Source organism: Chryseobacterium sp. GW821-FHT04C04, from assembly GCF_059420365.1.
In genome coordinates this window covers 620,435-671,506 of the sequence record NZ_JBWKTO010000003.1, presented here as the reverse complement: position 1 = coordinate 671,506, position 51,072 = coordinate 620,435, and the positions used below count along the sequence as shown (strand labels likewise).

The following is a 51,072-nucleotide window of genomic DNA, read 5'->3' as shown; positions in this document are numbered from 1 at the left end:
GGTGGAAACACAGTCGTAAAAACGAGAGCAGCTCAATAATAAGCTTCCCAATCACATTTACAATAAACAATAACAATTTAAAATCAAACATCATGAACAAAATGAAATTATCTAAAGGATTACAGATCAACAAAGAACAAATCAGCAAACTTCAGGAAGAGCAAATGAATGGTCTTAAAGGAGGAGTTAACAGCCTTCAGGCAGCGGCTCAGTCTTGTGGACAGTGTTCTTGCGGTGGAAATACAGTAGTACAAACAAGAGCTGCTAAATAATTCTCACAAAAATTCGAAAATATTTATAACAATTTAAAAATCAAACATCATGCACAAAATTAAATTAACTAAAGGTCTTCAAATCAACAAAGAACAAATCAGTAAGCTTCAGGAGGAGCAAATGAACAGCCTTAAAGGAGGGGTTAACAGCCTTCAGGCAGCAGCTCAGTCTTGCGGACAGTGTTCTTGCGGTGGAAACACAGTCGTAAAAACGAGAGCAGCTCAATAATAAGCTTCCCAATCACATTTACAATAAACAATAACAATTAAAATCAAACATCATGAACAAAATGAAATTAACTAAGGGTCTTCAAATCAACAAAGAGCAAATCAGCAAACTTCAGGAAGAGCAAATGAATAGCCTAAAAGGAGGTGTTAACAGTCTTCAGGCTGCAGCTCAGTCTTGTGGACAATGTTCTTGTGGTGGAAACACTGTGGTACAAACAAGAAAGTAATCTACTCCTATAAAAGAGGGAGAGCTTTTGACAGACCTCCCTCTTTTAAAAAAAATTATATAATCTCATAGCTCTCAGATCATGCAAAAAGAAAAACTAATCATCTCAGAAATAGAAGAATGTATCCGCAAAAAAGATACTTCCCTTACCGGAATCGGTCTTAATAACGGGATTCTAAGTGCTTCAATGTTCTATTATTATCATTATCTAATGACCAAAGAGTCGGAATCTTTAGAATTGGTAACCCATTACATTGAGAAGTCTCTGTCTGTTTTAACAGAGGATTATAAAAGTCTTCATTTTAATGACGAAATAAGAGAGCTAGGATTATATCTTATGTTCCTGAAACAGGAAGAAGTTTTAGACAGCGAAATTGATTCTTTACTGGAGAATATAGATGAAATTCTGGAAGAAATACTGATCCAGCAAACAGAAAAAGGAGATCTTGACTTAACAAGCGGTTTTCCGAGTTTTGCCAAGTATTTTGTACTGAGAAATCTTGAAGACAAAAAACATCTGATAGACAAAACGCTGGATAAAATCATTGAGCTTGCCCATCCTCATGAAAGCGGAAGCTACTGGAAATTTGATCTTCGGGATAAAGAAAATCCTTATGTAGAACTGGGTTTAGGACATGGAACGACAGGAGTGATCAACTATTTGTTATTCCTTTATAAAAATAATATCTACAACCAGGAATCTCTGGAACTTATTCACAAAGGATTATCATTCATATGGAACTGCAAAGAAAGCAATACGGACAATATCACGCTTTTCCCGTTCAATGCCTTTGAAAACGTCTACATAGATTATCACAATCTGGCTTACGGTGAAATAGGAATTGGCTATACTTTTTACAATGCCGGAATTCTCTTAGAACATAAAGAGTATTGTGACAAAGGACTGCAAATATTGATCAACACTACAAAATTTAAAGATACTGATCAGTCTGCCATCCTGGAGCCTGGACTCATTTATGGTTCCGCAGGATTATCCGCCTTGTACAAAAACCTCTATCATCTTACCGAACAGGATGTCTTTTTGGAAGCTAAAGAATATTGGCACGAGCATCTTCTTCAATCAAAAAATAATGAAAGTGAAAAATGGGCAGGATTCAAAGCCTATTATAATGCAGAGTTTGACAACATCAATATGGCCCTGGGCCAAGGCATAGCAGGAATCGGGATTACTCTGATGAACAATGTCATTAAAACCAATCACAACTACGTCTCATTCTATAATTACGATCTATAATGGAAACTCTACAATCTCAAAATATCACGACCATCCTTCATGAATACGATCAAAAATTTCTTGATTTTGATTATGAAAATTTACCCGATGGATTGCTTTATGGAAAACTGGGACTGTTGCTCTATTTCTTAACACAATATCAAATCTCCGGAAATGATATCTATGTAAACAAGGTAGGAGCTATCCTTGAAGAAGTCTTTGAGAATGGCAATCTGCAAAAAGAGAGTAACGTATATACACTCCCGAATCTATCCAAAGGAATGACCGGATTGGGCATTATCCTGGATCTATTAAAAAAAGACGGATTAATACAAGATGACTTTGATGAGCAGATTACTGACATCGGAGAACTGATCTTCCAGCAATCCGTTACCATGCTGAAAGAAGACAATTATACTTTTTTTGATGGACCGATAGGAAATCTTCATTACTTCAACACCATCAGAAATGAACAGTACAGCAGCAAAATTGTAGATCTTCTTTATGATGAGTGCATTTCCCACCCCATCCCATTTGAAAATAAGCTGAATGACAGCTATGCAGATGGTATTAACTTAGGATTCAACTATGGCTATCTTTCTATTGTTAATAATCTTTTGAGCCTTCCGGTAATGACGGAAAAAGCAAGGCATATTATTAACACCTGTCTGGATTTCATTATTTCCAATTTTGATGTCCACGAAGTAGAAAACGCCAGAATATATAAACCATACAATTACAAAATAGCAGAAAACCTGTTGAAGCCTTTCCACAACAACAGACTTTGCTGGTGCAACAGCGACCTCTCCTTCTCTTATCTTCTTTATAAAACAGGAGAAACACTGCAGGAAACAAGATACAGAGATATGGCCCATGAACTGGGTTTAGAAACTACAAAAAGGAGAGTAATGGCCAATACAGGCGTAGAATTTATCCAATATTGCCACGGAACTTCTGGACTTGTACAGCTCTATGATGAGATCAATAAAAAAGATTCCCATCCGGATTATAAACAGGCCAAAAACTTCTGGATGAAAAGATCACTGGAAATCCTGGAAAACAAATTGGATCAACCCCTTACTGAGCAGGACGGCTCTTTGCTCTTTGGGAAAACCGGAGCATTGATCGCCCTTAATGATAAAATCGACAAAACTAAATACCTAAAATTTTTACTGTAACATGAAAACAAAAAGCATAGGATTACTAGAACTAGGATACAGAAGCGGCAAAGATTCCATCACAGCTCTTAACGATGTAGTTGATTATGCCCTTCATGCAGAGAGATTAGGATACAGCAGATTCTGGCTGGCAGAGCATCATTATTCTCACCTCAAGAATCTCGCATTTTCAAATCCGGATATCGTGATTGCCATGATCGCCGGAATGACAGAAAAGATAAGAGTAGGATCAGCAGGAACTTCAGTTCCCAGTTATTCTCCTTATGCTGTTGCTACCAATTATAAACTGATCAATAATATATTCAACGGGAGAATAGACCTTGGTTTATCGAAAGGAATCCCTGAAAGCACGTATACCAAAAACCTTTTGAATCCGGATATCCTTGAAAGAGGCACCGGAGTGGTTTTCAAAGAAAATGCCCACGAAATTCACGAACTGTTTTATTCTGAAGCCGAAAAGAACGAAAAAGAAGGAATTTTAATCCCTCCATACGGCGGACTGATCCCCGATCTCTGGTATCTTTCTTCTTCTCTGAACAATCTGGATGACGCCATCAGTTTACATTCAAACTATTGTGTATCAGCATTTCACGGAAGCGGAAAATTCCTTGAGGATCTTGAAGATAAAAAAGAAGAAATCAACAGATATAGAGACTCATTTGTACAGAAAAACGGATTTGCTCCTAAAATATCGCTGGCACTGGCCATCAATCTTTCAGAAGTCAACGAAATAAAATCCGATGCCGATGAATCCGAATCATTCAAAATTCTCAATCTCAACTTTGAAGAGCTTTTTGAACTGATTGAAAAACTGGATGAAAAACTGTCCGTCGATGAATTCATTTTATATGATACAGAACCCGACAGTGATAAGAAAATAGAAAACGCTGAAACGATAAGCAATCACTACAACTTACAATCTATTCAACATGAAAACGCAGTTAGATAACATCAATATTGGCTTTATGAGGAACTCTTTGTACTCATTCAAACAATATAATAATATACCGAAAAATACAGCAGATCTTGATCATTTCGTACTGGAATTGTGGAATGATGAAGTTTTCAGAGAATCTATCTTTTTAGCCTCTTATGAGCTGTATAGCGAATGGACAAGATTGTGCCAGAACGATCCGTCTTTATCCCTGGTAAAGAGAAACAAAATCAATAATTCTATTCTGAAATACTACATCAGAATTACAACCAGATCTACTCCGTTCGGAACATTTGCTTCCCACTCCGCTTTTGATCTCAATTCAGAAAACAAAAATATTGAAGCTGGAAATATGAATTCTATCCATCGGTATACTACCTTGGATCTGTCTTTCCTTTTTCAGGTTATAACATTAATCAACAGAGACTTTCCGGAAGTTCACGAATATGAACTTAATGACTCGATCTATAAGTTAGGTGATTATTACCGATATATCGAAACTACAATACAAAACGAAAAAAGAGTCTACACTTTAAGCTCATTAGAAAATGATGAACTTCTGGATTTTCTGGTTGATACCATAGCAGACCAATCTTATTCTTTTGATAATTTGGTTGCCTTGGTTGCAGAAAATGTGGAAGGGGTTTCTGAAGAAGATGCAAAATATTACATTTTCAGCCTGATTGATGCACAGTTCTTTAAAAGCGGCTTTGATATCTGCCTAAATGAACATTCTCCTTTATGTCAGATCATTGAATATTTAAGTTCAAAAAAAGGGATTCATCCTGAACTCGACACCTATCTGGAAACCCTTATCAAAATGGATGGCTATATGGAATTGCTGAACTCAGGAATAGGACAAGCTCAGGAATATTACAACGAGATATTTGCACTTGCTAACCAGTTTTCGATTTTATATGACAGAAAATATCTGATCAACTCATCCTTAAAAAGAAATCTTGACTTTTCACCTGTTACCAGAGAAGATCTTTCCAAAATCAAAAAGGGAATCAATACCTTAACCTGCTTTTGGGACAAAGGAAGTGAAACGGTGAATGAAAATTTAGAAAAATTTAAATCTGCTTTTTATACAAGATATGAAGAAAGCTTGGTGCCTTTGGTTGAAGTATTGGATAATGAAAGCGGCATCGGATACATTCAGGAGCAAAACAATGAAAATGATTTTTCTTCCCTGTTGGATACTCTAAGCTGGCCTAATTCTAATAATGATTCATTTTCCATCACTTACAATAAAAAAATTCATGAATTCTGGAGAAGACTCATCAACAAAGCCAATATCAATGGAGATACTGCGATAGATCTTAGCCAGCACGATATTGACAGCCTTCAGAATACGGAAGAAGTAAGTCTTGCAAGATCTCTGTCGGTCATGATTGAAAAGGTTTCTGATAAAATAGCAATCTCTTCTGTAGGCGGTACCAGCGGTACCAATCTTATCGCCAGATTTTCCAATGAAGATGAAGAAATCCTGGCTCCAATGAACAGAATTATCAAAGAAGAACAGAATGATGATCATTTTATCTACGCAGAACTGCTTCATTTACCGGACAACAGAGTCGGAAATATCTTACTAAGACAGGTGAAAAGAGGCAATCAGCTTTCCTTTCTTACCAAACCTTCAGCTTCGGAAAATACAATAACCCTCACGGATCTTTATATTAAAATGATTGATAAAAGAATTGTATTATTCCATAAAGGACTGAATAAAGAGGTTAAAATCTTCCATTCTACCGCCCACAATTTTGATTATAATTCGCTTCCGGTTTATCAGTTTTTATGTGACCTTCAGCACCAGGATGTCTCTTCTGCATTGGTTTTAAACATCGGAGATACCAACTATCTGATGTATGATTATATTCCACGGATCACGTATGGCGAAGATATCATCTTTACTCCGGCATTATGGAGATTATACCAGAACGAAGTATCAGGAGTAAAGACTAAAAACAATACTGAAAGCATTAAAACGATAAAAGAATATCTTTCAGATAAAAAGGTCAACCGATATTTCTTTATTTCTCAGGGAGATAATAAATTACTGATCGACGCGGAAAATGAAAACCTTTTATTATTCCTGGTTGATGAGCTAAGATCCAAGGAAATGGTAACCCTTACAGAATGTCTTTACGATCTTGAGACAGACGAATTCAACAACGAGATTGTCATCCCCATGATCAACAGAAATTATAAAGCGTTTAAAACAGAACTTGACCATCATCTTTTCAATATCAATATTTCTGATAATAAGTTTATTCCCGGAAATAAGTGGCTGTATTATAAAATTTATTGTGGCAACAAGTTCTCAGACAAAATATTACAGGACGTCTTTCCGGATCTTTTGCCTCAGCTCAGTGAGGAAGAGCTGATCAAAAAATGGTTCTACATCAGATACAGCGATCCTGATAATCACATCAGACTGAGACTGGAAATCAATGACAGCAAACTCACCAATACCGCTCAGATCATTACCACTTTCAACGATTATTTTGATAAATATATCAGCGAAGGAATCATTAATAAAGTGGAAATGGGAACCTATGACAGAGAATATGAAAGATATGAAGGTGAATTTATCGATGCCGCAGAACATATCTTCCATTATGACAGCAAATTGACGGTTAATCTGCTGAAAAATATTCCCAATAACGATGACCTTTGGCTGTACACCATCAAAAGTATTGATACCTACTTCAATGTTTTCAATCTGGATCTGGATAAACGATATGAAGTCATCAACAAACTTTATACTCAGTTTCAGCGGGAGTTTAATGTAGACAGCAACCTTAAGAAGCAACTCGATTTGAAATACAGAAACAACCTGAACATCATCAGCGAGATTGTAGAAACAGACAACAGTCCTTATTTCTCAGAATTTGTCAGTTCCATCACAGAAAACTGCAGAGAAATAGAGAATCTGAAGACCATTCAAAAAGAAAGATTAGTCAGCAGTTTTATTCATATGCATATCAACAGGCTGATCAGATCCAGACACAGAATGCACGAACTGATCATCTACGGAATTGTAGAGAAGTATTATAAAATGAAAATCGGCAAAAGAAAATATCTAGTATCATGAAGCTAAAATTTATCCCTCAACACGACCAAATGGACTGCGGTCCTGCATGTATCGCAATGGTGGCTTCCTACTTTGGCAAGCAGATTCCGTTACATTTTTTAAAAGAAAATGCCAACTTATCCAGAGAAGGAGTTAGCTTACTGAGCATCAGTGAACTATGTGAAGATATTGGATTTGAAACTTATCCTGCCAAGCTTACCTTACAGACGTTGGATGAAAACGGCAGTCTGCCTTGTATCCTCCACTGGAATAAAAACCACTTCGTAGTTCTTCTTGATGTAAAGAAAAGCCTTATCACAGGAAAAAAACGTTACCGAATTGCCGATCCAAGTCATGGAATGATCTGGCTGAACGAAAAAGATTTTCTTAAAAGCTGGTTGTCAGACGGTGAAACAGGAATCGCTCTTTTCGTAAGTCCTACCAACAGTTTTTATCAGCAGACATTCCCGGAAGAAGATAAATTGAGTATTTCTTTTGCCATGAAATATTTCAAAGAGCATAAAAGCAAATTCCTCTTTTTGTCTGGTATGCTTCTTATCGGAAGCTGCCTGAGTCTTGTCTTTCCCTTCCTTACACAAACACTTATTGATAAAGGAGTTAACACAAAAGATGTCGATCTTATTACAATCATTTTGGTCTCTCAGGTAGTTTTGTATTTAGGAAGTATTACGATAGAAATTCTCAGAAACTGGCTGATGCTTTATATCGGAACCAGAATTAGTATTTCCATTATTTCAGACTTTCTAAAAAAGATGCTTCTGCTTCCCATGGGATTTTTTGACACCAAAATGAAGGGAGATTTTACACAGAGAATCCAGGATAACGAGAGAATAGAAGACTTCCTTACTTCTCAGAGTCTGATGACTTTCTTCTCTATGGTTACCTTCCTTGTGTTTTTCGGAGTGCTTTGGTATTATAATGTAACGATTGTGCTTATTTACTCATCTCTGACAGCATTATCATTGGTTTGGGCTCAATATTGGCTTAAGAAAAGAGAAATCCTCGATTACTACCGATTCAGAGAAAAAGGACAAAGTCAGGAAAGCGTTTATGAAATTCTGAACGGGGTTTCTGAGATGAAACTGAACCAGTTCGAAGATTATAAAAGACAGGAATGGGAAGGTATTCAAAATAAACTTTTCAAAACAACCCTTCGTATTTTAAAAGTAGATCAGTATCAGTTTTCAGGCTTTGAGTTCCTTAATCAGCTTAAAAACATTTTCGTTACGTTCTTTGCGGCATTGCAGGTTGTAAAAGGGAATATGACTATTGGTGAGCTATTGGCGATATCTTACATCATCGGACAGCTCAACTCTCCTGTCAACCAAATGATTTCTTTCTTCCGTTCTTTACAGGATGCGAAACTGAGCCTTTCAAGATTAAATGAAGTTCAGAATCACGAAGAAGAGGAAAAAGAAGGAATGAAAGCCCTTGAAATCAATAGTACATCTTCAGAAGAAGAAAGAGGAATTACCTTAAATAATGTTTCCTTCCAATATGAAGGTCCAAAATCCCAGTTTGTTTTAAAGGATGTCAATCTGTTTATCCCTGAAGGTAAAGTCACTGCTATTGTAGGGGCCAGCGGAAGCGGAAAGACGACATTAATGAAGCTGTTATTGAAATTCTATAATCCAACTCATGGTACCATTCATTACAACGAGGATGATATTCTAACGCTATCTCCAAAAAGTGTCAGAGAAAACTATGGTGTTGTCATGCAGGACGGTTTTATTTTCTCGGACACCATCGAAAGAAATATTGCTACCAGCGAAGTAGAAATCAACACCAGAAAAATGGAAAATGCAGTAAGAGTGGCTAATATTTCCTCTTTCATCGATAATCTGCCATTAGGATACAGCACCAAAATCGGGGCTGCCGGCAACGGAATCTCTGGAGGACAAAAACAAAGAGTCCTTATTGCAAGAGCAGTATATAAAAATCCTCATTTTATATTATTTGATGAAGCAACCTCTGCTCTGGATGCCGAAAATGAAAAGATTATTCATGATAACCTGCAGGAGTTCTTCAAAGGAAAAACGGTAATTATCGTAGCACACCGCTTAAGTACTGTAAAAAATGCAGATCAGATTATAGTCCTGAAAAATGGAGCCGTTGTAGAAAAAGGAAACCATCAGGAATTGGTCAACAGAAAAGCAGATTACTACAGTCTTGTAAAAAATCAGCTTGAATTAGGCAACTAATCACCTCTCAATATATTTTTGACCGTTTCACAGCTTGTGAGACGGTTTTTTAATACAATAAAAATAAAACCCTTTGTATTTCAGTTACAAAGGGTTTTATTTTAGTCTGAAGAAATTGTCTTTCAATTATTTAAAATCTTTATCCTCAATATTTTTATTATAGTACAAATCTACAAGCGTTGCTTCCTGATTCCCATTTTCAGAAACAAATGTTGATTTAGTAGCATACCAAAGATCTCCGAATTTTTTATAATCACTCTGCAAAACCGTAGAAAACGTATTTTTTTCACCATTTTCCACCGTTTCTTCTTTGCTTAGAAAGAATGACTTTACATCATAATACAGATAAGTCACTTTTCCCGTTACATAGGTTGCTTTTATTTTATAATAAATCTTATCCGGGTTTTCTTCAATAAGTTCAATCTTATATAATTTGGGATCTATATAGGCAAGTTCATTCATGATGTACTTTCTGTCGGCTTTATCTTTAAACTCAGCAGGATCAGCCAGCTTTCTCTCACCGTTGACCAATTCATACCCTGTTTTACCGTCAAACCACGATCTGTAAACAATTCTTCCTTGATATTCAATTTCAAAACTTCCTTTATTGGGAACCATTTCTTTAGTAATCCAATGCACATTTCGGCCGTCCATGACCGTTTCAGATTTGGAATAAAGCGTTTTTATACTGCTCAGAAGCTTTTTTCCACCTTCTGCCTGAATAGCTTTTTCAATAATTTCTTTGGCTTTGCTTTCGCTGGATGTTTGTGAGAATAATGAATTAGAAGCAGCTATTATGCTAACGACTACAATGGTATTGAATATTTTCATGGTTTTGTTTTTTCTGAAGCAAATGTAGCAAAAGACATGGTAAGGTCTTTCTTTTTGATACACTATTTTTGAATGATGATGCATGCAATAAAAAAGTCCTCTGTAATTTGCATTACAGAGGACTTTGTACCCCAGACGGGACTTGAACCCGTACGTCCTTGCGGACACAGGATTTTAAGTCCTGCGTGTCTACCAGTTCCACCACCAGGGCATGGTGTGGGCAAAAAAAAAGATCCAAACTAAGTGTTCCAACCTTTTCAGTGACTCTTGAAAGAGCCATTTCGCATAGTGCGGATGAAGGGACTCGAACCCCCACGCCTCACGGCACCAGATCCTAAGTCTGGCGTGGCTACCAATTACACCACATCCGCTGATTTACTGATCTGAATTTACAGATTCAGGCTATATTTCTTACAAATATAAGACTTTTTATTTAAAGAACACTCTCTATTAAAACAAAAAACCCTCCGTAAGATATTACAGAGGGTCTTGTACCCCAGACGGGACTTGAACCCGTACGTCCTTGCGGACACAGGATTTTAAGTCCTGCGTGTCTACCAGTTCCACCACCAGGGCATGGTGTGGAGCGAAAAACGGGATTCGAACCCGCGACCCCAACCTTGGCAAGGTTGTGCTCTACCAGCTGAGCTATTTTCGCATAGTGCGGATGAAGGGACTCGAACCCCCACGCCTCACGGCACCAGATCCTAAGTCTGGCATGGCTACCAATTACACCACATCCGCTGGTTTTTTATATTGTAAGTTTTAAAGAGCTTGCTTCTTTTTTGTGAGTGCAAATATAGGACAATTTCCTTTACCAGCAAACTTTTCCGAAAAAAAAATTAAAATTTCCACATTTTTTTTTCACGACCCCTTTTATTACATTTCATTTTCTTACTTTTACATCGTTAATATTTACGATATGGAATTACAAGGAACGGTAAAGAAACTTTTTGATGCTCAAACATTTGCGAGCGGATTTCAAAAAAGAGAAATGGTTATTTTGACCCAAGAACAGTATCCACAGCCGATAAACATAGAATTTTTATCTGATAAAATCAGTTTATTAGATAACCTTAAAGAAGGAGAAAACGTAAAGGTAGGAATCAATATCAGAGGGAGAGAATGGGTTTCTCCTCAGGGTGAAACGAAATATTTCAACTCTATTACAGGCTGGAAAATAGAGAAGGTTTTTGACAATGCTTCAGAACCTACTCAGGCAATGCCTCAACAGTCTGCATCACCGGTTTCTAACGAGAATCCGTTTGCTGGTGACGATGACGATGATTTACCTTTTTAATTAAAAGAATAAAAGATCAAATATAAATCCTGCTTTTTGAAGTAGGATTTTTTTGCTAAAAAATGGTTCGATTAGACGAAAACGAGATTTCATTTCCCGATCCTGAGCTCTATGACGGGCATGACGGGCTGATTGCTTTCGGAGGTGATCTGTCTGTAGAACGTATTTGGTTTGCCTATCAGCTGGGTATTTTTCCCTGGTACAATCCTGATGAAGAAATTCTATGGTGGTGCCCGGATCCAAGATTCGTCCTTCTTCCCGGAGAAATAAGAGTCTCAAAATCAATGAGAAAGATATTAAATAGAAATATTTTCACTTTTTCAGAGAATCAGAATTTCAGGGAAGTGATCAGGAACTGCCAGCAAACCAACAGAAAAGGACAGTCTGGAACATGGCTTTCTGATGAATTGATGAATTCATTTATTACCCTTCATGAATACGGCTTAGCCAAAAGTATTGAAGTGTGGCAGAACGGAGAACTTGTGGGTGGTTTTTACGGATTGCAGATCGGAAATGTTTTCTGTGGAGAAAGTATGTTTGCTAAAGTAAGCAATGCCTCCAAAGCAGGGTTTATTCATTTTGTAGAAAGCAACAAAGATACTCTTGAATTAATTGATTGTCAATCTCATACCGAACATCTGGAAAGCTTGGGCGCAAAAATGATTGCTAAAAAAGAATTTCTAAAAATCTTACACGAAAATAATGAACGCAGATAAAGAAAAATGGATTCTTCTGGTTATCCTGAGCATCATCTGGGGATCATCCTTTATTTTGATCAAAAAGTCTCTGGAACACTTTAATCCGTTTCAGGTAGGATCTTTAAGGGTTCTTATTGCCGGGATTATTTTACTTCCTATTGCCATCTCCAACTATAAGCTTTTCCCCAAAAAGCATTTGAAATGGTTGATTCTGGCAGCTTTTACAGGAAACTTTATTCCTATGTTTCTCTTTCCCATTGCAGAGACTGAGATAAGCAGCAGTATTGCAGGAATCATCAACTCTATGATGCCTATTTTTGTGATTATTGTGGGGGCACTGGTATGGAAATTCGAGACAACAAAAAAGCAGATTATAGGAATATTAATAAGCTTTACGGGAGTTTGTATTCTGGCATTTGGAGGCGGGGACAGCGGGGAGTTTAAAATGATTCCAATCCTCTTGTTATTATTGGCCACTTTATGCTATGCTTTGAGCACAACTACCGTAAAATCAAAGCTTATGGAGGTTTCTTCTACAGTTTTGTCTGCATTTGTTTTCTCATTTGTCTTATTATTTCCTTCTGTTATTGCATTGACAAGCACCGGATTCTTCTCAGGGTTTAGTTTTTCCCGAGATAATTTGCTTGGGTTGATGTTCGTCGGGCTGCTCTCCATTTTCGGAACCGGGCTGGCAATGATGATGAATTACCGTTTACTGAAAGTTTCTTCTCCTCTTTTTGCATCCACTGTTACTTTAGTAATGCCTATTGTCGCCATTATCTGGGGAATTTTAGACGGTGAAAAGATGACTTCCCTACAGTTTGCAGGAGCAGGAATTATCATTGCAGGGCTTATATTTTTAAGAACAAATCCCAAAAAGTAAAATCATATTATAAATTAAATTATATTTGACTGATTTAACTTATAACTATGAAAAAAATTCTACTTTATGGCTCTATAGCCTTATCTACACTTTCCTGTTCTGCTTCTTCTGAGGATACTCCCTTTGACAACAGTGATCCCTCCACTCAAAATGTGATCCTTCCTACAAAAATGAACAAGGATGGTATTGTCATGAAAATCAATTACAACGGAACAAAAATCATCAGCATGATTAACAACATTAATCATGGACAAAGAATTGAGTTCACTTATACTGATGATTACATTACGGGTATCAAGAATTACGAAAATAACGTTCTTGAAAGTACGGTTGAATATGGATATTCCGGGGGACGTATGGCTTCAGCAGTTACTAAGGAGTATTCTACTACCGGAACAGTACAAAACACGGTTACATTTACCTATACGTATACGAGTACTACTGAGATCAATGTAAAAAGACAAACGAACTCGGGAATCGCAGGTTCTTCTACCATCAACAGTGTGTTTACATACAGCAATGGAAATATGGTAAGCAATGTGGGCTCGGGAACAGGAACAGTAAATGGAAATACCGTTACTTACACAGAAAAAGAGACCTATACTTATACGGATAAAAACTATCCTTTTAAAAATGTAAAAGGTTTTGACAAAATTATATTCAATGGAAATGAAAACAGTGACGGGGTAAGCATGTTGTTTTCGAATATAAAGAACAGCTTAAGTACCTATAAAGGACAATTCACCAATACGACAGCCGGAGGCGGAACAGGAACCGGAACCAGCAGTCATAAGTATACCACAACATTTAATACAGCCGGTTATCCATCTGAAGAAAGCAGACAAACTCTTGATATCAATGGAAACCCAATGACCAGCGCTCCTGATCGATTTATGTACGAATACAATTATCAATAAAAAACCTGCATTTCTGCAGGTTTTTTATTGTTTTTTAGATTAATCTAGTTCTTTTTTCTCACTCTACTTGCCTTAGCCTTTTTCACCTCATCTTTAATATACGGATACTTTTTCTGCATATCCTTTACTAAAGACGGATCCAGATCTAATGCTTTCTGAAGTGCATCCATCCCTTTATCCTGGTCTTTCAGGTTAAAAAAACAATTGCTTAACTGATAAAACAGTTCCGCTCTGTGGTGATTTTTTAACGCTTTATTCAAAACCGTTACCGCATCTTCATACTCTCCCACCAACATCAAAACTTCTGAATAGGCATACCAGTTGTAGAACCTTGTGGGCTCAGCATCAACGAGTTTTTTAAGACAGGAAAGGCTTTCTTCAAATTTCCCTGAATCGATGAATAAGAAAGCCAATCTCTTTTGATAATCAAGATTGTTTTCATTCAGCTGCGTGGCTTCTTTGGCATAATGCAATGCTTCAGACATTCCGCCCATTTCTTCGTAAAGATAAGACTGCTCCATCATCGCAAGATAAAACTGAGGGTCTTCTCTCAATGATTTCTGGAATGCGTTTAAAGCTAAAATAGGATTTTTCAACGCCTTATTGCATAGTCCGATCTTATAAAAAGTAAATGCCTTCGTATATTCAAGCTCCAGCATCTCCTCATACGTCTCGATGGCCTTTTGGTATTGTCCCAAAGCTTCATAACAGGCTGCTTTATTGGCATATACCCCTACAGAAGAAGAGTTAATTGCCAACAAATAATCATAGCCTTTTATCGCTTCATCATAATTTTTTCTGTTGAAATAGAATTGCCCATACTCAAACCATGCGGTTTCAGAATAAGAGAATTCATCTAAATATTCATTAAGAAAGGCAATAGCCTCCTCGTTCTTATTCAGTTCACTGAAGCACACCATACAGTTTTCCAGCGAATATTCATCCGTTGGATCTTCTTTCAGTGCTTTTCTGTAGTGTCTAAGAGCGTTAAAAGGATCTCCAAGATTCACATATTCATCCGCAATAAAGTTGTGGAGAAAGTTTTCTTCTTCCTCTAATGTCAAAGCTTTTTTACAAATTTCAATGGATTTTCTAGGATTTCCTAGGTTCGAATAATACTTCGCGTAGCAAACCAAAAAGTCTGTGTTCTCCATAGAAGCACCTTTTAACTCATTGATCAATTCTTTCGCTGCATTATACTCTTCCCACTCCAAAAGGATCTCAAGTCTTTTAATCTTGATATCTAATGAATTGGGATGAAGCTTCAGACCATAAGTAACCGCCATATCAGCGTAATTAAAATCTCCAAGCTCCAAATAATAAACAATAATGTCTTCTAATTCTTCGGTATCGAAGTAGAATTCGTCATTGTTTTCCATCATTTCCTCGAACTTTTTTACAAGTTCATTTCCAAAATACTCTTCCAATAGTGTCCTCTTTGTCGGCCCAATGTCTGAATTTGCTTACAAACCTCGGCAAACTTTTAGTTAATAATATATCTGAAACTGATATTCAAATATTTATGCAAAGTTGCAACTTTTTTTTGAATTTTCCATTTCATTAATTTCTATTATAAAAATAGTAAAAAAAGAAAACCAATAAAAGGATTGTGGATAAAAAAACGCAAATTGGGGTTAAATTCTTATGACAAGCCGTTTTCCGCTTTGTACATACCCATCCCATATAGATTCAATATCCTTAATATCAACATCTTCCGTCTCCATATTAATTTTTCTGTCTAAAGCCGCCTGGAACATTTCAGGAATAATTTCTGAAAAGAGAAGCGCTGATTCTTCTTTCGTCCAGCTTCCCAATCCTGATCCCGAAATCTGAATATCAGTTCCTCTGAGAATCTGTGAAGACAGCTGAAGGGTATCTCCGCTCATTCCGCCTACAGTAACGAGTTTTGATCGATGAGAAAATGTACCGTCTCCTTTAAGAGCAGACAGGATCATTTCTACAGAATGCCCCCAGATATAGTCCAGGATAATATCTATAGGGGTTTCGTTATGAATTTCTTTTATTTTTTGTTTAAAATCATGGTCGTCTGCTTTGAGGGAAATTATCTCACCGGCACCCAGTTCAAGCAAGGCTTTCAAAGCTTCCTCATTTCTTCCGGTAACAATAATTTTTTTTGCGCCATATAATCTGGCAATCTGAACAGCGACCTTCCCTGTAATTCCTGTTGCTCCGTTGATCAGGACTATATTTCCGGGTTGTATACCTGCCTTACATCGTAATGCCATGGCTGATCCCATCACAGCATTGGGCAATGCTGCTGCTATAGAAAAGTCCAGTTCTGAGGGTATTGGAACGATCATTTTTTTATCAACCACCACTTTTTCTGCTACAGTCCCTTTTTTGCTGAAAAAATAGACTTTATCTCCGTTTTCAAGATATCCTGCGCCATCTGAACCAATAATCGTGGGCTTATGTTCTTCTTTCTCCGTGGAATAATGATTTCCACTTGCTCTTGCCCTATCAAGATTTTTAATAGATGCTGCTTGTACTGATATTAAAATATCGTTTTCCGTTACTACTTCCGGCTCTGGAAAATCTGCATATTGAGGACTTCTTCCTTTTTCGAATATTACGGCTGCTTTCATTGCTTTAAATTTTTATACAAAATTATCACCGGGAGCCCCGGCAAAGCAATAACATTTGTTATCAGCTTGGGTAAATAAAACTGGAAGAGGGAGGCTGGAGGTTTATAATCCTGATAATAGAGTTAAAAACGCAGAGATCGCTATGTAAATATGATACTATGATTATAATTTGTTCGCAAGGGCACTTCGTTTAGCAAAGAACCATCACTGCTGAGTAAAACGCCTTTGCGATCGTATTCAACAATACATATTAATCTTTGTGAACGTTGCGTTTAAAATGAGTCATAATTTATGCAGTTTCTTTTTAAGCTTCTGGCTTCCATTTCCAGCCTATTCCAGCCTCTCCTTTAATATTTTGCTTTTTATCCTGCTGAGATGTACCGTTGTAATCCCCAGATAAGAAGCAATATAATGCTGGGGAACTCTTCTGATGATCTCCGGCTTGGCTTTGACCAGATTGATATACCGCTGCTGCGGTGTATCTTTAATAAATGAAAAGAAATGCTTCATATAATCGAACACCCTTTCGAAAAGAGCATCCATAAACAGGGTTCTGAGTTCAGGATTTTCATAAACTTCTTCCAAGAAAGCTTCCACATCAGGTTTTTTGATTTTGTATACTATACAGGATTCTATGGTCTCGAATGAAACCATACTTGGCAATCCTTTTCTAAAGCTTTCTAGGGACGAGAACATTGTATTCTCCAGGAAAAACTGGAATGTAACGTCTTTTCCATCATTATTATACCAGGCTCTTACCACGCCTTTTTCAATGTAATAGGCATTATGGGAAACTTCGCCTTCTTTTAAAAGCAAAGTTTTGGCAGGAACCTCCATCCGTTCGAAACTGCCGAGAAATTTCCTCCATTTTTCTTTAGGGAAGGGAAACCTGTTTTTAATATTTTCAAACATTCCTGATATAAAAAAAGAACGGACAATGCGTCCGTTCCTCCTATATTTTTAGATTAAACTCTTGATTTTAGCAATGATATCATCTCCTAACTGATCTGCTTCCTCCTGAGATTTAGCTTCTGTATAAATTCTGATAATTGGCTCTGTATTGGATTTTCTAAGGTGAACCCAGTTGTTTTCAAAGTCTATTTTAACACCATCTACGGTAGAAACATCTTCATTCTGATATTCCTGCTCCATTTTGCTTAAGATCGCATCTACATCAATCTCAGGAGTCAGTTCTATTTTCTTTTTCCCCATGAAATAGCTTGGGTATCCTGCTCTTAGCTCAGAAACAGTTTTGTTTTCTTTGGCCAAATGGGTCAAAAATAAAGCGACACCTACTAAAGAATCTCTTCCGTAATGTAAATCAGGATAGATAATTCCTCCGTTTCCTTCTCCTCCAATGACTGCATTTTTCTCTTTCATCAAAGTGACTACATTTACTTCTCCTACAGCACTTGCGAAATATTCAGAATTGTGGGTATGTGCCACATCTCTCAAGGCACGGCTTGAAGAAAGATTAGAAACTGCTACACCATTTTTGTGCTTTAGCAAGTAATCTGCCACGGCTACCAATGTATATTCTTCGCCAAACATTTCGCCTTTTTCATCGATCAAAGCTAATCTGTCCACGTCTGGATCTACTACGATTCCTAAGTCTGCATTTTCCTTTTTCACCAATTCGCAGATATCTCCCAAATGTTCTTTCAAGGGTTCTGGATTGTGTGGAAAATGTCCGGTAGGCTCACAGTATAATTTGATGGTTTCACATCCTAATGTATCCAAAAGCATAGGAATTGCAATACCTCCTGTAGAGTTTACAGCATCCAGAACTACTTTAAAATTCTTAGCTTTGATGGCTTCTGCATCTACCATTGGTAAATCCAGAATCTGCTTAATATGGATATCAAAAGCATCCTCTCTTGTTTCATATTTTCCAAGATCATCTACTTCTGCATAGTTGAAATCTTCACTTTCTGCTAAAGCCAATACTTCGGCTCCATTTTCACCCGTGATGAATTCTCCTTTCTCATTTAATAACTTAAGGGCATTCCACTGTTTTGGGTTATGAGAAGCGGTAAGGATGATTCCTCCATCTGCATTAAGCTCGGGAACCATTATTTCAACCGTAGGGGTTGTAGAAAGTCCTAAGTCCACAACATTAATTCCTAATCCCTGCAACGTTGCAGTCACCAGGGAAGAAACCATCTGACCAGAAATTCTGGCATCTCTTCCAATGATAAGGGTAAGGTCTTTTTTATTTTTATTATTCTGAAGCCAGGTTCCGAATGCAGAAGCGAATTTTACCACATCAAGCGGTGTCAAGTTATCATTTACTTTTCCACCAATGGTTCCGCGAATTCCGGAAATAGATTTTATTAACGACATTATGTTTTTAATTTATAGTTTTCTAAATTTTACCAGACAAAGATACTTAAAAGACTTTTCAACTTATAGAACGGGAATCTTTTTTTGGATTTTATCGTAGGTATTTTTTACAACTTTCGGTGGTGCAAAACGATATCCCACATACAACAAGCCATAGAGATTATTATTTTCCACTGCCTGGCTGTTTTTCTGATCGTAGGTGTACGTATTAAAATTCATTTTACCCCCGAATAAAAAACGGTCTGTATTATACCCTACATGCAAACCGCCCTGCATTCTTATGGTGGCATATTGAGCATTTTCTTTTGCTCCTCCATTCTGAAAGTTACGATAGCTTGAGAATTTACCTCCTATTCCAATTGCTAAATAAGGTGAAATGTTCACATTTTTCCCTATTACCCAGTTGTAAAAATACCCCATATTGCCTCCGATATTATATTGAGTCTCTTTACTTTTTACTTCGTCAATTTTATTTCTGAAAATAGTAAGGTCATAATCTACAAAAGGTACCCAGCTTCCACTGCTTTTCTTCTGCCATTCTCCCTGTGTGTAGATACTTCTTGCTGAAAAATTTTTATTAAGAATATAGGATGTGGACCCACCAAAGCTTTGTACCCTAAGATCCGGAAACTGAATGTACGGATCACGACCTTCCTGCCATTGTGGAAACAGGTCCTTCATATTTTCAATATAAAAGCCTCTTACATTTTTATAATACAGATTCTGGATGAATCTCCCGGGGAAGAGTCTGAAGCTAAAGTCGGTGTATGAGCTTTCGCCTTTCATGTGATCATCATTGTTTCCTTGTAAAAATTTGGGGGAAAATGATAATGTCGCACTTATTATTCTATAATCGACTGAAAGGGATGTTTTCGTTTTATTGTTGATTGACAGGATTGTCTTATTGGCACTCTTCCCTTCTCCTTCTGAAAAAATATAGCTCTCAATATTGGTATCAAGATTCACACGAATCATTACCTGGTCTGCATAAGACTTGGTATTTGCGGTATCTGACTGTGCTTTTACCTGAAAGGCTGATAAAGAAAATAATACGAATAATCCTGTCTTAAAAAAATTCAAACCGAATAATTTACATTAGAAAAATGAAATTACTACATTTTTTTCAATTATCCGATAAACCCAATATTAAGAACAACCGCAATCTTTATCACAGTTTGTTCTTTTGGAACTGAATTTTTTAGGGGCAAAATTCTTTTTAAGCACCTTAAATAGAGAGTAACACGCGAATGCCACAATCAATAAGATGAGTACGTATTGAAAAATTAATGATGAATTCATTACTTTAAAATCTGATATGCTATCATCGACACAAAGTATGCCAAACCTGTCATCATGACCACCTGAAAGCCGGTCCATTTCCAGCTTTTGGTTTCTCTGTAGACTACTGCAAGTGTAGAGACACACTGCATTGCAAATGCATAGAAAAGAAGCACTGAGATTCCCGTTGCAAAACTGAAGACTTTTTCGCCATTCGGTTTTACATCGCGTCTCATTTTATCAATTACTTTTACTTCCGGAGCATCATCTTCCAAGCTGTATAGTGTAGACATTGTTCCTACAAAAACTTCTCTGGCTACGAAACTTGTAAGGATTCCTACTCCCATTTTCCAGTCGTAGCCCAATGGAGCAATAATGGGTTCTATCCCTTTCCCCATTTTAGCCAGGTAAGAATGGTCAAGGTGAACATTGGCGGCTACCAATTCATCAGCTTTTTGTTTTGGTCCGAAATAACTCAGAAACCAGATGATGATACTTACGATGAAAATTATTTTTCCGGCACCGGTAATAAAGTCCCACACTTTTCCTAAAACCATTTTAAGGTCATATGCAAAAAGAGGTTTTTTATAGGTCGGAAGATCCATTACCAGGTATGTCTTTCCTTTACTTTTAATAAATCCCTTAAGAATTGCCGCTGAGAATAAAGCGACTAAGAATCCAAGAAGGTACATTCCCATCAAAACCAGCGCTTTGTATTTTATTCCTAAAAACGTTCCTTCTGAGATGATAAGTCCGATAACGATGCTGTATACCGGAAGTCTTGCAGAACAAGTCATAAACGGTGTTACCAGAATCGTCAGCAATCTCTCTTTGACGTTTTCAATATTTCTTGTAGAAATTACTGCAGGAATGGCACAGGCCGTTCCTGATACCAGCGGAACGATACTTTTACCGTTAAGCCCGAATGGACGAAGCAGTCTGTCCATAAGGAATACCACTCTCGCCATATATCCTGAATCTTCCAGGAGATAAAGGAAATACAACAGGATCCCAATCTGTGGTGCAAAAACCACAATTCCTCCTATTCCCGGAATGATTCCGTTTGAGATCAATGAATTGACAGGACCTTCAGGAAGGTGTTCGCTGGTAAATGCAGCCAGCCACGAGAATGTCTCTTCAATCCAGTTCATCGGATATTCTGCCAGAAAGAATACGCTTTGGAAAATAACCAATAAGATCAATAAAAAGACGACATATCCCCAGAATTTATGAACCAAAACCTTATCCAGCTTTTCGGTCAGTAATTCTTTAAACTGAGCTTTCTTGGAAATTACATTCTCCAGTATTTTATCTACATTCTGATATCTTCTAACGGTTTCCTGAACCTGTAATCTTTTTGGAACCAAGCTTTTAGTATCAGCTTCATTCAGCTGTTCCATTACCGATCCTATTCTTCCCAGGTCTGTTCCCAGGGAAAGGCTCATCCAAGCCTTATATTCGTTGTCGAAACCTTTATGTGCTGCCAGTTTCTGAATAAAATCTTTGTGCTCGTTGGGGGTTTCAAAAGAAACTTTATCTGCCTTTACAAATTCATTATTGTAAATGGCTTCTCTTACTTCATCAATTCCGATCTGTTCTTTGGCATTGGTCTGGATAATTGTAAGGCCCAATGCATCAGAAAATTTCTCAATGTCTATAGTAATCCCTCTTCTCTCTGCCTGGTCAATCTGATTAACAATCAAAATCATGGGAATACCAAGGTCCTGGATCTGCTGAAACAGAAGCAGCCCTCTTTTTAAACTTAATGCTTCAAGAATATAAACGACTCCAGCATAGTTTTTCTGCTCATCAATAAGGTATTTGGAAAAAATAGCTTCATCTTCTGAACTCGGATATAAGCTGTAAGAACCCGGAAGGTCGATCACCTCAACATCTTCGTTTTTATAGGTATAATTTCCAGAATGACTTGCTACGGTAACGCCGGCATAGTTCCCGGTCTTCTGCTTTTTGTTGCAAAGCATGTTAAAAACCGTTGACTTCCCTACATTAGGATTTCCGACTAAAAGTATCTGTTTTTTCTTGTTTTCCTGCATTAATTCAATTCTTCAACAATGATATAATCTCCTTCTTCCTCACGAAGAGCAATCCGGCTTTTTTCTGCTCCAAACTCCACATACATAGGCCCATTGAATGGTGCCTGATACAAAATTCTGAAAGAGGTCTCCGGAAGAAGCCCCATTTCAATAATTTTATTGGGCATTTTCAGATGGTCATTATCATACCCCAATATCTTCCCCATTTTATTCTTAGGGAATCCACTTAATTTATGTAATCCTTTCTCTTTCAAAGCCTAATTTTTAGTCCTGCAAATATACGCTATTTAAATTTAATCTAAATAACGATTCAAGATAAAAGAAATCAACCCAAATACATTGCTGTATCTGGGTTGATTCAAAATATAATTTAGTTGATATGAATGCTTATTTTTTCTTCTTTTCAGAAGCTTGTTCTTTTTCTATTGGATTGTCATTAGAACCAAAGAAATCTTTCACCTGCTTTTCAAGTCTCTTCATAAAATCCCCTACTGTTCCGTCTGTGCCCGGCATAGGTCTGCTCATATTTTCTGCAGTCATGTAAGGTCTTGATTCTGCGAACGGATCTGCTTTATATCCTTCGTAAGATTTCAGGAATTTTTCTTTGGAGGTAGGTGTTATTGTATTGCTCATCATTCCCATCTTGGCATTGATCTTATCTGCGTATGACAATTCATCATAGTTTTCAATCTTTTTATTCCCACTCAGCTGCCATGAGTAATTTTTATCAGCATCTTCAATTTTTACAATCAGACCTGGAAGTCCTTTAAATTTGTACGGTCCATCCTGAAAAGGGATATCTGAACTGAACCATGCCGTCCATTTTCTTCCTCCAAATTCTGTAGTTGCTTTCTGAGCATTGTATGCACCTACCTTTTCTTTATCTGGTAAAATGCTCCACTGCAGTTTCGGATCGTCTTCGTATGAGAATAAGTTTCTGCTGATTCTGTCTACATACTGAGCCTTCATGTCCGGATAGCTTTTGATAATTTTATAGGAAAATTTAGGCCATTTTATCAGTTTGGTCATATCCTTGAAAGACTTGGTTTTCTCCATCTCTTCTATCTGAATTTTAATGATAGAATCCTGAGCAGGCATTGTGTAATCCTGATAGATGGATTTTTTTGGAGTAATATCAAGGATGGTAATGATCTTATCCAGCTTTGCCGAATCTTTTTTCGGTTTAAAAGTCAGTTCGTAAAAGAAACGGTTTGCAGTTTCCTTTGACTCCTGAGCTCCTGCAAAAGCAAAAAGAGCAATAAGAAATACGGAGAATAACTTTTTCATTGTAGCAAGTTTATATAATTAGTGCTCATCTCTCTACTTTTGTTACAGTTTTTTTGAAATTTTATTTTTGATCTATAAATAAATCTACTCCAGATGAAGTGATCATTAAAAAATTATGATTCTCTTAAAACAGTTTCTTTTTTAAAACGCTTACCTTTAAGTTTCTAAAAAACAAAATATTATGGATACCTTATCTCAATTAAAATCTGAACTGGAGGGAGAATTCCAAACCACAAAAAAATTTATTGAACTATTCCCTGAAGGAAAAAATGACTTCGCCCCCCATGAAAAAAGCATGAAGATGATGCCGCTTGCCACCCACCTTGTAGAAGTTTTTGAATGGCCGAACACTATTTTAAATACTTCTGAACTGGATTTTGGCAAGGGAGACTACAAACCTTCGGTTCTTTCAACGAGAGAAGATCTTCTGAAAAAACTGGAAGAAGATTTTCAGGCAGGTAAAAAGGCGTTGGAAAACAGCAAGGAAGACGACCTGAACCCCAGCTGGACCATTAAAAATGATGGTCATGAACTGGCAAGCTGGAGCAAATACGGAGCAATCCGCCATGCTTTGAACCAGATTACCCATCACAGAGCTCAACTGGGAGTATATTACAGACTGAATAATATTCCTTTGCCGGGAAGCTATGGGCCTTCAGCAGACCAGCAAAGTTTTTAATTTTAATACCTAAGTATATCTCAACAAAAAACCAATCCGGATGGATTGGTTTTTATTTTTATTTAAAGTTGAATTTTACGGTAAACATGACCTGGCTAGGGCGGAGTTGGATTCTCGTATAAGAAATACTTTGTGCATTAATATCATACGTTTCAAAAACTTTTTTGTTCGCAATATTCATCCATTTCACTTCGAAATCTATTTTCTTCTTTGCCCAACTGAACTGATAAGACAAATCATAGAACCCGTTATTATATTTCTGAGTTCCGGCACTACTGTTTACCTGATCCCAGTTAAATCCAATGGTATGATTTTCTATTGGATAGAAGAACACTCCTAAGTTATGATTAAATCCATTTCTTGAGTTTACATTATTCAATTCAGGTGTTGCACTTGTATTGGTTTGTTTTGTTCTTGAAATAGTAAAATTATAATCAACACTCATCCAGCTGAAATAGGTATTATTTAATTTAAACCCTACGGATTGAGAATTGTTTTTGCTTTCGTATGAGTTATCATTCTGATAAGCATCTGATGTTGAAGTATTATTACTATAGCTTACTGAAGCATTTGTTTTAAATTTTGGGAAATATTTTCCTACTTCTCCACTAAATCCATTATTTTTTGTGTGATTATCCTGTTCCAGATATTTCACTGTGGTATATCCTGCTTCATTTCTTACCGGAGAAGAAATAAGGTTTCTTTTAACGTCAGATAATCTGTAATTAAGATTAAAGAACAAATTGTTCAGGGGATTTCTATATTCTATTCGTGTCCCTCCAGATTTTGTATTGTTCTGAGGAATCGGGTTGGAAGCATCCATTGCATTGATGCCATTGGGTGAAGTCATTAAAAATCCAGAATATGCTGTATTAACTTCTCCAAAATTATTACTTATATTTCCTGTTAGTGAAGCTTTCCAGAATGAAGCAAATGAATACTGCGCAAAAATATTAGGTTCAAATGTTACTTTATTGACTGATTTTGAAACAAGTCTTAATGGATCTTCCGCTTTAATATTGTTTGAGTTCACTGGAAGATTAGCATAGATCATCCATGATTCATTTTTATAATTTACTCCAAGGCTTCCATATGGTGTAGCTGTTGTATATTTTAAATCGTTACTATACGCCTCCGGCTTAGGATCGGGAACATTAGGATTGGTAGATGGAATTGCTCTAATATTTGATAAGTCTGTAACCAGATCTGTAGTTTTAAAATTAAATCCGACTTCCGGAGTAAAAGTCCATCCTTTAGCTGAAAACCCTAAGTTGGCAGAATGATTGGCTTCAAAAGTTTTAAGCCTCATATTCTGTCTTGCAATATCTGTTGCAGCTGTTGCATTGAAGCCCGGGATCTGTAAATAAGAAGCAGGTGAAACCTCCAATGTTTGCCTATCTGTCTGATAATTAATGTAAGATTGAATATTTACCATTTTCTCTTTCCATGGAATAATGGTACTCAAAGAGTTCTGAAATGAAGAAGTAGGAGATTCTATTGCTTCCTCTCCATGTCGGCTGCTGTTTTTATCTGTTCGGTCTACAATACCCCTGTCTGCATTCCAATATTGAGAAAAGCTTGTGGTATTTTTAAAGAATCCTTTCTTTGCATTTTTAGTAAAAATCAATTCTCCTTTTGCTTTATCCGTATAGAAATTATTGAGAATATTCTGAGTGACTCTTGAAGCGGATTGATTAGATGTTGCAAAATAATCCGTTTGGCTGTAAGATTCTCTATCTACCGCATTATTGGTATAGTTTGCATTAGCTTTAAGTTCCCATTCCTTTTTCTTATCAATATTGGTAAGATAGTTGGCTGATAAGTAATGAACATTATTCATCAGATATCTTTTTACCGGAAGATTAGGGGTACTTGCATTTTCTACATTAAGCCAGTCATTTTGAGAAGCATTGATTCTCTTGCCTTCAAATCTGTTCCCGAATGCCAGGATATTCCCTTCATTTTCCACTTGCTCACCCATGTTATTGGTTTTATAATTGACTACCCATTGGCTTTTCTGTCCGAAAAACATGGGAGTCAGTTTTACATTCCAAAGCCATGGATCTCCGAAGCCTGTTCCTACTTCTCCTCTACCTGTCATGGTAACAGAGTTTTTCAGTTTGATATTGATGGCTGCCTGATCTGAAGGCACTTTATCCTGAAGAATTTTTACCGGCTGGTGATTTTCAAGAACTTCTACTTTCTGTACGGCATCTTTCGGAAGTGAGTTGTTGATGGTTCCATAACCACCTTCCATAAGGTCTTTACCGTTCACATAGAATTTATTGATGGCATTTCCCTGATAAAGAATTGTTCCGTCGGTATTCACCTCAATTCCCGGAATCTTTTTCATTACATCTGCCAGGGTTCTGTCATTTTTGTTGTTGAATGCTTTAAGATCATAGGAAATGGTATCCCCTCTTGCGGTAATCATTTTTGTTTTCAGCTGTACTTCTTTAATTTCTGTGGCTTCAGACTGCATTTTGAAACTTAAGGTCTGATCACTGTTGCTGATCTGCTTCGTAAGGGGCTTCTGATTGAAAGCTTTTACTTTAAGATCCACATTCGATTCAGCGGAAGTGAACGTTACTTTATATTCACCTTTAGAATTGGTAATTCCGTAAGCCAGAATAGCATCTTTACCAGGTTCTTCTATGGTCACACTGGCACTTGGTATTGCTACCCCGTCATCATCAGTGATCTTTCCTGAAACCGTTTTCTGCGCAAAAGTAAGCACAGTAAAGAAAAGCATCAGAAATAAAGAAATATTTTTTTTCATACCTATTATTTGCTCAATTAGTTAATCATTCTAGTTTTTTGTTACACTTTTTATAAAGATGATTTTTAATGATAAAAGTTAAATCAATATCACTACAAACATAGTTATATTTTTTAACCCTTTGAATTTTTTTTAAAAAGTGTGCTCTCTTCAGATCAACTATAGTTCACCTTCCAACTCATGATGCATGATAATTATTTTCCTTCAAAAATTATATTTGGCATATAAAATCTTTCATCATTTATTTTTAAAAATTCGTAACAAAATCTTAATACAATTTGTCATATTAAATAAAAAAGGAGCACTTTTCAGGAGAAATATAAATTTTAATATTTTTATTCATTCCAGATAGTAAAATCTGATTTGAATTATAGATTAAAAAAAACTTAAAAACGGGCACATAAATATATATTTAATAATTTTGTAACATTAAATTTACTAAAATGGGAATTATTTTAAAGCCTATAGATATTGTAGAAGACATTTCAAAAGAAGAATTCTACGAAAAATATCTAAAGCCAAGAAGGCCCGTTGTCATCAGGAATATGGCAAAAAACTGGCCTGCTTATCAAAAATGGACGATGGAATATATGAAGGAGGTTGTAGGAGATGTGGAAGTTCCGCTATATGACAGTTCAAAGGCAGATCCCTCTGCACCCATCAATGCATCGGCCGCAAAAATGAAGTTTGGAGATTATATAGATCTTATACAGCGGGAGCCCACTGATCTCAGAATATTTCTCTTCGATCCTATAAAATATGCTCCGAAGCTTTTAGAAGATTATATTGCCCCCAAAGAACTCATGGGAGGCTTTCTTGATAAATATCCTAATATGTTCTTCGGCGGAAAAGGATCTGAAACGTTCCTTCATTTTGATATTGATATGGCTCATATATTTCATACTCATTTCAATGGAAGGAAACATATTCTCCTTTTTGATTATAAATGGAGAGAAAGGCTTTACCAGATTCCTTATGCTACGTATGCACTGGAAGATTACGATATAGAAAATCCTGATTTCACAAAATTCCCTGCACTGAATGGTGTAGAAGGTATTGAATGCTACCTGGAGCATGGAGATACTCTGTTTATGCCTACAGGATGGTGGCACTGGATGAAATATCTGGACGGAAGTTTCTCTATTTCCTTAAGAGCGTGGGACAAGTCGTGGGCAGTAAAAGCACATTCACTATGGAATCTTACTGTACAGCGAAAATTTGACGATATGATGAAGGCCAATTTCAAAAAGAATTACATGGAGTGGAAAGAAAAATTAGCGGTTGAAAGAGCAGAACTAGCCTTGAAAAAAGGCTTACCAAGATAATTAAAAATGCGTTTCAGTCGAAACGCATTTTTTAGTTTAATTATTGAATATCAGAATATTAAAATACCCTATAAACAGGATACTGCCTGAAGGTTTTTTCTTCGAAATAAGGAGAGTGTCTGTACACCCAATCCAGCTGTGCATCTCCGTCTTCAGACAATTTTTTATCCGATGCTTTGGCCGCTTCAAAAGCTTCTCTTAGTTTGTTATCTTTTTTCAGGAGTTCTGCTGCTGTATCTTCGAAAATATAGGCGGAATAATATTCTTTCTGAGCTAAAATTCCGTCAAAGAAGTTCCAGTTGAAAAATGAATCTAATGCTTCAGGCTCAAGAGTTTCTATGATATATTTTACACCAGGCTGATTGGTAGAAATCAAATAATCTCCTGCAGAAAATGTAAAATTCTTACGAGAAGTATCTACTGTAGTTTCAAAATGCAGATAATGACCTTCATAAGGGTTTTTAACGGTTTTAAAATCTTTGATCTTATAGGACTCAACCGCCAGAGTACTATCTTTCTGTATCGGTTTCATTTGAATTTTATTTCTTTTCAATTCTTCAATCACACGATACTGCGACTGTGGAATCACATAATACTTCGGAATGGTAATATATCCAGTAGGAACAGCCGTGGTAAAGAGTTTTATATTCTTCGTAAAAGGTTTGTTTCGGTCATAATACAGACGTGGCTTACCAGAGACCTCACTTGGTTTGTATTTTCCTTCATAGCCTTTAAAATCCATCGTAGAGAATTTCGTGGAATCTATTTTCCAACGGATTCCGTATTGTTTTCCTGCCTGGTATTGTTTTAAATTTTCAATGCGAAGCTGTTTTATGGTATGATACTCTTTATCTAAATTCTGCAGGTTGACCAACATATATTTGTAAGTAGCATCTACTCTTTTATCATACGGTTTCAACATATGGGTTTCGGGAACGGTTCCTAAGGAATTGAAAAGGGAAGCATATCCTGTAGAGTATCTCGGTGAGTCTTCAAATGAGGCAAATCCTACTTCCGGAACATCTCCGTGAATGTTGACGTAAGGAGTACTTTCGTAGCCCAGTTTCTTCATGTCCTCAAGGTTTTTAGCCTGATACTCGTTATAGAAATAGGTTCCAAGAGTATTTCCCAGACGTTCTTTAAAGGTAGAAATATAGGTAAATGTATATTGATAATCTGCTCCATTGCTCACATGATTATCTATGAAAACATCCGGTTTCAGCCACTGATAGATTTCCTGAAAACTTCTTGCATTTTTGGAATCAGCCTTGATAAAATCTCTGTTCAGGTCATAATTTCTTGCATTTCCCCTGAAGCCGTACTGTTCCGGGCCGTTTTGATTCGCTCTGGAATAGGATCCTCTGTTCAGCATTCCACTTACATTATAGGCGGAAATAGCAGCAATGACAAAATTTTGTGGAGTTTTGATTTTTTTGACGGCAAGATCTCTCATCAGCATCATGGTAGCATCTATTCCGTCCGGTTCTCCTGGGTGAATCCCGTTATTGACGAAGAGAATGGCTTTGTCTTTTCTTATTTTTTCAAGGTCCTTTTCAGGAAAAGGGTTATAAACAACCACATAAATGGGTTTTCCATTGTCATCTTCTCCTTTTTTAAGGTACTGAATGGTATTGAAGTTCTTAGCCAGATTCTCATAGTAGCTGTTCATTTCATCGTAAGTAACAGTCTGGTTGCCATTGCCCTTTTCAAAAGGGGTCTGAAATGATTTTTGAGCCAAAAACAAGGTGGAACTCAGGGTGAATAAAAGATATTTCAGTTTCATTGAAGTCATATTTTCAGACTTTAAAATTAGTTATCTTTTATGAAAAAGAGAATGTGTTGACTAACAGAATTGTTTTGAAAATAGAAACCTCACAGGTTTTGAAAACCTGTGAGGTTTGTTACTAATAGCAGTAAAATCATGATTCATTTGTTCCATTCCATTAATTTCTCCCTTTTTCATTGGGGTACAGGGAAGGAAGCGGATCGCTTTGCCAGAATTCTTTGGTATCAATATCCATGATGGATAAAGATCCGGTATAGGCAGCTCCGGTATCCATATTCCAGATATTGGCTTTATTAGCGGGGATTTTGATCCCGATATCCAGCGTAGGGGTATGTCCGATGAATATTTCTTTGTACAAAAGCAGTCTTTTGGGATATAATTCTGAATTCTTTTCCAGTTTTTTATCCATCGCCACCGCAGTTTCCCAAAGGGTTCTGTCCCAACGGTAATTGCTGGAATACACTTCCCTTTCAGGGCCGTGCATGGAAGCATATCCAGCATGAATAAACAGCCGGTTCTGATCGTCAATATGATAGTTTCTCATCCTTTGAAAGAATTCGAGCTGAATATCCAACTCTTCAAGGGAATAATCAACATAGCTTTCTATGGTACTTTTTCCTCCATTGAAAAGCCACACATCAGGATTTTGTCCCAATGCCAGCCAATCTTCACACCATGCGTCATGATTTCCTTTGATGAAAATGCATTCCTGCTTTTTGGAAAGTTCCACTAAGAACTGTATAATTTGGGAGGACTCGCTCCATCCGTCTACATAATCTCCAAGGAAGATCAGCTGATCATTTTCTGTCACAGCTGCTCTTTCAAGGACCTGCTGCAAGGCTTTAAATCCTCCGTGAATGTCTCCTATTACTAATGTTCTGCTCATTTTACTTCGAAATGTATTTTGCATCTACAAAATCCGTCAGCCATACTCCGTTTGCAGACTGATAGAAAGATAATCCTTCCTGATGCATTGTTCCGGTTCTGATGGTAAGAATCACAGGTTTACCGTGTCTCATCCCTACCTTTGTAGCGGTCTCTTTATCAGTACTTAAGTGTACATGCTGGCGTGTTCTTTTTTCAATTCCTTTTTCTAAAATGGAAGTGATATTGGCTTCTGCTGTTCCGTGGTACAGGAATTCAGGAGGCTGCCTGGCTTCCAAAGCCAGATCTATATCAATAGAATGTCCCTGGCTTGCCCTGATCATGGTTTTATCCTCGTTAAAAGCAAAACGTTTTTTATTATTAGTTTCTACTACCTCATCTAATTCTTCAGTCGTAAAATATATTCTTCTCTTGGCTGATTTTGCTCTCAGCTCTTCTATGTCTGCCCATCCGTTTTCATCCAGATTAAGTCCTATGCTTTCAGGCTGATGCCGGAGAATAAGGCTTAGAAATTTACTTATTTTTTTCTTTTCTATTTCGTTCATGATTTGTTTTTTAATTTTTCAATAAGATTTCTAATCATAAAATAATCCTGTTTCATCTGATCATAAACTGATCTTTCCTGTTCGGATATTCCTTTCAGAATTCTTTTCTGTTCAAAATAATAGCGTTCAAAATCTTCATCGCTGGTATCTTTTTTTTCTTCCATATCCAGATATTCCTTAATAATTACTTCATCAAGATTATATGAAAGCAATTGCTCCTTGATATAGTTTGCCCAAAAAGAATCTTCATCATACTGCTCTTTCCGAAGCTCCGCAATTTTCTTTTTGTTATCCTCTGTTATCAGATAATCATTGAGTTTCCTCCACAAAAAATCTTCAATAAGTCCTTCTCCAAACTCCCCCCGATCTACCATATACTCCGGATCATAAGTCTTTAGATACTGTATAAAGTTTTCATTTTTATTGGGGTAAATAAATACGTTCCTAAGATACATTCCTAAACCGAAAAGACCTCCCAGACTGTCAAACTTTGAAGCTAATGATTTATTTTTGATTTCATTGATGTCATCTTCACTCAACTCTTCATTAATCAAAAAACCAACTGCTTCTTCCACCGTATTTATTTTTGACCGCTTCTCATCATAATATTTTGCAGAAGCGTCTTGTTCTTCATCGGTAAGTTCGGATATATTATCATCAGAGTCAATCTCTCGTTCAAAATAATCATAAGGAATGATTTCTCTGTTATTTCTATCCAAATATGTCTTTAACCTGAATTCAAAAAAACTTTTTTCATTTTCTAAGATCCTCATGATATCCTGACTGAGATCTTTGTTCTTTCCAAAAAATCCGATGATCTTAATCTTATCTTCAATCAAAGAATTAACATTATCTAAATCTTCAGTTTCTTTAATAATTATCTCTCCCTCATTAAGCGTAGTAAAGCAAGATATGTCTTTCTTATTTATTTCAAGTTTTACCAGAAATAGCAACTGCTGTTCAGAAATTTCCGGCATCTTTCCAATATAAAAATGCAGTGGAAGATAAGAAGGAAGCTCTTTAAAGTTCTTGTTCTTAATTTCCAACAATTCCTTTTCTGAAATAAGGCTATACAGTTCAATCAATGTTGTACAATTTTTTAGCTAATCTTTCACACAATACTTCAATATCATCTTTTCTCACCAGCTCAGCAATCCATTCTTTAGGAATATCTTCATATCCATAATAAATTCCTGCAATGCCTCCCGTGATGGCTCCGGTAGTATCGGTATCTTCTCCCAGGTTGACAGCTTTTAAAACTGCTTCTGAATAGCTTTCTGAGTTTAGAAAACACCATAAGGAAGCTTCGAGGCTGTGTAGGACATATCCGCCACTTTTGATTTCATCTTCAGGATGATCGGAAATATTTTTTTTTAAAATCTTATGAAAAAGTTCAATTTCATTTGGGTTAAACCCTTGCTTTTCTGCATATTCCAACGCAACTTCTTGTGTATGTATATAAGCCTCTTTTTTGTTCTTCCCTTTCAATAATTGAATGGCAAAAATCACATAGATGAAACAGGCAAAAACAGAACGGAAATGACCATGCGTTATCGCTGAAACTTCTTTTACTGTAAGATACAGCCTCTGAATATCATCTTCCTTTTCAAGATAAAAAGCCAGGGGAAGAATCCTCATTAAAGAACCATTCCCATTGTCTTCCTCAAAAATATTTCCTGAAAACTTAGCACTCTCCCCCTTAATTAATCTTGCCAAAGCATGCCTTGTAGTTCCTCCAATATCGAAAAGCCTTCCATGGGCTGTCCAGTGACCGTATTTGTTCCATTTTACAAAGCTTTGTCCTATTTTTTCCAGATCATAGCCTTTGGTAAGTTCTTCTGCGAGACAAAGCGTAAGAGAGCTATCATCGCTCCAGGTTCCTTTGGGTTGATTCCAGGACATGTATTCCAGCATTTTTGTGACTGGAAAACGTTTTAAATCTTCTCTTTTTTTAAATTCTACAGGAACACCGAGAGCATCTCCAATGCAAACACCCATGATCCCTGCTTTTACTTTGTTTTCCATTAGGCTAAATTGACTAATTTATCAAACAATAATTTCATTCCCTGAGTAGCGGTTTCTTTCATCACTACGGCTCTTTGTCCATAACCGAATCCTGTTTCATTAGGATTGATGACGATTAGGAGACAGTCATCTTTAATATCATGAATTAGTCCGGCCGCCGGATATACCTGTAAAGACGTTCCGATTACCAGTAAAATATCCGCTTCTTTTACAATTTCTCTTGCCGTCTGATACAAAGGAACATCTTCTCCAAACCAAACGATAAAAGGTCTTAACTGTGCCCCATCTTCTGCTTTGTCTCCGATATTGATATCCTCTTTTTGGTCATAAATCAGACTTTTATTGTTACAAGAACATGATTTGAACAATTCTCCGTGAATATGAAGAATGTTGGTAGATCCTGCTCTTTCGTGAAGGTCATCGATATTCTGGGTAATGATCTGAACATCAAAATATTTTTCCAGCTCTGCCAGTAATTGATGAGCTTCGTTGGGCTCTACTTCATGCAGCTGACGTCTTCTCTGATTGTAAAATTCCAGTACCAAAGCTCTGTCTTTTCTCCATCCTTCCGGACTTGCCACATCCGTTACATTATGATTTTCCCAGAGACCGTCTCCGTCTCTGAAGGTTTTTATTCCGCTTTCGGCACTGATTCCTGCGCCGCTTAATATGGTTAGTTTTTTCATTGGTTTTTAATTTTTTTTTCTGGCAGCGAACATTTGTTTTGTCATGACTATCCCAATATTTTTGTTCGTAAGATTGCCAGAACCTACTCTAAAAGCTTTTTATAAATATCTTCATTTTCATCGTCAAAACATACAAAAATAACTTTCTCAATGATATCTGAATGAAATTTTTTGACCTCATCTACCGCAATTTTTCCTGCCAGTTCTTTTGGAAATTTATATACTCCTGTACTGATATTAGGAAAAGCAATGGTCTTTACTCCTAGACTTTCTGCTAATTGTAAAGAATTTCGATAACAGCTTGCCAGAAGTTTTGATTCTTTTTCCTCATTTCCATTCCAAACCGGGCCAACTGTATGAATAACATATTTTGCAGGGAGATTTCCCGCATTCGTTACTACAGCTTCTCCGGTATTGCATTTGCCCTGTCTGTTTCTGATCATTCTGCATTCTTCCAAGATCTGTGGCCCTCCTGCTCGATGAATAGCTCCATCCACTCCGCCTCCACCCAGTAAGGATGAATTGGCGGCGTTAACAATCGCATCGGCGTGGATCTTTGTGAGGTCGCCTTTTATGAGTTCTATTTTCATTTTAGATTGAGCTTTTTGTTTAGAACCTCATCATCAAATAATAATGGCTTTTCTTCAGGAATGATCAGGTTATCCAAATCATCATTTAAGACAAACTGATATTGTTCTTTCACAAAATCTGAAATATTTTCAATTAAAATAATATCGTCTTTGGCAAAAGAACGGGTAAATTCATTTCGCAAACCTATTTGTATTGCTCTTCGTTGCAATTTATTTCCAAATGGATCATGATCCGGATCCCACTGCAACCTCACAGAGGATTCTTTCACCTGAGTCTGCCATTCTTCTCTTGAGATTTCAAGCTTATTATTGTAAGAGGAATTTACCGCGTTTTCCAGATATTCTCTGAATGCATCTTTTTTCAGATGAATTGCCAAAACGTATTCCTGACCTTCTTTTCTTCCCCAGCCATTGGGATACATCATCCAAAGAAAATTAGGCTTTATCCAGGTCATTCTTTCGAGACTGAAACCTCCACCAAAAAATTGGTTTTTAACAGCGAATTCTCCTATTTCTTTTCTATAGGATTGATAAACAATAATCTTCTCATCATCATACTGAGCCATGATATGATACCCTTCTTGAGGCCAATCCTGTTGTTGTTCTTTATATTTTTTTAATTTGATATTCATTATATTTCTTCAAACGGTCTCAGCATTTCTTCTTTCTTCGTAAGCACTGCGAAAACTACTCTTCTAAATTTATTTTTATACTTCCCCTGGAGATATTTCCTAAACAATCCGGCAATTTCTTTTGGATCATTTTTGAAGACCCCACAGCCCCAGGCTCCTAAGATCAGGACTTCATTTCCTTGCTGTAAAGCCAGTGAAAACATTTTATCCATTCTAAGATCCATGGTATCGAGAATTTCATGCGCTCTTTCCGGTTCCTGACGTTTTACCACTCCTGCATTGACTGCTGGGGACGTGATGAAATTACACAGAATGGGCTTAGGAAGCAATTCTCCTTTATCTTTTCTAAACACCGGAACTTTCGGACTGTAAATCATTGTATCGGTATAAAAGCAGGACTCCATCGCGCGGTGAATCGTATAATAATCCCATGCCTGAAGTAAGCTTTCATATAAACCTGAAGTTCTTGCCAGACTTTCTTCCTGGGCTTCTGCTCCATTGATAAAGCCTCCTCCCGGGTTTTTTGCTGAAGCAAAGTTCAGACACATGAGTTTATCCTGGTTTTCTTCTTCTGCTAATTGTAAAATTGCTTTTAAAGAACTGCATTTCCATGTTTCAATTTTGGTTTCAAAATTGGTTTCTGATAATGGAGATTCTTTCATTTCAGAAAGCTGCTCCGGAGTGAAAAGAACGGTTCCTTTTTTACAGATTTCCAGTTCGTTTTCTATATTTATTTTTTCGTTATGTTCGTTTATATAATGTTTTTTGGCAAGGATATCCAATGTATCTTTTGCCATTCCTTTATTTGTCATCGTTAGTTTTTTAATATTAGACATCAATTCTTCCAACTCAGTATTTCCGGCTTTATCAAAATCATCTCCTATAAATACTTTGGTTACTTTGATATTTCCTACAATAGCTTTATTAAAACCATCCAATTCTTCTGATGGTACCCACAGTTCGTTGTGGTTTCTAGCTCCTACATTCTGTGCAGGATATTGATCTGCCACTTCTTTCTGTACGTCAAACTGAGTTACAAAACCAAGATAGTTGCCTGATTCATCTCTGGTATTCCATTTTTCAGCAATCTCTGAAGCATAATTTTCATCAAGAACGGGATAAAAAATAGGCTGCCACTCCAATCTTGGAGGAAATCTTTTAAATCCACTTTCTATAATCAAGATCATTTCTTTTTCTCCTACCGGTCTATATAATGTTGTTGTCTTCATGGTTATCCTTTTTCAATCATTAATCATTCTCTTATTCTATCATTAAATATAAAATTAATGCTTTTATCCTATGCCTGATATCTTCTTTAGAAATTAAAAAATCTCTTTAAAATCTTTTGAATATGGAGAATAGGATCCGTAAACCGCATTAAATTCAACATCCAGGTTTTCCACTTTAAATTGCTCATCAATCTGATCCAAGCAGGTAATAACAAGATTCTTTTTAACCGGAAATACATACGCTCCATCCAGCTTCAAGGCATAATTCAGCAGTTTGTAATCTATTTCTCCAAATCTTAATTCCTTCTGATATTCATTAAATGTACAGGTTTCCTCTTCATTATTTCTCAGATTCATTTCTTTTTCATTGCTCATCCAGCCGTTTCCATGGCGCGTTGCATAGCTTCTGGTCACATAATACATTTCTATGTCTTCAATTTTTAAAAGCTGACAGATCTCGTATGCATTTTTTGAAGTGGTATGCGCATAAGTCACATTCGGAAAAACTCCATGATCCATATCGAGTAAAACTCCCTGACTTCCTTCAAAAATAAGGTGATCAAACAAAGCCAGGTAGTTATAATCATTTATATTCCAATCAATGACTTCAATAGCATCTAAAAAAGGCTGTAAAAGTTTACTGATCTCACTTTCATCTACAAAACCATAGTAATAAGCAATCCCTTTCAGTTTCTCCATCAACATTTCCCTGGGTGCTATGAGGTCTATTGCAAATAGTTTATAGGGACTTTCGTGTCTTTTCATGGTAGCGCCTACTCCTTTTCCGCAGGTTCCATGCTCCAGATTCCGTGCATTGGTTCTGTTTTGCCATACATCAAAAGGAGTCGTTACCTTTGCTAACGGATGAATATGCAGTTCAATGTTGCCGTTCTTTGCTTTCAATTCTTCTCTTTCGTTGAGCAGAAAAACCGGGTGTATGGTACAATGCTCGGTGAAGTAAGAAGGCAGACCGCGAAGTGCTCCGCTCGCAAAACTGGAATGTACATGTTTTCTTTCATCCATCATTACGGTATGTGCCGCCTGTTGACCTCCTGAAAATCTGATCACGACAGCCTTCGGATTCTGAGAAGCGAGAAAATCGGTGGTTATTCCTTTTCCTTCATCTCCAAAACCAAGTCCTATTACTATTTGCGCCTTTTTCATGTTGTTATATTTTTTGAGATCCTTTTCCATTGCCATTTTCATTTGTGCTTTTATAATTGTACTGATGGCAATGTATTAGTTCTAAAGCATTTGAAACTGATCTAACCCTTCTGTTCCTGTTGTTCCCAAGGTTGTATTTTTAAACTTATCACAGATGATTCCTTTGATAACGTTGGGAATTTCCCTGTGATCTTCTATGGATATACAGTTTTGCCCTAATAATTCTCTCCAGCCTCTGTCTGCTCTGAGTGCCTGATCAGAATGCAAAACACTGATATGGTATACTTCGTACTTTTTCTTTGCTTCTTCCAGCAGCTCAAGATGAGTATAGGTTTGCTGTCCTTTTCCCATAATTTCTCTGATGGCAGAAGCAGGAAGTGTTTTTAGACAAGGTTCGTCGCCAACGGTAAACAGCAATCCTTTTTGTCCTCTTTTTTCAAAAGCATCCGTTCGGGTGTGGAATGCTGCAAAATACCAGGCTAAAAGATAGCTTTCTCCGGCATTTCCGCCTCCTCCGGACTCTATATAGGTACGGGTAAGCCACATATCCAGTTCTTCATCTCCTGACTCAAACTGACCCACCTGAAGCGGATAGCCATCACATTCATGATCTCCGATTCCCAAGAATAACAAGGCTGGATCGGGAACTCCGCCCTGGATAATTCCTCCCATTAGTTTAGGTAATCCATCTCTGATCAGTTCATGGGGAATATGTCCCATACTTCCTGTAACATCCAATCCTAAAATAATCGGAACAGAATTAGGATGAATGTCTGAATCTCTGGATTCTCTGAAAGAAATACCATGAGGATTCATGGATTCATGAGCCATTCTTTTGGCGTTTTGGGTGAAAATTTCTCCCGCGGATTTTGTTCCGTACCCTGCTTTGCTTGCTCTGTCATAACGAGCGTCTAAATCGTATCTTGTACTTCCCATGACTATAGTGTTTTTCCAAATAAATATTCAAATCTCTTCTGGGTTACTTCAAGCTGAATATTCAGATTTCTGATTGTTAATGATAATTCCATGTCTTTCTGAACGAATGCTTCAGGATTAAAATCCGCAAAAGTCAGACTGTTTCTGTCTAAAGGACTGATATCAATAAGCCCTTCCTGTTCCCGCTCGAGTCTTTTGATTTTTAATTCGATATCTTCGACTCTGCGTCTGTAAATCAATTCGGAATCTCCTCCGATGATTCGTGCACGGTCTTCTCTGATCTGATCATTATTTCTTTGTAATGATTCGATAAATCTTGGTTTTAATTGATCTTCCATGACCAAATATTTTTATTTGTGTTAATATTACGCTAATTAAACAAGACATAGTAATGCGATCGCTTATTACGAATGATTTTATTCTTTTGAATACATTACATCTGTTCTCAGCACATACTTTAAACCGCTGATAAGGGTTTTCCCTTCATGCCTTAAAGGATGATAAAAAATAAGTGCTGTTCCTTTCTTGGGAGCTACGGTGAATAAATTTTCAAATTCTGTTTCTCCTCCTTCAAAATCATCATTCAGATAGATCATAAAGGTGTAAAAACTTTTCTCTTTTTCATTCCTGATATAACTTCCGTCCCTGTGCATTTTGAACTGCTGTCCGGGAGCATATTTATAAACCCTGAGCATTTCATTAAAGTTAAGAAGCCGATGTCCATCATGTTCCTGGGGTAGAAATGCAGCAGCTTTTTTAAAAAGTTCTTCAGCTATTCTTTCATCAAAGATCATCAGCCGGTCATTATTTCTGATTCCTTTGTTCATTTGCTGCCGTCCAAAAACATTGATCTTTGCTTCTTCAAAAACTTTTTCCTGTGAAAGGCTTATATAATGGTCACATTCTGTTTCGGTCAGAAAATCTTCAATCAAAAATATCTGTGGTTCTAATTCAACTTTTTCCATAATAGTATTTTGTGTTTGGTCTTGTATTTTTACTTTCTTAATTCATCTCTTACTTCCATCAAAGCAAATCCTAAGAGATTTTCTCCATTCCAGAGCAAAGGATTTTGTGCTCTGGTATCTGTTTCCAGCATTCCAATTCCCCAAATTCTATCATAAGGACTTGCCTCCACAAGAATTTTATCTCCTGTTGACAAAAGAAAGTCTTTAAAATATTGATTTTGAGAGAATTTTAAAAGATTTCCTTTGGTTACCATTTCATATTTATGTTCATCCCAAATTGCAGGATCAAAGTTTTTTACTTTCCTTCCCAGGGCTTTTGCCTGATTGGGGGTATTGGCTTTTAAAATTTCCTCTTCTGTTTCAGGATCATTAAATAATCTTGCCTTTGCAGCCATCATATAATGTTCAGCTGTTTTATAAGTAATCCCGTCTTCTTCAAAGCTTCCTGGAAACCACTGACTAAAGCATGATTTGGTAATGATATCTTTTGCAGTGTGTCCCCAGAAAAAAAGAAATTTTATTCTTTCTTTTCTCTGAAAGCGTTCTGTAATATTGTGTAAGGTGTAGTTCATGATTGTGTTATTTTTACACAAATTTAAAATAAAATCAGTCTTTGCACCAAATTTATTTGCGTTAATTTTACACTAATAAATGTAACAAACTGATTTACAATGATAAAAATTCAATTTTATTAAACACAATTGACACAAATCTTTAATAAGTTTTGGCTAAAACCACTGGAATAGGGTATAAAAAAACGGGCTAAAGCCCGTTCCTATTGAATGTGTTTTAATGAATTTATTAAAATATATTTCTTAGGCACCAATATATTTGTGAGCATGAGTGCTCAATTATTAGTGAAATTTGTGTTTAAAACAAGCTATTTAATTTCAAAATAAAAGCCCTGTTCCTCCAGCTCTTTATATTTTTCTTTATTAAATGTAAAAAGCTTTCCGGGTCTGCCGCTGCCCTCTTTTTTAACATTGTTGGTTTCGTTAAGGAGTCCATAACTCATGATTTTTTTACGGAAATTTCTCCTGTCAATCTCTTGCCCTACAATCGTTTTATAAAGGTTTTCAAGGTCTGAAAAAGGAAATTCTTCATTGAGAAGATTGAAACCGATAGGCTGGTATTGAATTTTTGTACGAAGTCTTTTTAAGGCCGTCTCAATGATTGTTTTGTGATCAAAAGCTACTGAAGGAAGTTTGTTTACACTAAACCATTGTGCATCTTCAGCATCAGAATCTGCAAACAGTTCATGATAAGATGGGTTCACAAGGCCCAGATAAGCCACGGAAACCACTCTATTCCTCGGATCACGACCCAGATTACCAAATGTATAGAGTTGTTCTAAAAAATCGGGTTTTATGCCCGCTTCTTCATAGAGTTCTCTTTTTACGGCATCATCTACACTTTCATCATCAAGAACAAGACCTCCAGGCAATGCCCAACCTCCTTTAAAAGGTTCAATATTTCTTTTAATCAGAAGAATCTGAAGATCTTTTTTGTCAAAATATCCGAAAATAACGGCATCTACAGCCACTTTTATATCTTGTAATTTTTTTGGAGACTCCATAAATTAATTTGCGTTACGAATACACAAAGTTATAGAAATAAATCTTTTTATTAAGTTTACATGATGAAATTTTTTGTTTATTTTTCACTTTTGCTAACGTTCTTCGGCTGTAAAGAGAAATCTTTTGCTGATCAAATTAATTTACAATATCCTAAACACGAAAAACTAAGTTTTCAACAGTTCAATGAAGGGCTGGGAGAAACAGGGACAGGAGTGATCTATATTGGAAAGGAAGCATCATCAATAGAGGTAAAATATTTTCGGCATATGCTTGCTCCACCACCACCTCCTCCTTCGTTGGAGAGAATTCAGCAGGACTCAGCAAGGGAACGTATTATTCAGAAATATTTCTATCCATCTGTCAATAGGGTTTATTTAGCAGATAAACCAGTTATCTTTGATTCTTTAACCTCAAAAAGTGTTGAAATCATTGTCAAAGTGCAGGATACAATCCCAAAATACACTTATAATTTTGAAACTAAAATCTTAAAAAAATACAAATCATTTCCGGTCTTTATAAAAAATATTTCCGGACGAAAGCTTATTCTCCCCGAGTTTAAAAGCTTATTTCCAGCTCTTTTAAATAATCAACAAAAATGGCAGATTATACGGAATGATAATGCATTAATTTGTGGAAATAGAAGCTGGAACTATGCGTATTGGGAATTTGAACCTGATGAAATTATGGTGGTTTCAGTCAATTTTTTACCGGGAACAAATAAGGGCAAATTCAAATTATATTTTGGCAATGCTGCTTCAAAACCTTTTTTGATGAATTATGATAAAAAAATAATCGAATACCAATAAAAGGACTCAGTGATAAAGTAAAAATGAATTAATTATTTAGGTTTAAGACAGCCTGAACGGCTACCGGGTGGTAAAATCAAATGAAATATATCCTAATCGAGATCGATTTCCTTCCATTATAAAAATCAAATACAACCTCTGCAGACAGCACGTCGAAAATAAACACTATTCTTTCTGATGTCAAATAACTTTGGCTAGAGATTTATGCCCGTAGTAAAAAATAATTTCAGATATAATAAAAGTTTATATCTTTAAGTTACAAATCTAACAATCTTAAAACTAAATCATTATGAAAAATCTACTATCAATTCTTTCTATTGCTTTTTTATTAATGGCTTGTGAGAAAGGAAAAACAACTGCTGCCCATAGTTCCGGTAAAAGCGACTCTACAGCAGCAAATTCCGAATGGAAACCTGTAGACTCTGCAACGGCTATGAAATCCTGGATGGAATATGCTACTCCTGGGGAAATGCACAAAATGCTGGCAAAATCTGACGGAACCTGGACCGGAGAAACCACCATGTGGATGGAAAACGGGGCAAAACCTATGATGAGTAAATCTGAAGCGACTAATAAAATGATGTATGGTGGACGTTATCAGATCACTAATCACAAAGGTGACTTTATGGGAATGCCTTTCGAAGGAATGAGCATTGTAGGATATGATAATTCAAAAAAGAAATTTGTCAGTACCTGGATTGACAATATGGGAACCGGAATGATGCATGGAGAGGGAGATTGGAATGCTTCCACAAAATCAGTTGAATTTAAAGGGAAAATGACTGATCCTTCAAGACCTGGAAAGGATTGTGATTTCAGAGAAGTTTTCACATTTGTGGATGACAATACTCAAAAACTGGAAATGTATGGCCCTGATTCCAAGACTGGAAAAGAGTATAAAACAATGGAGATAAAATACACCCGTAAGAAATAAATCAATAAAAAAACCGCTTCGTCTGAAGCGGTTTTTATTTTATAATGAATTAATCATTTAGTTTTAATACAGCCATGAACGCTGATTGCGGTACTTCTACTCTACCAATCTGCTTCATTTTCTTTTTACCTTCTTTCTGCTTCTCCAATAGTTTACGCTTTCTGGAGATATCCCCACCGTAACATTTTGCAGTAACGTCTTTTCTTAAGGCTTTAATGGTTTCTCTTGCAATTACCTTAGCTCCCAATGCCGCCTGAACCGCAATATCGAACTGCTGTCTCGGGATCAGCTCACGAAGCTTTTCACACATTCTTTTACCGATGTAATACGCATTAGAATCGTGAATCAATGAAGACAATGCATCTACCATATCACCGTTGATCAGGATATCCATTTTTACAAGCTTGGAAGCTCTGAATCCAATCGGATGATAATCGAATGATGCATATCCTTTAGAGATCGACTTCAATCTGTCATAGAAATCGAATACAACCTCAGCAAGAGGCATATTGAAGATTAGCTCAACTCTTTCTGAGGTCAAGTAACTTTGGTTAACGATCTCTCCTCTCTTCTCGATACATAAAGTCATTACTGCTCCTACGAAGTCAGATTTTGTAATGATAGAAGCCTTAATGAACGGCTCTTCTACTCTATCCATCGTTGAAGGATCCATCATTTCAGACGGGTTGTTGATCAGGATAGGAACCTCAGGTTCTTTTTTAGTATATCCAAAATAAGAAACGTTAGGTACCGTTGTAATTACGTTCATATTGAACTCTCTGTCAAGACGTTCCTGAACGATTTCCATATGAAGCATTCCTAAGAATCCGCAACGGAAACCAAAACCAAGAGCCGCAGAACTTTCCGGTTCAAAAACCAGAGATGCATCATTCAGTCTTAATTTTTCAAGAGAGAATCTTAATTCTTCAAAATCTTCAGAATCAATGGGGTAAATACCGGCAAATACCATTGGCTTTACTTCCTCAAATCCATCAATCGGTCCGTCTGCAGGTTTTTCAAAAGAAGTGATAGTATCTCCTACCTTTACTTCACGCGCATCTTTAATACCGGAAACCAGATATCCTACGTCTCCACAATGAATCGTTTTCTTTGGAACCTGCTTCAGTTTCAATGTTCCTACTTCATCAGCACCATATTCTTTTCCGGTGGCAAAGAACTTTATCTTTTCATTTTTAGAAATACTTCCGTTCACGATTTTGAAATAGGCTTCAATTCCTCTGAACGGGTTGTATACAGAGTCAAAAATCAGTGCCTGAAGTGGTCCGTCAGGATTTCCTACCGGTGCAGGAATTCTTTCAACAATCTTCTCTAAAAGATCATGAACCCCCTCTCCTGTTTTTCCTGAAACTCTCAATACATCTTCATATTCGCATCCGATAAGATTCATGATTTCATCGGTTACTTCTTCAGGATTGGCAGATGGAAGGTCAATTTTATTCAAAATCGGAATGATCGTTAAATCATTTTCCAAGGCCAGATATAGATTACTGATGGTTTGTGCCTGAATACTCTGTGCAGCATCCACGATAAGAAGTGCTCCTTCACAGGCAGCAATAGAACGGGATACTTCATAAGAAAAGTCAACGTGTCCCGGTGTATCAATAAGGTTTAGAATATATTTTTCTCCTTTATACTCATAATCCATCTGGATCGCGTGTGATTTGATTGTAATCCCACGTTCTTTCTCCAAATCCATATCATCCAGCGTCTGAGACTGTAATTCTCTTTGGGTAACGGTATTCGTATACTCCAATAGACGGTCTGCCAGGGTACTTTTACCGTGGTCGATATGAGCGATTATGCAAAAATTTCGTATGTTTTTCATTTAAGAATCTTGTAATTTGCAAAGATAAGAAAATGCAAGAGAATTTTTCATTCTTAATTCTTTCTTTTAACTGAAACACAGATAACAATAAGAACAGAAGCAAAATTTTTCCAATTCTTTTTAATATTATTTCGTTTTACCAAAGTCTTCCGGAACCAAATAATTTCCCGTAAAAGGATCAAGGTAAACTTTATTTCCTACCGCATTCTTCTTTTTATTTGATAAACTGACGTCAACAACTGCACCAATAACACCACCAACCAGACCGCCGGCAGCAACACCAATTGTGACACCACTTACAGTCGTTTCAGGAAACAATTCTGCTTTTGTTGCCTCAATAAAAACACCATTTTCATCTTTGAAAATCTCCGTGTAACCAAAAGGGATATTCTTGTATGCTATCCCTTTATACACAAAAGCATAAAAATGTCTTATTCCCATTTTCTCCTCTCCTTTTACTGCCTTTGTAACGATTCCTTTATCATTAGCCTGCAAAGTAAACCCAGGTTCGGGATTGTGAGTAAAAAAGCTGTAATAATCTTTGTAAACCCCTTCTTTTAATTCGTTAGCTGTTAAAATACTAAGTTTCTCTTTTAATACAGGGGCGTAGTTAGGAAGATCATTTTCAGAAATACTCAATTCCCACGGTGTCTTTTTATAAGATTCTTTAAAAAGATCAGTAAGAATCAAAGTCGTTTTTCTTGCTAGATTTTGTCCTAAATAGGGTGTTGTACGTGATGAAACTGTTGTTATGGTATCTTTCCTATCAATAAGATGATAACCATCCTCTTTCTTAATAAACGTGCTTGCCCTTAATTCAAGCTTTCCGATAGAGTACTTTTCTTTTTTGTCTTCTGAAATCTTCAAATTTTCCAACAAAAAAACCATATCATTATTCCCCCTTATCGGATTGTATTTATAAAACCAATCTTGTATATCTTTACTGGCATTGTTTTCAAAAATAATTTTTACCTCGTCCTTATGATACATGACCATTCCGACTTCCTGATTGGCTCTTTGATCTATTACCGTAAGACTTTTGATAGAATTTTTGCTGTCTTTAATGGATTTTGAAAGATCAATTGTTTCTATTTTCTGACCTAGTAATACTATTGAAAACAATAAAAAGAAAAGTGTTTTTTTCATAGGTAAACTTTGTGGTAAAAGTAATTTTTTTTGTTGTAAAAATTAAACGGCTCTCACAGAAATATCCGTAAGAGCCGTCCAACATTAAAAAAATAAACTATTATGGGTTCTGTTTAGGTCCCGAAGCGTTATTGTTTCCGTGAGGTTTTCTTTCATCCATTTTATCTCTCATCATCTTTTCGGACTGAAACAGCTTCAGAACTTTTTGACAGGGAATAACCAGCTGCATTTTATCAGCGTATTTTTTTCTGTTATCCAAAAGCTTCTGCCCTAGTTCAAAGCTTTGCTGCAATTTAGCTTTCGCTTCTTCATCCGTTAAAGTTTCGGGGTCAAAGCTTGAGTTAAACTGACTTTTTATCTGCTTCTGGCTATCCAGATATTCGTTATACAATTGTGTAAATTCTGCTTTATCACCAGGATCAACATTCAGATTATCCATGATCATATTGTTCCTAAATTTCTTCAGGAGATCTTTCCTCTCTTCCGGGGAAAGATTATTGATAACCTCTTTCCTTTGTTTTGGATCCATCTTTTTCCAATCATAATCTGTCCTTTGGGCATTTAAGCCAAAGCCATAAATAATCAAAAACGTCAATAGTATCTTTTTCATCTTCTTTTAGTTATATATATCCAAATAAACGTCCTGAGTCGAGTTACTTGCTAATTCTGCAATCTCAGAATTAGAAAACGAGTCCAGATAGTCATTTATCCGAGTTTCTTCTTTTTTCTTCACAGCTTTCACCGGTTTTGGTGTTTCTGTTGGCTTTTCAGTTTCATTGTCACTTTTGAAAGCGTAATCATTGTTACTTTTTTGATTTTCAACTGTTTGATTGTTATTTTCAACAGAAGTTAAATCAGACTTTAAGGTTTCATAAGCGAGTTGGCTCTCTGTTTTTGGTTCTTCATTATGAGCAACATATCCTGTTTTAGCATTCAGTTCTTGTTCAACGGAATCATTATTTGAATTGAAAACATAAGTTGCTCCAAAGATCAAAGCCAGTGATGCCGCTGCTGCATACATCCAGTTCAGCTTAAAGACAGGTGCTTTTTTACTTGTCTTTATATCATTCATAACGTTCTCCTGAATATTATCAAACATATTATCAGGAACTGTGTAAATGTTTTTACGCTCTAGTTTTTCTATGTCGAACTCTTTCATCTTTGTTGAATCAAAAATTATTTTTCGTAATTTTCTTTAATATAATCTTCTATTTTTTGTTTGGCATAATGATAATTTGTTTTCAATGTTCCCACAGACATATCTACAATTTTTGATATTTCTTCGTAGGGTAAATCATCATAATACCGCATCATAAATACCAGTTTCTGCTTTTCGGGCAGGCTTTGTATAGCGTTCTGCAGTAATAACTGTATTTCTTCAGCATCTCCTCCCGCATTGTCAGCTACCAGATTCTGCATATGATACTCCGGGTCCTCATCAGTCTTCTGCATTTTCTTCATTTTGTTGACCTGCTGCAGTGCTTCATTGGTAGCGATTCTGTACAACCAGGTATACAACTGGCTATCATTTTTGAACTGATGAAAATTCTGGTAAGCTTTAATAAAAGTATCCTGCAAAGTATCCTGTGCAAGATCTCCGTCCACAATAATTCTTCTTATGTGCCAGTACAATCTGCTTTGATAGGCATCCATCAAGGCCCGGACCCCTTTATCCTGGGTCCGTGGATTCTGCATCAACGAAATAATCTCCGCGTCCTTAATCTTCATAAGATGCCTTACACTGTTTTGGATTACAAAAGTAACTGAAAGTTAAATTAAAAATTCAATTTTCAGTTTAAATATTAAAAATAATATGAGACACTTACGCAAGAAACGTGCCTATATTGAGGTACCGTATTTCTGAAATCATCATCCTTTCCCGGCTCAGCTTAAAATCTTATATTTGTTATATGCAAATTGTAATCATTGGTTCCGGAAATGTTGCCTATCATATGGCAAAAGCTTTCACTTTGAAAAGCATTCCCCTGGCCCAGATTTTTGGCAGGAACGAAAAAGAATTAAGTAAAATTTCTGAAGAATTACACATTCCCTATTCCAAAGATCATCTGGAAGAGGCAGATCTTTATATCATCTGTGTGAGTGATAATTCTGTAGAAGAAGTTTCAAAGATTATTAGCAGAAAAGACTGTTTGGTTGCCCATACATCAGGATCACTGGCAAAAGAAGTCCTGGCTGGTGACTACAGAAAAGCCAGCTTCTACCCTTTACAGACTTTTTCAAAATCCAAAGAACTGGAATATGAAAAAATCCCGTTTTTTGTAGAGGCAGAGAATGAAGAGGATCAGAAAACATTGCTTGATCTTGCTTCTCAGATTTCAGAAAAGGTAATGGAAAGCAGCCATGAAAAAAGAAAATATATTCATCTGACCGCAGTTTTTGCGTGCAATTTTGTGAATCATCTTTTTTCAAGGGCTAAAGAAATTTCAGATTCACAAGAAATTCCGTTTGATTATTTCTTCCCGTTAATTGATGAAACGGTTCAAAAAATCTATGAAATTGAACCAAAAATGGCGCAGACCGGACCTGCAGTAAGAAATGATGTAAGAATTTTACAGCTGCATGAACAGTTATTACAAGATGAAAGTCTTGAAATTTATAAAACAATGAATCATTCTATTCAGAAAATGTATGAGTTATAAAGAGAAATTAAAAGATATTAAGGCATTTGTATTTGATGTTGACGGCGTTTTCACAGACGGAAGTGTTTATCTTCTTCCGGGTGGAAATATGTGCAGGGTGATGAATGTCCTGGACGGTTATGCTGTAGTAAAAGCATTAAAAAACAATTATTTAATAGGAGTGATTACGGGTGGAAATGATGAAATGGTAAAACACAGAATCAATTATCTTGGTATTCAGGATTACTACCCGAAGTCTCACAATAAAATTGAGGATTTTGAAGATTTTAAGAAAAAACATAATCTTAAAAATGAAGAAATTCTGACCATGGGTGATGATCTTCCGGATATTCATATCATGGAAAATTCAGCTATTGCAGCATGTCCAGAAAATGCAGTTCCTGAAGTAAAAGGAATCTCCGATTATATTTCTCCGAAAAAAGGAGGAACCGGAGCGGTACGTGACGTAATCGAACAGGTAATGAAAGTTCAGGGGAACTGGCATGATGATAACACACAATCTGTATAACCGATATGAAATTACTTTTAGCATCACAATCACCACGAAGAAAAGAACTTCTTTCCAGCCTTGGTTTTGAATTTGAAGTGGTAAAAATAGACTGTGAAGAAATTCTTCCGGAACAAATCAAAATAGAAGACGCTGCGGCTTATCTTTCTGATTTAAAAGCGGCTGCTTTCAGAAACCTGGAGGCAGATGAAGTCTTGTTGACCGCTGATACGGTGGTAGCCATCGACAATCAGATTCTTGGAAAACCTAAAGATGAAGCGGATGCCTTTAAGATGCTTCAGAGCCTTTCAGGAAGAACCCATCAGGTCTACACCGGAATTACCATCAAAACTGCTAATCAATCTTTTACAGAAACAGATGTAGCCGATGTGACCCTGAGTGTACTCACCGATGAAGAAATAAAGTTTTATATTCAAAACTATAAGCCTTTCGATAAAGCCGGAAGCTATGGTATCCAGGAATGGCTGGGAATGGCAAAGATCACAAGTCTTACAGGAAGTTTCTATACGATTATGGGACTTCCTACTCATCTTGTTTACAAAATATTGAAAGAAACCTCACTGATTTAAAAAAATTATTAAGGTTCCAGACCTCCATTAAAGAAGAAATAAATATTTCCGCAAGAAATATAAATATTATTCATTATAAAATTTTATTATTTTTACAAAATCATCAACCTGCTGATAATAAAAAGCAGATTAGCAAGTTATATTGAATAATGAAAAAGAATATATTATTCCTTTTAGTCATATGCCTTATTGCATCCTGTGCTACCAAAACAAAAAAGCCAGAGCAGCGATCAAAGCTATTGAAAGGTTTTTCCACATATTACAACACTCTTTTTAATGCGAAAGATGCATTAAACAGTGAATTTACGACCAGAGACAAAGGGCACAAAGACAATTTCTATGCGCCTTATATTCCTATTCTTACGTACGAAGAGCAGCCTTTAGGAAGTGATCTTGGACAGTCAGAGGCTTTTGCCGAGAATTCTATGAAGATGGCTGAAGTAGCCAACAGACCTTCTGGAAGAGGTGATTCCGGAGCACCCAACAGGCCTGGCGGATCTCCCGGAAATGGGCCTGCAAGACCGGATGGTGAGCAGCAGAGCAAAGGAGCTACAACGCTTGAAATTGCGGAAGCAAAAGCTTTAAAAGCAATTAATAAATATTCTGTAACCAGAAACGGTGAAGAAAAAAACAAGACGATTTTTGACGCTTATATGATCCTTGTACAATCTAGAATTTATCGCGGTAAATCCCTGGAAGCGCTGGATGCTCTTAATTATGTCTTCACCCATATGAAAGATGATAAAAGGATCGCACTGGCAAGAATTTATCAGGGGCTTGCCTATGATAAAATCAAAGATTATCACAGGGCCCATGAAACTTTTGCAAAACTGAAAGGAGAAGATATCAATAAAAGCTATGCAAAACTGCTGAGTATCTACTATTCTGAGTCTCTGCTTGATGCAGGTAAAAAAGAGGAAGCGGCTCAAGAGCTTGACAATGCTTTTGAACTAAATTCCAATAGAAAACTGAAGAGCAGAATTGCTTATCTAAGAGGACAGGTTCTTGAAAACCTGAACCAAAATGACAAGGCAAGAGAAAGTTATACTGCAGCATACAAATATGCCAATGATTTTGAATTTGAAGTAAAATCTCAGATCGCCATTGCAAAGACTTTTAACGGTAAAGGAGACTATGCAGGAGCAAAAAATTATCTGGAAGGAATCAGTAAAAAAGGAACTTATGGCTCCAGAAAGAATGAATTTTACTATGCTTTAGGTTTGATGGCCAACA

Annotated in this window: 50 protein-coding genes and 5 tRNA genes (1 of these 55 running past the window's edge); 20 read left to right on the top strand and 35 right to left on the bottom strand. The window is 36.5% G+C overall.

Going from position 1 to position 51,072, the window contains the following annotated elements:
- From AC07UM_RS12960 to AC07UM_RS12925, 8 genes are all read left to right on the top strand, one after another.
- Nucleotides 1-272, top strand: a 272-nt coding sequence (locus tag AC07UM_RS12960; RefSeq protein ID WP_494685230.1) for a class I lanthipeptide, incomplete at its 5' end; no start/stop codon positions are given.
- A 49-nt stretch (nucleotides 273-321) separates the two neighbouring features.
- Complete coding sequence (locus AC07UM_RS12955; protein ID WP_076595229.1) at nucleotides 322-501, top strand: class I lanthipeptide; 180 nt, start codon at nucleotides 322-324, stop codon at nucleotides 499-501.
- A gap of 61 nt (nucleotides 502-562) precedes the next feature.
- Nucleotides 563-727 carry a class I lanthipeptide gene (locus AC07UM_RS12950; protein ID WP_175579922.1) on the top strand — a complete coding sequence of 55 codons (165 nt, stop codon included), beginning with the start codon at nucleotides 563-565 and terminating at the stop codon, nucleotides 725-727.
- An 81-nt stretch (nucleotides 728-808) separates the two neighbouring features.
- The gene (locus AC07UM_RS12945; protein WP_494683135.1) at nucleotides 809-1,981 is read left to right on the top strand and encodes a lanthionine synthetase LanC family protein; all 1,173 of its coding nucleotides are present in this window, start codon (nucleotides 809-811) and stop codon (nucleotides 1,979-1,981) included.
- On the top strand, nucleotides 1,981-3,138 hold the full coding sequence (locus AC07UM_RS12940; protein WP_494683136.1) for a lanthionine synthetase LanC family protein: 1,158 nt from the start codon (nucleotides 1,981-1,983) through the stop codon (nucleotides 3,136-3,138). Before AC07UM_RS12945 ends, AC07UM_RS12940 begins: the two co-directional genes overlap by 1 nt.
- A gap of 1 nt (nucleotide 3,139) precedes the next feature.
- Nucleotides 3,140-4,087 carry an LLM class flavin-dependent oxidoreductase gene (locus tag AC07UM_RS12935; protein ID WP_152291493.1) on the top strand — a complete coding sequence of 316 codons (948 nt, stop codon included), beginning with the start codon at nucleotides 3,140-3,142 and terminating at the stop codon, nucleotides 4,085-4,087.
- Nucleotides 4,068-7,169, top strand: a complete 3,102-nt coding sequence (locus tag AC07UM_RS12930; protein ID WP_494683137.1) for a lantibiotic dehydratase — start codon at nucleotides 4,068-4,070, stop codon at nucleotides 7,167-7,169. The genes AC07UM_RS12935 and AC07UM_RS12930 overlap by 20 nt, the downstream gene beginning before the upstream one ends.
- Entirely contained in the window at nucleotides 7,166-9,370 is a 2,205-nt protein-coding gene (locus tag AC07UM_RS12925; protein ID WP_494683138.1) for a peptidase domain-containing ABC transporter, read from the top strand. Before AC07UM_RS12930 ends, AC07UM_RS12925 begins: the two co-directional genes overlap by 4 nt.
- A 126-nt stretch (nucleotides 9,371-9,496) precedes the next feature.
- Here the strand turns inward: AC07UM_RS12925 and AC07UM_RS12920 are convergent, their stop codons facing one another.
- From AC07UM_RS12920 to AC07UM_RS12895, 6 genes are all read right to left on the bottom strand, one after another.
- On the bottom strand, nucleotides 9,497-10,201 hold the full coding sequence (locus tag AC07UM_RS12920) for a hypothetical protein (RefSeq protein ID WP_494683139.1): 705 nt from the start codon (nucleotides 10,199-10,201) through the stop codon (nucleotides 9,497-9,499).
- 127 nt (nucleotides 10,202-10,328) lie between these two features.
- A tRNA-Leu gene (locus AC07UM_RS12915) sits at nucleotides 10,329-10,412 on the bottom strand.
- Between the two features lie 78 nt (nucleotides 10,413-10,490).
- A tRNA-Leu gene (locus AC07UM_RS12910) sits at nucleotides 10,491-10,572 on the bottom strand.
- A gap of 121 nt (nucleotides 10,573-10,693) precedes the next feature.
- A tRNA-Leu gene (locus AC07UM_RS12905) sits at nucleotides 10,694-10,777 on the bottom strand.
- A gap of 6 nt (nucleotides 10,778-10,783) precedes the next feature.
- A tRNA-Gly gene (locus AC07UM_RS12900) sits at nucleotides 10,784-10,859 on the bottom strand.
- A gap of 4 nt (nucleotides 10,860-10,863) precedes the next feature.
- Nucleotides 10,864-10,945, bottom strand: a tRNA-Leu gene (locus tag AC07UM_RS12895).
- A gap of 178 nt (nucleotides 10,946-11,123) precedes the next feature.
- Between AC07UM_RS12895 and AC07UM_RS12890 the strand changes: the two genes are divergently transcribed.
- The 4 genes from AC07UM_RS12890 to AC07UM_RS12875 all read left to right on the top strand — a co-directional run bounded on the left by AC07UM_RS12890 (nucleotide 11,124) and on the right by AC07UM_RS12875 (nucleotide 13,999).
- Nucleotides 11,124-11,501 (top strand): DUF3127 domain-containing protein, encoded by a 378-nt coding sequence (locus tag AC07UM_RS12890; protein ID WP_103231586.1) that lies wholly within the window; start codon nucleotides 11,124-11,126, stop codon nucleotides 11,499-11,501.
- A gap of 62 nt (nucleotides 11,502-11,563) precedes the next feature.
- Entirely contained in the window at nucleotides 11,564-12,217 is a 654-nt protein-coding gene (gene aat / locus AC07UM_RS12885) for a leucyl/phenylalanyl-tRNA--protein transferase (protein WP_494683140.1), read from the top strand.
- Nucleotides 12,204-13,082 (top strand): DMT family transporter, encoded by an 879-nt coding sequence (locus AC07UM_RS12880; RefSeq protein ID WP_494683141.1) that lies wholly within the window; start codon nucleotides 12,204-12,206, stop codon nucleotides 13,080-13,082. Before aat ends, AC07UM_RS12880 begins: the two co-directional genes overlap by 14 nt.
- A gap of 47 nt (nucleotides 13,083-13,129) precedes the next feature.
- Nucleotides 13,130-13,999 carry a hypothetical protein gene (locus AC07UM_RS12875; RefSeq protein WP_494683142.1) on the top strand — a complete coding sequence of 290 codons (870 nt, stop codon included), beginning with the start codon at nucleotides 13,130-13,132 and terminating at the stop codon, nucleotides 13,997-13,999.
- 44 nt (nucleotides 14,000-14,043) lie between these two features.
- Here AC07UM_RS12875 and AC07UM_RS12870 read toward each other — a convergent pair whose 3' ends face one another.
- The 8 genes from AC07UM_RS12870 to AC07UM_RS12835 form a co-directional block, all read right to left on the bottom strand.
- Nucleotides 14,044-15,426: a tetratricopeptide repeat protein gene (locus tag AC07UM_RS12870; protein ID WP_494683143.1), complete on the bottom strand. Its 1,383-nt coding sequence runs from the start codon at nucleotides 15,424-15,426 to the stop codon at nucleotides 14,044-14,046.
- 207 nt (nucleotides 15,427-15,633) lie between these two features.
- A complete protein-coding gene (locus AC07UM_RS12865; protein ID WP_494683144.1) occupies nucleotides 15,634-16,605 on the bottom strand; it encodes a quinone oxidoreductase family protein in 972 nt (323 codons plus the stop codon).
- A 330-nt stretch (nucleotides 16,606-16,935) separates the two neighbouring features.
- On the bottom strand, nucleotides 16,936-17,517 hold the full coding sequence (locus AC07UM_RS12860; protein WP_494683145.1) for a Crp/Fnr family transcriptional regulator: 582 nt from the start codon (nucleotides 17,515-17,517) through the stop codon (nucleotides 16,936-16,938).
- A 48-nt stretch (nucleotides 17,518-17,565) separates the two neighbouring features.
- Nucleotides 17,566-18,948 (bottom strand): phosphoglucosamine mutase, encoded by a 1,383-nt coding sequence (gene glmM / locus AC07UM_RS12855; protein ID WP_494683146.1) that lies wholly within the window; start codon nucleotides 18,946-18,948, stop codon nucleotides 17,566-17,568.
- A gap of 63 nt (nucleotides 18,949-19,011) precedes the next feature.
- Nucleotides 19,012-20,028 carry a DUF4421 family protein gene (locus AC07UM_RS12850; RefSeq protein WP_494683147.1) on the bottom strand — a complete coding sequence of 339 codons (1,017 nt, stop codon included), beginning with the start codon at nucleotides 20,026-20,028 and terminating at the stop codon, nucleotides 19,012-19,014.
- A 218-nt stretch (nucleotides 20,029-20,246) separates the two neighbouring features.
- Nucleotides 20,247-22,280 (bottom strand): ferrous iron transport protein B, encoded by a 2,034-nt coding sequence (gene feoB, locus AC07UM_RS12845; protein WP_494683148.1) that lies wholly within the window; start codon nucleotides 22,278-22,280, stop codon nucleotides 20,247-20,249.
- A complete protein-coding gene (locus tag AC07UM_RS12840; protein WP_105682883.1) occupies nucleotides 22,280-22,534 on the bottom strand; it encodes a FeoA family protein in 255 nt (84 codons plus the stop codon). Before AC07UM_RS12840 ends, feoB begins: the two co-directional genes overlap by 1 nt.
- Before the next feature lie 133 nt (nucleotides 22,535-22,667).
- Nucleotides 22,668-23,567: a GLPGLI family protein gene (locus AC07UM_RS12835; protein ID WP_124533016.1), complete on the bottom strand. Its 900-nt coding sequence runs from the start codon at nucleotides 23,565-23,567 to the stop codon at nucleotides 22,668-22,670.
- 181 nt (nucleotides 23,568-23,748) lie between these two features.
- Here AC07UM_RS12835 and AC07UM_RS12830 point away from each other — a divergent pair, with 181 nt between their 5' ends.
- Nucleotides 23,749-24,246, top strand: a complete 498-nt coding sequence (locus AC07UM_RS12830) for a DinB family protein (RefSeq protein WP_494683149.1) — start codon at nucleotides 23,749-23,751, stop codon at nucleotides 24,244-24,246.
- 58 nt (nucleotides 24,247-24,304) lie between these two features.
- Here AC07UM_RS12830 and AC07UM_RS12825 read toward each other — a convergent pair whose 3' ends face one another.
- Nucleotides 24,305-27,025, bottom strand: a complete 2,721-nt coding sequence (locus tag AC07UM_RS12825) for a hypothetical protein (RefSeq protein WP_494683150.1) — start codon at nucleotides 27,023-27,025, stop codon at nucleotides 24,305-24,307.
- Between the two features lie 443 nt (nucleotides 27,026-27,468).
- Between AC07UM_RS12825 and AC07UM_RS12820 the strand changes: the two genes are divergently transcribed.
- A complete protein-coding gene (locus tag AC07UM_RS12820) occupies nucleotides 27,469-28,350 on the top strand; it encodes a cupin-like domain-containing protein (RefSeq protein WP_494683151.1) in 882 nt (293 codons plus the stop codon).
- Between the two features lie 58 nt (nucleotides 28,351-28,408).
- Here AC07UM_RS12820 and AC07UM_RS12815 read toward each other — a convergent pair whose 3' ends face one another.
- The 15 genes from AC07UM_RS12815 to AC07UM_RS12745 all read right to left on the bottom strand — a co-directional run bounded on the left by AC07UM_RS12815 (nucleotide 28,409) and on the right by AC07UM_RS12745 (nucleotide 41,369).
- A complete protein-coding gene (locus AC07UM_RS12815; protein WP_494683152.1) occupies nucleotides 28,409-30,133 on the bottom strand; it encodes a M14 family metallopeptidase in 1,725 nt (574 codons plus the stop codon).
- 160 nt (nucleotides 30,134-30,293) lie between these two features.
- Nucleotides 30,294-31,022, bottom strand: a complete 729-nt coding sequence (locus AC07UM_RS12810; RefSeq protein ID WP_494683153.1) for a metallophosphoesterase family protein — start codon at nucleotides 31,020-31,022, stop codon at nucleotides 30,294-30,296.
- A 1-nt stretch (nucleotide 31,023) separates the two neighbouring features.
- The gene (locus AC07UM_RS12805; protein WP_494683154.1) at nucleotides 31,024-31,566 is read right to left on the bottom strand and encodes an RNA 2'-phosphotransferase; all 543 of its coding nucleotides are present in this window, start codon (nucleotides 31,564-31,566) and stop codon (nucleotides 31,024-31,026) included.
- Nucleotides 31,563-32,651, bottom strand: a complete 1,089-nt coding sequence (locus AC07UM_RS12800) for a hypothetical protein (protein ID WP_494683155.1) — start codon at nucleotides 32,649-32,651, stop codon at nucleotides 31,563-31,565. Before AC07UM_RS12800 ends, AC07UM_RS12805 begins: the two co-directional genes overlap by 4 nt.
- Complete coding sequence (locus AC07UM_RS12795) at nucleotides 32,644-33,591, bottom strand: ADP-ribosylglycohydrolase family protein (RefSeq protein WP_494683156.1); 948 nt, start codon at nucleotides 33,589-33,591, stop codon at nucleotides 32,644-32,646. The genes AC07UM_RS12800 and AC07UM_RS12795 overlap by 8 nt, the downstream gene beginning before the upstream one ends.
- Nucleotides 33,591-34,277, bottom strand: a complete 687-nt coding sequence (locus tag AC07UM_RS12790) for an SIR2 family NAD-dependent protein deacylase (RefSeq protein ID WP_494683157.1) — start codon at nucleotides 34,275-34,277, stop codon at nucleotides 33,591-33,593. The genes AC07UM_RS12795 and AC07UM_RS12790 overlap by 1 nt, the downstream gene beginning before the upstream one ends.
- Nucleotides 34,278-34,360: 83 nt before the next feature.
- Nucleotides 34,361-34,867, bottom strand: coding sequence for an O-acetyl-ADP-ribose deacetylase (locus AC07UM_RS12785; RefSeq protein ID WP_494683158.1), 507 nt, complete (start codon nucleotides 34,865-34,867; stop codon nucleotides 34,361-34,363).
- Nucleotides 34,864-35,499, bottom strand: coding sequence for a DUF4291 domain-containing protein (locus AC07UM_RS12780; RefSeq protein ID WP_494683159.1), 636 nt, complete (start codon nucleotides 35,497-35,499; stop codon nucleotides 34,864-34,866). The genes AC07UM_RS12785 and AC07UM_RS12780 overlap by 4 nt, the downstream gene beginning before the upstream one ends.
- Nucleotides 35,499-36,728, bottom strand: a complete 1,230-nt coding sequence (locus AC07UM_RS12775; RefSeq protein ID WP_494683160.1) for a TIGR02452 family protein — start codon at nucleotides 36,726-36,728, stop codon at nucleotides 35,499-35,501. Before AC07UM_RS12775 ends, AC07UM_RS12780 begins: the two co-directional genes overlap by 1 nt.
- A 93-nt stretch (nucleotides 36,729-36,821) precedes the next feature.
- Nucleotides 36,822-37,892 (bottom strand): adenylosuccinate synthetase, encoded by a 1,071-nt coding sequence (locus AC07UM_RS12770; RefSeq protein ID WP_494683161.1) that lies wholly within the window; start codon nucleotides 37,890-37,892, stop codon nucleotides 36,822-36,824.
- An 81-nt stretch (nucleotides 37,893-37,973) separates the two neighbouring features.
- On the bottom strand, nucleotides 37,974-38,828 hold the full coding sequence (locus AC07UM_RS12765) for a hypothetical protein (RefSeq protein ID WP_494683162.1): 855 nt from the start codon (nucleotides 38,826-38,828) through the stop codon (nucleotides 37,974-37,976).
- Between the two features lie 2 nt (nucleotides 38,829-38,830).
- Nucleotides 38,831-39,166 (bottom strand): hypothetical protein, encoded by a 336-nt coding sequence (locus AC07UM_RS12760; protein WP_494683163.1) that lies wholly within the window; start codon nucleotides 39,164-39,166, stop codon nucleotides 38,831-38,833.
- Between the two features lie 78 nt (nucleotides 39,167-39,244).
- The gene (locus tag AC07UM_RS12755) at nucleotides 39,245-39,793 is read right to left on the bottom strand and encodes a 2OG-Fe(II) oxygenase (protein ID WP_494683164.1); all 549 of its coding nucleotides are present in this window, start codon (nucleotides 39,791-39,793) and stop codon (nucleotides 39,245-39,247) included.
- 29 nt (nucleotides 39,794-39,822) lie between these two features.
- On the bottom strand, nucleotides 39,823-40,365 hold the full coding sequence (gene ybiA, locus AC07UM_RS12750) for a riboflavin biosynthesis intermediates N-glycosidase (protein WP_494683165.1): 543 nt from the start codon (nucleotides 40,363-40,365) through the stop codon (nucleotides 39,823-39,825).
- A 308-nt stretch (nucleotides 40,366-40,673) separates the two neighbouring features.
- Nucleotides 40,674-41,369 carry an NUDIX hydrolase gene (locus AC07UM_RS12745; RefSeq protein WP_494683166.1) on the bottom strand — a complete coding sequence of 232 codons (696 nt, stop codon included), beginning with the start codon at nucleotides 41,367-41,369 and terminating at the stop codon, nucleotides 40,674-40,676.
- A 60-nt stretch (nucleotides 41,370-41,429) separates the two neighbouring features.
- Here AC07UM_RS12745 and AC07UM_RS12740 point away from each other — a divergent pair, with 60 nt between their 5' ends.
- Together AC07UM_RS12740 and AC07UM_RS12735 are read left to right on the top strand one after the other, a co-directional pair.
- Entirely contained in the window at nucleotides 41,430-42,176 is a 747-nt protein-coding gene (locus tag AC07UM_RS12740; protein ID WP_494683167.1) for a hypothetical protein, read from the top strand.
- Nucleotides 42,177-42,465: 289 nt separating this feature from the next.
- Complete coding sequence (locus tag AC07UM_RS12735) at nucleotides 42,466-43,110, top strand: DUF1579 domain-containing protein (protein WP_494683168.1); 645 nt, start codon at nucleotides 42,466-42,468, stop codon at nucleotides 43,108-43,110.
- Between the two features lie 49 nt (nucleotides 43,111-43,159).
- On the opposite strand, the gene lepA is transcribed toward AC07UM_RS12735, so the two are convergent.
- From lepA to AC07UM_RS12710, 5 genes are all read right to left on the bottom strand, one after another.
- Nucleotides 43,160-44,956, bottom strand: coding sequence for a translation elongation factor 4 (gene lepA / locus AC07UM_RS12730; RefSeq protein WP_124532981.1), 1,797 nt, complete (start codon nucleotides 44,954-44,956; stop codon nucleotides 43,160-43,162).
- Between the two features lie 126 nt (nucleotides 44,957-45,082).
- Nucleotides 45,083-46,102, bottom strand: a complete 1,020-nt coding sequence (locus AC07UM_RS12725) for a hypothetical protein (protein ID WP_494683169.1) — start codon at nucleotides 46,100-46,102, stop codon at nucleotides 45,083-45,085.
- 100 nt (nucleotides 46,103-46,202) lie between these two features.
- Nucleotides 46,203-46,712 (bottom strand): hypothetical protein, encoded by a 510-nt coding sequence (locus AC07UM_RS12720; RefSeq protein ID WP_124532977.1) that lies wholly within the window; start codon nucleotides 46,710-46,712, stop codon nucleotides 46,203-46,205.
- A 6-nt stretch (nucleotides 46,713-46,718) separates the two neighbouring features.
- Complete coding sequence (locus AC07UM_RS12715; protein ID WP_494683170.1) at nucleotides 46,719-47,261, bottom strand: hypothetical protein; 543 nt, start codon at nucleotides 47,259-47,261, stop codon at nucleotides 46,719-46,721.
- Nucleotides 47,262-47,278: 17 nt separating this feature from the next.
- Nucleotides 47,279-47,830 carry an RNA polymerase sigma factor gene (locus tag AC07UM_RS12710; RefSeq protein ID WP_494683171.1) on the bottom strand — a complete coding sequence of 184 codons (552 nt, stop codon included), beginning with the start codon at nucleotides 47,828-47,830 and terminating at the stop codon, nucleotides 47,279-47,281.
- A 182-nt stretch (nucleotides 47,831-48,012) separates the two neighbouring features.
- On the opposite strand from AC07UM_RS12710, the gene AC07UM_RS12705 reads away from it, so the two are divergent.
- From AC07UM_RS12705 to porW, 4 genes are all read left to right on the top strand, one after another.
- The gene (locus tag AC07UM_RS12705) at nucleotides 48,013-48,762 is read left to right on the top strand and encodes a Rossmann-like and DUF2520 domain-containing protein (protein WP_494683172.1); all 750 of its coding nucleotides are present in this window, start codon (nucleotides 48,013-48,015) and stop codon (nucleotides 48,760-48,762) included.
- Nucleotides 48,752-49,270 carry a KdsC family phosphatase gene (locus AC07UM_RS12700; RefSeq protein WP_494683173.1) on the top strand — a complete coding sequence of 173 codons (519 nt, stop codon included), beginning with the start codon at nucleotides 48,752-48,754 and terminating at the stop codon, nucleotides 49,268-49,270. The genes AC07UM_RS12705 and AC07UM_RS12700 overlap by 11 nt, the downstream gene beginning before the upstream one ends.
- A gap of 5 nt (nucleotides 49,271-49,275) precedes the next feature.
- On the top strand, nucleotides 49,276-49,839 hold the full coding sequence (locus AC07UM_RS12695; RefSeq protein WP_494683174.1) for a Maf family protein: 564 nt from the start codon (nucleotides 49,276-49,278) through the stop codon (nucleotides 49,837-49,839).
- A 149-nt stretch (nucleotides 49,840-49,988) separates the two neighbouring features.
- On the top strand, nucleotides 49,989-51,072 hold the start of the coding sequence (gene porW, locus AC07UM_RS12690; RefSeq protein WP_494683175.1) for a type IX secretion system periplasmic lipoprotein PorW/SprE. 1,499 nt of this gene lie beyond the right edge of the window; only the first 1,084 of its 2,583 coding nucleotides appear in the window; it begins with the start codon at nucleotides 49,989-49,991; its stop codon lies beyond the right edge, outside the window.

Coding starts and splice junctions, on each gene's coding strand:
- AC07UM_RS12780 (WP_494683159.1), bottom strand. CDS start 35,499: ATGAATATCAAATTAAAAAAATATAAAGAACAACAACAGGATTGGCCT.
- aat (WP_494683140.1), top strand. CDS start 11,564: ATGGTTCGATTAGACGAAAACGAGATTTCATTTCCCGATCCTGAGCTC.
- AC07UM_RS12860 (WP_494683145.1), bottom strand. CDS start 17,517: ATGTTTGAAAATATTAAAAACAGGTTTCCCTTCCCTAAAGAAAAATGG.
- AC07UM_RS12710 (WP_494683171.1), bottom strand. CDS start 47,830: ATGAAGATTAAGGACGCGGAGATTATTTCGTTGATGCAGAATCCACGG.
- AC07UM_RS12940 (WP_494683136.1), top strand. CDS start 1,981: ATGGAAACTCTACAATCTCAAAATATCACGACCATCCTTCATGAATAC.
- AC07UM_RS12815 (WP_494683152.1), bottom strand. CDS start 30,133: ATGAAACTGAAATATCTTTTATTCACCCTGAGTTCCACCTTGTTTTTG.
- AC07UM_RS12830 (WP_494683149.1), top strand. CDS start 23,749: ATGGATACCTTATCTCAATTAAAATCTGAACTGGAGGGAGAATTCCAA.
- ybiA (WP_494683165.1), bottom strand. CDS start 40,365: ATGAACTACACCTTACACAATATTACAGAACGCTTTCAGAGAAAAGAA.
- AC07UM_RS12825 (WP_494683150.1), bottom strand. CDS start 27,025: ATGAAAAAAAATATTTCTTTATTTCTGATGCTTTTCTTTACTGTGCTT.
- AC07UM_RS12705 (WP_494683172.1), top strand. CDS start 48,013: ATGCAAATTGTAATCATTGGTTCCGGAAATGTTGCCTATCATATGGCA.
- AC07UM_RS12700 (WP_494683173.1), top strand. CDS start 48,752: ATGAGTTATAAAGAGAAATTAAAAGATATTAAGGCATTTGTATTTGAT.
- AC07UM_RS12950 (WP_175579922.1), top strand. CDS start 563: ATGAAATTAACTAAGGGTCTTCAAATCAACAAAGAGCAAATCAGCAAA.
- AC07UM_RS12755 (WP_494683164.1), bottom strand. CDS start 39,793: ATGGAAAAAGTTGAATTAGAACCACAGATATTTTTGATTGAAGATTTT.
- AC07UM_RS12920 (WP_494683139.1), bottom strand. CDS start 10,201: ATGAAAATATTCAATACCATTGTAGTCGTTAGCATAATAGCTGCTTCT.
- AC07UM_RS12795 (WP_494683156.1), bottom strand. CDS start 33,591: ATGGAAAACAAAGTAAAAGCAGGGATCATGGGTGTTTGCATTGGAGAT.
- AC07UM_RS12775 (WP_494683160.1), bottom strand. CDS start 36,728: ATGAAGACAACAACATTATATAGACCGGTAGGAGAAAAAGAAATGATC.
- AC07UM_RS12805 (WP_494683154.1), bottom strand. CDS start 31,566: ATGAACGAAATAGAAAAGAAAAAAATAAGTAAATTTCTAAGCCTTATT.
- AC07UM_RS12790 (WP_494683157.1), bottom strand. CDS start 34,277: ATGAAAAAACTAACCATATTAAGCGGCGCAGGAATCAGTGCCGAAAGC.
- AC07UM_RS12955 (WP_076595229.1), top strand. CDS start 322: ATGCACAAAATTAAATTAACTAAAGGTCTTCAAATCAACAAAGAACAA.
- AC07UM_RS12890 (WP_103231586.1), top strand. CDS start 11,124: ATGGAATTACAAGGAACGGTAAAGAAACTTTTTGATGCTCAAACATTT.
- AC07UM_RS12760 (WP_494683163.1), bottom strand. CDS start 39,166: ATGGAAGATCAATTAAAACCAAGATTTATCGAATCATTACAAAGAAAT.
- AC07UM_RS12765 (WP_494683162.1), bottom strand. CDS start 38,828: ATGGGAAGTACAAGATACGATTTAGACGCTCGTTATGACAGAGCAAGC.
- AC07UM_RS12935 (WP_152291493.1), top strand. CDS start 3,140: ATGAAAACAAAAAGCATAGGATTACTAGAACTAGGATACAGAAGCGGC.
- feoB (WP_494683148.1), bottom strand. CDS start 22,280: ATGCAGGAAAACAAGAAAAAACAGATACTTTTAGTCGGAAATCCTAAT.
- AC07UM_RS12745 (WP_494683166.1), bottom strand. CDS start 41,369: ATGGAGTCTCCAAAAAAATTACAAGATATAAAAGTGGCTGTAGATGCC.
- AC07UM_RS12820 (WP_494683151.1), top strand. CDS start 27,469: ATGGGAATTATTTTAAAGCCTATAGATATTGTAGAAGACATTTCAAAA.
- AC07UM_RS12875 (WP_494683142.1), top strand. CDS start 13,130: ATGAAAAAAATTCTACTTTATGGCTCTATAGCCTTATCTACACTTTCC.
- AC07UM_RS12785 (WP_494683158.1), bottom strand. CDS start 34,867: ATGAAAATAGAACTCATAAAAGGCGACCTCACAAAGATCCACGCCGAT.
- AC07UM_RS12945 (WP_494683135.1), top strand. CDS start 809: ATGCAAAAAGAAAAACTAATCATCTCAGAAATAGAAGAATGTATCCGC.
- AC07UM_RS12835 (WP_124533016.1), bottom strand. CDS start 23,567: ATGAAAAAGTTATTCTCCGTATTTCTTATTGCTCTTTTTGCTTTTGCA.
- AC07UM_RS12695 (WP_494683174.1), top strand. CDS start 49,276: ATGAAATTACTTTTAGCATCACAATCACCACGAAGAAAAGAACTTCTT.
- AC07UM_RS12930 (WP_494683137.1), top strand. CDS start 4,068: ATGAAAACGCAGTTAGATAACATCAATATTGGCTTTATGAGGAACTCT.
- glmM (WP_494683146.1), bottom strand. CDS start 18,948: ATGTCGTTAATAAAATCTATTTCCGGAATTCGCGGAACCATTGGTGGA.
- AC07UM_RS12715 (WP_494683170.1), bottom strand. CDS start 47,261: ATGAAAGAGTTCGACATAGAAAAACTAGAGCGTAAAAACATTTACACA.
- lepA (WP_124532981.1), bottom strand. CDS start 44,956: ATGAAAAACATACGAAATTTTTGCATAATCGCTCATATCGACCACGGT.
- AC07UM_RS12770 (WP_494683161.1), bottom strand. CDS start 37,892: ATGAAAAAGGCGCAAATAGTAATAGGACTTGGTTTTGGAGATGAAGGA.
- AC07UM_RS12725 (WP_494683169.1), bottom strand. CDS start 46,102: ATGAAAAAAACACTTTTCTTTTTATTGTTTTCAATAGTATTACTAGGT.
- AC07UM_RS12925 (WP_494683138.1), top strand. CDS start 7,166: ATGAAGCTAAAATTTATCCCTCAACACGACCAAATGGACTGCGGTCCT.
- AC07UM_RS12865 (WP_494683144.1), bottom strand. CDS start 16,605: ATGAAAGCAGCCGTAATATTCGAAAAAGGAAGAAGTCCTCAATATGCA.
- AC07UM_RS12740 (WP_494683167.1), top strand. CDS start 41,430: ATGATGAAATTTTTTGTTTATTTTTCACTTTTGCTAACGTTCTTCGGC.
- AC07UM_RS12810 (WP_494683153.1), bottom strand. CDS start 31,022: ATGAGCAGAACATTAGTAATAGGAGACATTCACGGAGGATTTAAAGCC.
- AC07UM_RS12880 (WP_494683141.1), top strand. CDS start 12,204: ATGAACGCAGATAAAGAAAAATGGATTCTTCTGGTTATCCTGAGCATC.
- AC07UM_RS12720 (WP_124532977.1), bottom strand. CDS start 46,712: ATGAAAAAGATACTATTGACGTTTTTGATTATTTATGGCTTTGGCTTA.
- AC07UM_RS12735 (WP_494683168.1), top strand. CDS start 42,466: ATGAAAAATCTACTATCAATTCTTTCTATTGCTTTTTTATTAATGGCT.